The following is a 49,718-nucleotide window of genomic DNA, read 5'->3' as shown; positions in this document are numbered from 1 at the left end:
AGCGCAACGACTGAAACCGAAGCCCGTCTGACCGCTACTGTAGACGCAGCTGCTCGGGCCCAAGCTCGTGCAGACGAAGCTTACCGCAAAGCTGATGAAGCTCTGGCTGCTGCTCAAAAAGCACAACAGACTGCTGACGAAGCTAACGAGCGTGCTCTGCGCATGCTGGAAAAAGCTAGCCGCAAGTAATAGTCCTTCGGGATTGTTATCAAGCCGACCCATTTTTGGGTCGGCTTTTTTGTGCCCGCAGCTTTCTGCCGGCAACAAAAAACCCGCCGACGCGCAAGGCGTCGGCGGGTTTCGTCATCAGGCCTACTGCTGCAGGTCGATCGGAGCGCTGGAGACCATCGGGGCCGAGGTGTTCGGCACGGCGATCTCCACCGGCAGACCGTCTTCGGCCGCGACCACGTCGCGCACCACATCCCAGTTCATGCGCAGGTTGTTGGTGATGTCCTCGCGCTTGAGCATCGCGTTGATCACCGCCGTGTGCTTGTCGACCACCGACGGGTTGCCCTTGTCGTCCAGCGGCGTGTGCGCCTCGAGGTAGACCTTGCCGCCGCTGCGGCCGAACTTGTACGGGTCGTTGATGATCCGCACCGACGTGCCGACCGGCACCATGCCGGCCATCTCCAGCACGTTGTTGTTGAACATGCGGAAGCAGCCGTGGCTGGTGCGCATGCCGATGCCGAACTTCTTGTTCGAACCGTGGATCAGGTAGCCCGGCGTGCCGAGGGTGAACTTGAACGGGCCCAACGGGTTGTCGGGACCGGCCGGCACCACGTTCGGCAGCGGATCGCCGTCGGCGGCGTGTTCGGCCTTGATCGAGGCAGGCGGCGTCCAGGTCGGGTTCGGGGTCTTGGCGGTGATGGTGGTGTGGGCGATCGGCGAGCCCCAGCCTTCGCGGCCGATGCCCAACGGGAAGGTGTACACCACGTTGCGGCCTTTCGGATAGTAGTAGAGGCGGTACTCGGCCAGGTTGATGACGATGCCTTCACGCGGGCCCGGCGGCAGGATGAAGCGGGTCGGCAGGATCACCTCGGTGCCGGCGCCCGGCAGCCAGGCGTCGATGCCGGGGTTGGCCGCGACCATTTCCGAATAGCCCAGGTCGTAGGTGGTGCCCAGGTCGGCGAAGGTGTCTTCGTACTTGGCCTTGATCACCTGCACCTGGCCGATGATGTCTTCACCGGGCGGTGGCAGGGGAAATTCCAGTGCAGCAACGGGGCCAGCCACACACAGGGCGGCAAGAGACAGGCAGCGGGTGACGGCAGGAAGACGCGGCAACATCCGGAGAATCCTTCGCATGATCGACAAGGGTACAAGAGCGCGATTGTACACCGCGCCTGCGGAATTCGGGGAGATGCTAGACCTGCGGCGGCCGGGGCGACCATGAAATCGCGTTCACGTGGACTTGCGCCGGCTTCGCCGCCGAGCGGGAGCAAGCTCCCTCGCCACAGGCAACCTAGAGTTCGAAGCGCAGCTCGGGCCAGATCGGCGAGGTGCCGCGCTTCTGCGATTCCAGGATCGCCCGGCACAGCGAACACAGGCGCTGATCCTGGAACACCCGGCGGTCCACGCTCGACCAGCGCGGCTGCGCCGGCAACAGGCCGCCGCAGAGCGTCCGGTCCACCGAGCCGCCGAGCTCCAGCTGACGCGCCACCAGATGCACCCTCACTTCCTGGCAGGCGAACAGATCCAGCTGTTCGTCAGGCTCGATCAGTTGGTAGGCAAACAGGGACCAGGCAGGGCGCGGCATCGGGGGCTCCAATTAGGGGGGCGCCACATTAGCCGAAAGCCTGCCGCTAGAAAAGCCTCACAGCAGCGGTTTCAGCGCAGGCCACACATTTTCCAGCAACCGCCCCTGGGCCCCGGCCGCCGGGTGCAGACCGTCGGCCTGCATCAGGTCCGGATGCCCGCCCACGCCGTCGAGAAAGAACGGCACCAGCGCAACCTTCTTCTCCTCGGCGAGGTTGCCGTACACCTGCGCGAAGGCATCGGTGTAACGCTTGCCGTAATTGGGCGGCAACTGCATGCCGAGCAACAGCACCTTCGCGCCGCTCTGGCGGGCGCTGTCGATCATCGAGGCAAGATTTTGTTGCAATTGCGCCGCAGGCATTCCGCGCAGGCCGTCGTTGCCCCCGAGTTCGAGGATCACCAGGTCCGGCTTATGCTCCGCAAGCAGCGCCGGCAGGCGCGCCTGGCCGCCTGCGCTGGTGTCGCCGCTGATGGAGGCGTTGATCACTTTATCGTCAAAACCCTCGCGGCCGAGGCGCTGTTCGAGCAACGACACCCACCCCGACCGGGTATCCAGCCCGAAACCGGCGCTGATACTATCGCCGACGATCAGGACGGTGCCCGCCACGGCGTTCTGGGCCATGCACATCACGGCCAGGCCGGCACTCAAAAACCAAACACGCATCGGATCCTCCATGGGCGCAAGCATTCTCACCGCGAAGAACCTTAGCAAAGTGGTTTCCGGGGCGGAAGGCGAACTGACCATCCTGCACCCGCTCAGCCTGGACCTCACCAAGGGCGACAGCCTGGCCATCGTCGGCGCGTCCGGCTCCGGCAAGTCCACCCTGCTCGGCCTGCTCGCCGGGCTCGACCTGCCCAGCGGCGGCGAGGTCATCCTCGCCGGCCAGGGCCTGAGCAGCCTCGACGAGGACCGGCGCGCGCGCATCCGCGCCGAACATGTCGGATTCGTCTTCCAGTCGTTCCAGTTGCTCGACAGCCTCAACGCCCTGGAGAACGTCATGCTGCCGCTGGAGCTCGACGGCCGCAAGGACGCCCGCAGCCGCGCCACCGAACTGCTGCAGCGGGTCGGCCTCGGCCAGCGCCTGGCCCACTCGCCGCGCCAGCTCTCCGGCGGCGAACAGCAGCGCGTGGCCATCGCCCGCGCCTTCGCCGCCGAACCGGACGTGCTGTTCGCCGACGAACCCACGGGCAACCTCGACAGCCACACCGGCCAGCGCATCAGCGACCTGCTGTTCGAACTGAACCAGGAACGCGGCACCACCCTGGTGCTGGTGACCCACGACGAACGCCTGGCCCACCGCTGCCGGCGCCTGATCCGCCTCGAAGCCGGCGAGCTGGTCGCCCCCCTGGAGCCTTGATGGCACATCTGCCGCTGCTGCGCCTGTTCGTACTCGCCCTGCGCCAGTTGCTGCGCGACGCCCGCGCCGGCGAACTGCGGGTGCTGTTCTTTGCCCTGCTGGTGGCGGTGGCGGCCAGCACCGCCATCGGCTACTTCGGCGCCCGCCTCAACGGCGCGATGATGCTGCGCGCCACCGAGTTCCTCGGCGCGGACCTGTTGCTCGAAGGCAGCTCGCCGGCGCGCCCGGAACAGATCAGGAGCGGCACCGACCTGCGCCTGGATCACGCGCAGGTGGTGGAGTTCTCCAGCGTCATCGCCACCGACAACGGCATTCAGTTGTCGAGCATCAAGGCCGTCGACCGGGCCTACCCCCTGCGCGGCGAACTGAGGAGCGCCCCCGCCCCGTTCGCGGCCGAAGAGACGGGCGGCGAACCGCAACCCGGAGAGGCCTGGGTCGAGGCGCGCCTGCTGACGGCGCTGGACCTGAAGATCGGCGACAGCATCGATGTCGGCCTGAAAACCCTGAAACTGACTCGGGTGCTGACCTACGAGCCCGACCGCGCGGGCAACTTCTACAGCCTGACCCCACGGGTGCTGATCAACCTCGAAGATCTCGCCGCCACCGGTGTGGTGCAGCCCGGCAGCCGGGTGAGCTACCGCGAACTGTGGCGCGGCCAGCCCCAGGCGCTGGAGACCTACCGGCAATTGATCAAGCCCGGACTTGCCGCCAACCAGCGCATCCAGGACGCCCGCGACGGCAACCGGCAGATCGGCGGCGCACTGGGCAAGGCCGAACGCTACCTGAACATGGCCAGCCTGGTCGCGGTGCTGTTGGCGGGGGTGGCGGTGGCGCTGTCGGCGAACCGCTTCGCCAGCCGCCGCTTCGACGCCAGCGCCCTGTTGCGCTGCCTCGGCCTGTCACGCCGGGAAACCCTGGTGCTGTTCAGCCTGCAACTGCTGGTGCTTGGCCTGCTCGCCAGCCTCGGCGGCGCGTTGCTCGGCTGGCTGGCGCAATTGGGGCTGTTCGCCTTGCTGCACGACCTGCTGCCGGCCGACGTGCCGGCGGGCACCTTACTGCCGGCCCTGGCCGGGATCGGCACCGGTCTGGTGGCGCTGGCCGGTTTCGCCCTGCCGCCGCTCGCCGCGCTGGGGCGCGTGCCGCCGCTGCGGGTACTGCGCCGGGACATGCTGCCGATTCCGTCGAGTTCCTGGATGGTCTATGGCGCTGCGCTGGGTGCGCTCGGCCTGATCATGTGGCGCCTGAGCCTGGATCTGCTCCTGACGTTCGCCCTGTTGGGCGGAGGTGTGGCGGCGGCGCTGGTGCTGGGCGGCCTGCTGCTGTTGCTGCTGCAAAGCCTGCGTCGCCTGCTCGCCCGCGCACCGCTGCCGTGGCGCCTGGGACTGGGCCAGTTGCTGCGCCATCCGCTGGCGGCAGCCGGCCAGGCGCTGGCCTTCGGCCTGATCCTGCTGTCCATGGCGCTGATTGCCTTGCTGCGCGGCGAACTGCTCGACACCTGGCAAAACCAGTTGCCGAAGAACGCACCGAACTACTTCGCCCTGAACATCCTGCCGGCCGACAAGCAAGCCTTCGCCGACCACCTGATCAACGTATCGGCCCAGGCCGCGCCGCTTTATCCGGTGGTGCCGGGGCGGCTGATCAGCATCAACGGCGAACCGGTGCAGCAGATCGTCAGCAAGGATTCGGCCGGCGACCGGGCGGTCCAGCGCGACCTGAGCCTGACCTGGGCCGCCGAGCTGCCGACGGGCAACCGGATCACCGCCGGCGCATGGTGGAGCGGGCAGCCGTCGGACGGGGTGCCGGGCGTTTCGGTCGAAGGCAAGGTCGCCGAGAGCCTCAAGCTCAAGCTCGGCGACCACATGGTGTTCAGCGTTGGCGGGGTCAACCGCGAAGCCAGGGTGACCAGCCTGCGGGAGATCAACTGGGACAACTTCCAACCGAACTTCTTCATGATCTTCCAGCCCGGCACCCTGAAGGACCTGCCGGCGACCTACCTGACCAGCTTCTATCTGGCCCCCGGCCACGACCTGCAGATCGTCGAGCTGTCGCGGGCCTTCCCGGCGGTGACCATCCTGCAGGTCGAAGCCCTGCTCGAACAGCTGCGCAGCATCCTCGCCCAGGTCACCCTGGCGGTGGAATACGTGCTGTTGTTTGTGCTGGCCGCCGGGATGGCGGTGCTGTTCTCCGGATTGCAGGCCACCCTGGATGAACGCATCCGCCAGGGCGCGCTGCTGCGTGCGCTCGGCGCGCAGCGGCAGGTGCTGGTCAAGGCACGGCGGATCGAGTTCGGCCTGCTCGGCGCAGTCAGCGGACTGTTGGCGGCCATCGGTTCGGAGGTGGTGAGCCTGGTGCTGTACCGCTACGCCTTCGACCTGCCGTGGCACCCGCATCCGTGGCTGCTGGTGCTGCCGCTGATCGGTGCGGCGCTGATCGGCGGCGCCGGGGTGTTCGGCACCCGCCGGGCGCTCAACTCAAGCCCGCTGACAGTGCTGCGCGAGGGTTGATAGACTCCAGCCCTCTTTCCCACAAGAAATCGCCATGAGCCGTTACCGCCCTCCCCGCACCGCCGGCACCGCCTTGATCACCCCCGAAGGCGAAGCACGGATGCGCGCCGAATTCCATGAGCTGTGGCACGTGCGCCGCCCGCAGGTGACGCAGGCGGTGAGCGAAGCGGCGGCCCAGGGCGACCGCTCGGAAAACGCCGAATACACCTACGGCAAAAAGATGCTGCGCGAAATCGACAGCCGGGTGCGGTTCCTGACTAAACGCCTGGAGGCGCTGAGGGTCGTCAGCGAAAGGCCCAGCGATCCGAACAAGGTCTACTTCGGCGCCTGGGTCACCATCGAGGACGAAGACGGCAAGCAGTCGCGCTACCGCATCGTCGGGCCGGATGAGTTGGACCTGAAACAGGGCCTGATCAGCATCGACTCGCCCCTGGCCCGCGCCCTCGTCGGCAAGGCGCTGGACGCGGAGGTGCGGGTGCAGACGCCGACCGGCGAGCAGTTCGTGTACATCGTCGCCATCGACTATCCCTGAGGCGCCTCAGCGCCGGGCGATCAGTCCCTGACGCGCCACCCGGGTCAATTGCCGGATCATCTCCGGCGCCTCGTCGCGACCCGGCGCCTGAATCACCGCCAGATCGAAACTGTCGTCGGCAAAGCGCGCCAGCGACTCGCCGTCTTCGACAAACTGGATCAGGAACGCGGCAGGGCCGCCGCTGCGGCGCGGCCAACCATCGAGGTAGCGCAGCAACGTCGGCTGATGCTTGCCGCCAAGCAGGATCTTTGGATTGCGCTGGGTGATGTGTGCCGTGATCGGCGCGGGACGTGCTGGAGGGCGAAGTGCATTCATGTGTCGTGTCTCTGCCTCAAAAGTCTGCATGGCAGGTGAGAGGCAACACCGAACCAGCGCTTTAGCGGTATTTCGAAGCCCGGACCGGCTTCTGACGGCGACTGGATGAGTCACCTGGCGCCCCGCAAGTAGCTGTTTAAATCGGCGCATGAGCGGCATCCTAGAGAACGTGACTGGCCAGTGTCAAGAATCGGCCGCAACAAAAAAGGCCCGCGCAATGCGGGCCTTTGCCGTGTTCCAGAGCGGTCAACCGGCGATGGCGCGATCCACCGAGAGCTTGCCGGCCCCTTCGATCAGGACCGCGATGCTGCCGCCGAGCAGGGCCAAGGCAAACTCGTAGCCGTTGTTGGCCATGAACAGGCCGTTGCCGATGTGCACAGTGAAGATCGCCACCAGCGACAGGAAGGTCAGCCCCAGCGCAGCCGGGCGCACCAGCAGGCCGATGATCAGGGCCAGGCCGGCGAAGAACTCGGTGCCGCCGGCCAGCGTCGCCATCAGGTAGCCCGGCGTCAGGCCGATGCTCTCCATGTACTGCGCGGTGCCGGCCAGGCCGTAGCCGCCGAACAGGCCGAAGAGCTTCTGCGCGCCGTGGGCGGCGAAGATCACGCCGACGGCGATGCGCAGAACGGTCAGGCCGTAGCCGGCGCGGGTGAACAGTACCTTGTTGATCAGAGAGCTCATGTTTGCGTTCCTTAATTTCTTGGGGGAGATGTGTGTGGGTTGGTCGCCATATTAATCAATAAATCACATGTTAAAAGCGCAAAAATCCCGCCATAACAATCAGTTTATTAGATCATTTGCGTGAGACAACTTTCTGTCCCCGGGGCTCCAGCGACTCCCGCTCCCGGTCGAACGCCAAGTAGTACTTGTTCACGCTATTAACATAGCTGACGGCCCCCATTCCCACCTGCTCCATGGCGATGCGCTCGACCTGGAAGAACCACTGGTTGGGGTTCAGGCCCCGCCGCCGGGCCTCGGCCCGCATGCCCTGCACGCGCTCGGGGCCGATGTTGTAGGCGGCCAGGGTGAACGCCATGCGCTCGCGCTCGTTGAGCTTGGGGCTGTTGAAGAACTTGCGGCGGATCATCGCCAGGTATTTGGCCCCGGCCTGCACATTCCCATCGAGATTCTGGATGTTGCCCACGCCCACCCGCTGCGCGGCCGACGGCGTGATCTGCATCAGGCCGGTGGGCCCGCCGCCACCACGCGCGCTGGGCTGCAGCGCCGATTCCTTGAACGCCAGCGCCGCCAGGTTCAGCCAGTCCATGTTCTGCGCTTCGGCGTGCTTCTGCAGGGTCGGGCGCAGGCTTTCCAGGCGCTGGCGGTCGGCCTTGGCCAAGGGATAGTGCACTTGATAGAGACGGCGGTAGATGCGCAGGAACGCCGCGTCTTCGTTGGCCGGCTTCTTGTAGCCGCTCAGGAAGCGGTCGATGCTCGCCCGCAGCATCGACGCATCGCGGCGCACGAACCAGTATTCCTCGCCCGGTTCGCTGATCATCAACTGCCGGTCGAAACGCAGCTTGGGCAGGATCTTGCCCCACCGCTCGGCGATGGGCTGCTCGACGACGGTCAGGTGGAAGATGCCGCCCTGCACCATCTCCAGCACGTCCTCGACCGCGAGGGTCGGGTCGACCCACTCGATCTTGATCGGCGCCAGCTTGTGCAGCGCGAGCTTCTGATTGAGCCGGTCGACCGCCTCCCCCGCCGCGCTGCCGGTGGGCAGGGCCAGGGTCTTGCCGGCCAGTTGCTCGACCTTGGTGTAGCGCCGCTCGCCCTTGATGCCGACCAGCACCAGCGGCACGTTGCTGGCGATCGGCTCGCTGCTGGCGACCGCGTGGCCGGGCTGCAGATCCAGCAGTTCCCCCGGCGCCACCAGGTCGCCCTCGCCCCGCTGCAACGCGCCGAGCAATTGATCCTTGGCCTTGGGAATGATCTTGAGGCTGATTTCCTGACCGTCACGGGCGTGGCCGTTGAGGTACTGCTCGAAGGCGCGCAAGCGGTGATACTCGACGCCGATGGCCTGGCCCTGGACTTCGCCGGAGCTGTTGCGGCTCTGGTTGACCAGCACCCGCAGCACGCGGCTGCTGCGGATCTCGGCCAGGTCGCGCACCTTGGCGGCCGGTACGGCCTGCAACGGGCCAGGCAGGCGCGCCGCCGCCGTCATCGGCAGCAGCAACGATCCGCACAGCAGGAGCAACACCGAGGGACGAACCATCCACTCTCCGGAAAGAACAGGGGGCACCTTCAACCCGGAACGGGCAAAAGCGCCGACGAAAACAGAGCGCCTGAAGCGCTGGCAAAGTGCGAAAGACTGGCACAGTGATGGCATTGCTGCCAGCCCAACCTGTCCCGCGGCCTCAACAGACAGCCATAAGGTGTTGTAGTTCTTGGCTTTTCTTATAAATCTACGGCTCTGATATGCTTTCCGGCCTTCGGCCCGAGGAAGCACCATGCAACTCATCGACATCGGCGTCAACCTGACCAACCCCAGTTTCGCCGACAAACACCAGGCCGTGCTCGACCGCGCCTACGCCGCCGGCGTCTGCCAATTGGTGCTGACCGGCACCAGCATCGAGGGCAGCGAACAGGCGCTGGAACTGTGCCGGCAACTGGATGCAAGCGGACAACGGCTGTTCGCCACCGCCGGCATCCACCCGCACTCGGCGAGCGACTGGAACGCCGACAGCGCACGGCGCCTGCACGCCCTGCTGAAGGAACCGGGCGTGGTGGCCGTGGGCGAATGCGGGCTGGATTTCAACCGCGACTTTTCCCCGCGACCGCAGCAGGAAAAGGTGCTGGAAGAACACCTGGCCCTGGCCGCCGAGCTGCAATTGCCGGTGTTCCTCCACGAACGCGACGCCAGCCAGCGCCTGCTGGAGATCCTGCGCGACTTCCGCGACCGCTTGCCCGCCGCCGTGGTGCATTGCTTCACCGGTGAACAGAAGGCACTGTTCAGCTACCTCGACCTGGATCTGCACATCGGCATCACCGGCTGGATCTGCGACGAGCGCCGCGGCACCCACCTGCACCCGCTGGTGAAGGAGATCAAGCGCGGTCGCCTGATGCTCGAAAGCGATGCGCCGTACCTGCTGCCGCGCAGCCTGCGGCCCAAGCCCAAGAACGGGCGCAACGAGCCGGCCTACCTCACCGAAGTGCTGCGCGAAGTCGCCCTGCACCGCGGCGAAACCGAGGCTGACCTGGCCGCCCACACCACTGCCTGCGCCCGGGCGTTCTACGGTCTGCCCACCCTGCCCTGACAACCCTGTGGGAGCCAGCCTGCTGGCTCCTACAACACCAGGCCTTGATGCACATCAAGATTCCGCGCCCACGATACCGGCACAATGCTGGCACCTTGCCAAAACTGTTTCCGCTATCAGAGAAGACCTCCATGGGTGCCTGGCTTAGCAATATCTCGCTGAAATACAAATTCTGGGCGGTCAACGCGGTCGCCTTCGTCACCACCCTGCTGCTGGTGCTCTATGCCGTGCAACTGGAACAGCAGTCCCGCAGCCATGCTGCACAGGCGTCCGCACAGGCGCAGGCGCAGTTGCTCAAGGCCTGGCCGGCCGGGCAAGCGCTGCCCAAGACCGATCAGGTGCTGACGTTCAAACGCGGCGAAGCCCCTCGCCTCAACGACCAACCGTTGCTGGAGATCACTGACGGCAACGGCTGGGTCGAGATCAACCATCTGCCGCTGTTCGGCGACAACCCGCTGATGGGCGCCGAAGTGTTCGGCCGCGCCGATGGCCAGCAGGTGGCGGTCATCGCCTACGGCCCGAGCATGAGCCAGGTGTTCAGCGAACGCTTCGCCAACTATGCGGTGGCGGTGTTCATTTTGATGCTGGCGATGCTCGGCGCTTCTCAGTTGCTGATCCGCTTTCTGCTGAGCCAGCTCAACACGCTGAAGGACGTGATGCTGCACGTCGAAAAGACCGGCGACCTGAGCGCCCGGGTGCCGCTGGCGTGCAAGGATGAGGTCGGCCAGATGGCCAACGCCTTCAACGCCATGCAGGCCGGCTACCAGCGGGTGGTGACCACGGTCGCCAACACTGCGCGGCAGTTGGACGTCGGCGCGGCACGCCTGGCATCGAGCATGAACGAGGTGCGCCACGGCATGCTCGGCCAGCAGAGCGAAACCGACCAGGCCGCCACGGCCATCAACGAAATGACCGCCACCGTCCACCACATCGCCCAGCACGCCGGCGCCACCCGCGACCTGTCGCAGACCGCCGACGGCCTGGCCGGCAGCGGCCAGCAGGTGGTGAGCCGGGTGCAGCAGTCCATCGCCGGGCTGTCCAGCGGCGTGCAGCAGACCGCCGAAATGATCCAGCGCCTGGCCGAGGACAGCCAGAAGATCAACGGCGTGGTCAGCGTGATCCACAGCATCGCCGAACAGACCAACCTGCTGGCCCTCAACGCCGCCATCGAAGCGGCCCGGGCCGGCGAGATGGGGCGCGGGTTCGCGGTGGTCGCCGACGAGGTGCGCAACCTGGCCAAGCGCGTGCAGACCTCCACCGACGAGATCACCACCATGGTCTCGGCGCTGCAGGCCGGCACCCGCGATGCGGTGGACTTCATGCAGGAGAGTTCCTACAAGGCCGACGACTGCGTGCAGCAGGCCCAGGAAGCCGGCGAAGCGCTGGCGGAAATCACCGGCGCCGTGGCGCAGATGCGCGAGAGCAACACGCAGATCGCGGTGGCGGCGGAACAGCAGAGCCAGGTGGCCGAAGAGATGAACCGTGCGGTGGTGAGCATCCGCGACGTGACCGAAGACACTGTGCAGCAGACCGTGGACTCGGCGACCACCAGCAACGAGCTGGCGACCCTGGCCGGGGAACTGAGCAAGGCCATCGGGCAGCTGAAGCTGTAGGGGAGACATCGCGAAGGCGTCAGTCCGGGCGGCATCGAACCCGGCCATGGCGCCTATCGCTTCAATAGCCAACCTTGATTCGCCGCCCTCCCGGCCCCGGCCTATCCTTCAACCCATGCACCGAACATGGCACAAGGAGCCGCAGACATGGGCAAACGTCACCCCAACCTTCCCGCCTGGCAATGGCGCGCGTACCCGCACAACCATCAGCACCCGACCAACCTGGTGCTGCACCTGATCGCCGTGCCGCTGTTCATCGTCGCGTTTCTGCTGATCGTGTCGGGGGTGTTCAGCCTGAGCCTGGCGAGCGTCGCCATCGGCGTGATCGGCATCGTGGCGGCGCTGGCCCTGCAGCGCCACGGGCACAGCCTGGAGGCGCAGGCCTCCGAGCCGTTCAGCGACCGCAAGGACGCCGTATCGCGCCTGTTGGTCGAGCAGTTCCTGACCTTTCCGCGCTTTCTCCTCAGCGGCGGCTGGTGGCGCGCCTGGCGCGAGCGCCACCGCCGGCATTGAGTCAGGCGAAGATCGTCACCGTCTGGCGGCTCATCGCGATCAATTCCCCTTCGGCGCTCCACAGCTTGGCCGCCACATGGCCGTAGCCGTCGGCGGCGTACTCGATCTGCGCCAGGTACTTGCACCAGTCCAGCGTGGTCAAATCCCGCAGCGGCTGCACGAACTCCACCGTCCAGGTCAGGGTGCTGCCCGGCGCCGGCTTGCTCAGGAACGGCAACAGCGCCGGCGGCCAGGCATCGACCAGCGCCAACAGGTGCGACTCGTTGACCGGTTCTTCAGGAACGTCGCCGCGCAAGCGCACCCAGCCGCCCATGTCGCGGGACTTGTTGCCGGTGAACGGCATGCCGCCCACGCTCCAGCGCATCGCCAGATGGCGCATGAACTCCGGCGTTACGCCTTTGATGTAGGGCAGCTCCTGGCAGTCGTCCCAGTGCTTCATCTGCGGCGCCGGCTGAGCGTCGACCGCCACCTCCGACGTGCGCGAGCCACCGAAGCTGCCCTGCATCAGAGTCACCACCTGGCCGTTCTGCGTCGCGCGGCCCAGCACCTGGCTGACCGCCTTGCCCTCGCGCAGCACCTCGACCTCGAAGCTCACCGGCACCTCCGGCTCCACCGGGCCGACAAAAGTGATCGCCAGCGAACGCACCGGACGTTCCGCCGGCACCTTGGCGCGCATCACTTCATATTGCAGCGCCGCCACCAGGCCGCCGAAGCTGGCCCGGCCTTGCCCCCATCCGGCCGGAATCGACAGCTCCGGTTGACGGCGGACGGCATCGAGCAGATCGCAAAAGCGCATGGGAACCTCAGGCACGAAAAAGTTAAAGCCGGGATCTTAACCAGCCCCGCAGAGCGCCGCAGCGTCTATTCCGGTCAAATCGACTGACAGAAAGGCCGTACGGGGCTGCAGGACATTGCGCGCGAGCCCTGTTCGCGAATGCGGCGGGTCAGTCGACACCGGGTGACCGGCAGACCGCTTTCGCGAGCAGGGCTTGCTCCCGCAAGGTTCAGTTCAGGGCTTGAAGCAGGCCTCGCTGAGCCTGTCGAGGACTCGGTCCGCCTTGACCTCGGCCTTGGCCATGGTCGCCTGCCAGGTCGGGACGCAGGGCAGCAGGTCCGCTTCCTGTTCGGCCCTGGCCAGCCATTGCCAGCAATCGTGCCAGTCGCCCAGCGCGCCCTGCGCGGATTTCAGATGCTTCATCGCCGCGGCGGGCAGGCGGTCAAGCTCGGGATAGGCCTCGATGCCGTAGCGCACGCGCTTGATCAGCAGGCGCAGGCGATGGCGGTCGTGGGCCGGATCGTGCAGCGCCTCGTCAAGGCTCTTCCACTGCTTGCGCAGGCGCTTGCCGATGCGTCCGTCCAGGCCCTTGAGCAAGCCTTGCCGCTGTGAGGCGCGCAAGAAACGGGGAAAGGCGTCGAGGATCATCAGCAGCGACGCCAGCTCCGCACTCGCCGCCAGCGCCGGATACGCTTCGTCCATCTGCGCCAGGCGCCGATGGGCCGCCTGCACATGGCCCTGCTTGAGCAGGTACGCGGCCAACACCTCGCGGTCACGCCACGGCGTGGTCAACTGCCCGACGGCGGCGGCCGCGCCCTCGAGCTGCTCGACACCGGGCAACCCTCGCAAGGGCCGCAACAGGCTGCGCAAACGGCGCACGGTCGTGCGCAGGTCGTGCAGCGCCTCCGGGTCAGTGCGCGCCGCCAGACGCGCCTGACAGGCCAGCAGCCGCACCTCCAGGCCCAGGACGTGGGCCACCAACCGGTCAATCAACACAGACATCGCTTGCTCCCGAACCCAATGGCTTTGCATCAGCGTGCGCTTGCGCAAGCACCCAGCCCTTGCGCCACGTCAGCAGCTTAGCGCCCCGCGCGGGACTCGCGAATGTAGAAACGCGCCTTCTCGGCTTTCTTCGTGCAGCCCTCGAACCCTTCGAACTGCTGCTGGGTCTTGGCGGCAGTCAGCAGCGACAGGGCCTTGGAGTAGCTCACCGTTCCGGCGAACCCTTCGGCCTTGGCCAGGTCGAGCTCGTGCCACGCCGCGTCGAGCTGGCTGCCGCAGCTGTCGCGGTAGGCCGTCTTGCCGGCGCATCCGGCCAGCACCAGGGCCATCAGGGGTACACAGATCCAGGCTTTCATCACTCACACCTCAGAGATAGGTCAACAGTCGTGCAGGTAAGACGGTTCGACGGCGCAAAAGTGCCTTGGGCCACCGCCAAAGGACGGCACTGTAAAAGATAGCCGTGAAGGGTCACCCAGTATCGAAAAAACGACACCCCTCGCCGCCCCCGCGACCCGACCGATTGAAGCCCGGCCCCGGATGGGTGCATTGTGCAGGCGTGAGGGGAGGAAGTCCGATGAAAAAGCGTGTCGCACTGGTGCTGGGCTCCGGTGGCGCCCGGGGGTATGCCCATATCGGCGTCATCGAGGAAATCGAACGGCGGGGCTACGACATCGCCTGCGTCGCCGGCTGTTCGATGGGGGCGGTGGTCGGGGGGATCTACGCGTCCGGCAAGCTGGACGAGTACCGCAACTGGATCGAGAGCCTGGACTACCTGGACGTGCTGCGGTTGGTGGACGTCAGTTTCCGCCTCGGCGCGATCCGCGGCGAAAAGGTCTTCGGCCAGATCCGCAAGATCGTCGGCGAAATCAACATCGAAGACCTGCGCATCCCCTACACGGCGGTGGCCGCCGACCTCACCAACCAGCAGGAGATCTGGTTCCAGGAAGGCTGCCTGCATCAGGCGATGCGCGCCTCGGCGGCGATTCCCAGCCTGTTCACGCCGGTGATGCAGGGCAACCGGATGCTGGTGGACGGCGGCATCCTCAATCCGTTGCCGATCGTGCCGGTGGTGTCCAGCCACTGCGACCTGATCATCGCCGTCAACCTCAACGCCACCAACCAACGCCATTACAAGCTGCCGGTGATCCAGCGCCCCGCCGCGTTCCGCACCCGCTTCGACAGCCTGATCAGCTCGCTGGGCTCGAAGATGCCGTTCCGGCGCAAGCAGGCCGAGCAACTGCTGTTGCTGGAACAGGAAGCGCTGCGGGCCGAGGCGGCGGAGATCAACCCGTGGGTCGAAGGCGCCGAACCCGAGACCCAGCAACCCGCCGCCGCCCCCGAGCGCGACGGCGCGCCGAAGTCGGCCACCGGTTCGTTCATCATCGATAACGTGGGGCCGGCGTCGTTGCTGGACCTGATCAACCAGAGCTTCGAGGTAATGCAGACCTCGTTGGCCCAGTACAAGATCGCCGGGTATCCGCCGGACGTGCTGATCAACGTGCCGAAGCGGGTGTGCCGGTTCTTCGAGTTCTACAAGGCGCCGGAGCTGATCGCGCTGGGGCGGGAGATCGCGCGGGACACGCTGGACCGGTACGAGGGCGAGCAGCCTTGAGGGCCGCATGGCCTGACAGGGCCCCATCGCGGGCAAGCCCGCTCCCACAGTGATTGCGGTCGCTCACCACCACTGCACTTCGGCGCAAACCTGTGAGAACAACTGTGCTTGCCCTTGCTAGTGGTGCCTGCTGGCGATAGGGCCGGCCCATTCGGCACACGGCTAGAGGCTGGTCTCGCTCAACAACCGATACCCCACCCCCGCCTCGGTGACGATGAACCGCGGCCGGGTCGGATCGTCCGCCAGTTTCTGGCGCAGGTGCCCGACCACGATGCGCAGGTAGTGGCTGTCCTCGGTGTGGGTCGGCCCCCAGATGTCCTTGAGCAATTGCTGCTGGGTGATCACCCGTCCCGGATGCCGCGCCAGTTGCGCCAGCACCGCGTATTCCTTGCGGGTCAGGGCCACTTCGGCGCCGTCCAGCGTCACCCGGCGGTACGCCAGGTCCACGGTGAGCGGGCCGAAGTTCAGCGCGGCCTGCTGCGCTTCCCCCGCCGGCGCCTGACGCAGCAGCGCCCGTACCCGGGCGAGGAACTCCTGGATGCCGAACGGCTTGGTCACGTAATCGTTGGCGCCGCCGTCCAGGGCCTGCACCTTCTGCCCTTCGCTGGCGCGCACCGACAGCACCAGCACCGGCGCCGTGGCCCATTCGCGGAACTCGCGCAGCACTTGCTGGCCGTCCATGTCCGGCAGGCCGAGGTCGAGCACCAAAAGGTCGGGCTTGTTCAGCGCCGCCTGCGCGAGGCCTTCGGTGCCGGTGCCGGCCTCCAGCACCTTATAGCCCTGTGAAGCGAGGCTGATGCGCAGAAACTTGCGGATCTGCGGTTCGTCGTCGATGACCAAAATGGTCGCGGTCTGGCTCATGGATTCACATCAACACAAAAGTTTGGCAAGAGAGTAGCGCAGCGGGGATCAGCCTTCACCGTCCATCCCCGGCTGCGTCTGCAAGGGCAGGTGCAGCGTGATGCAGGTGCCGCGGCCTTCGATGCCGTCGCCGACGCTGATCCGGCCGCCGTGGGCGCCGACCATGCCCTGACAGATCGCCAGCCCCAGGCCCGTGCCCTGCCCGCCCCGGTCACCGCGCGCGGCGGTGTAGAACATGTCGAAAATCTTCGCCCGCTCCTCGACGGGAATGCCCGGCCCTTCGTCGCTGACCGAGAAGAACAGCTCGCCGTCGTCCGCCCCGGCACGCAGTTGCAGGCGGCCATGGGACGGCGAGAACCGCGCGGCGTTTTCCAGCACGTTCACCAGCGCCTGCTCGATCAGCGCCGCGTGCACGAACAGCAGCGGCAGTTCCGCCGGCACCTCGGTGCTCACCTGCAACGACGACAGCACCGCCCGCAAGCGGTTGAGCGCACTGCCGACGATGTCCGCCGGCGCGACCCAGTCCCGCGCCAGCTTCAGGGCACCGTGGCCGAGACGGGTCATGTCCAGCAGGTTCTGGATGTAGCGGTCCAGACGCTCGGCCTCATCGCGGGTGCCTTCGAGCAATTCCCGGCGATCCTCCAGCGGGATCGCCTCGCCCAGCGCCAGCAGGCTGTCGATGCTGCCGCGCATCGAGGTCAGCGGCGTGCGCAGGTCGTGGGACACCGAGGCGAGCAAGGCGCTGCGCAGTTGCTCGGTCTCGCCGTGCAGCCGCGCCGCTTCCAGGTCGTCGGCCAGTTGCGCCCGCGCCAGCGCCTGGGCCAGCGGCTGGCTCAACGCGGTGAGCAAACGGCGACGCTGGCCGCTCAAGGTCTGGCCCTCTTTGGCGCACACGCCCAGCAACGCCAGCGGCCCCTCTTCCGCCGACAGCGGCCACCACCACCAGCGTCCGAACGGCAGCGTGCCGGTGCCCATGCCCGCCGGCTGGTCGTGCTGCCAGGCCCAGTCGGCGGCGGCGCGTTCGGCCTCGGAGAATTGCAGCGGCCCGCCGGTCTCGACCTTCCAGCCGCCCTGGCCGTCACGGTTGAGCAGGCACACCTGCAGGTCGCTCCAGCCGTTGAGGTGCTGGGCAGCGGCGCTGACCACGGCCTGGCGGTCGGTGGCGGCGGTGAGCCGGCGCGACAGGTCGAGCAGTTCGGTGGTCTCTTCCTGGGTGTCGCGCAGGGCCTGCAACTGCCGGCGCTGGCGGGCCGCGAGATTGCCGGTGAGCGCCGCCATCAGCAGGAAGAACAGCAAGGTCAGCACGTCTTCCTCACGCTGGATGGCAAAGGAAAAGTTCGGCGGAATGAACAGGAAATCGTAGGTCAGGAACGACAGCGCCGCACAGGCCAGCGCCGGGCCCAGGCTGCTGCGCACCGCCACCAGCAGCACCGCCGCCAAAAACACCAGCGAGATGTTCGGCAGCGGCAGCACGCTGGACACCGCCCACGCCAGCGCACTGGCCGACACCGTCGCCACCAGCGCCAGCGCGTAGTCGAACCACACCAGCGCCGGGGCGCTCCTGAGGCGCGGTTGATGCGGCTGGTGCTCGCTGTCCAGCACGTTGATCTCCAGGCCCTGGGCCTGACGCAGCAAACGCGCCGCCAGGCCGCCGCCGAACAACCGGCGGCGCAGGCGCGGCCGGGACTGGCCGACCAGCACCAGGCTCGCCCGGCGTTCGGCGGCGTGCTGGATCAAGGTCTTGGCCACCTCGCCGGCGCGCAGCAGCACCACTTCGCCGCCCAGGCGTTCGGCCAGTTGCTGGGCGCTTTGCAGGCGCAGGCGCGATTGCTCGTCGCGTACCCGGCCGTTGTCCACATGCACCAGGCTCCACGGCAGGTGCCGCCGTTGGGCGACGCGGCTGGCGTGGCGCACCAGCCGTTCGGCCTGGGCATCGCCGTCCACGCCCACCAGCAGGCGCCCGCGCACCGCCGGCGCCGACTGGCCGAGCTGGCGGTAACCCTGGGCCAGGTCGTTGTCCACCTGCGCGGCGGCGGTCTGCATCGCCAACTCGCGCAGCGCGGTGAGGTTGGTCTGGGTGAAGAACGCATCGATGGCCGCCCGGGCCTGCTCCGGCACGTAGACCTTGCCTTCGCGCAGGCGCTCCAGCAACTCCCGCGGCGGCAGGTCGATCAGCAGCAGTTCGTAGGCTTCCTGCAGCACCCAGTCGGGCAAGGTTTCGCGCACCTGCACGCCGGTGATGCCGCGCACCTGGTCGTTGAGGCTTTCCAGGTGCTGGACGTTGACCGTGGTGAACACGTCGATGCCGGCCGCGAGCAGTTCCTGGATGTCCTGCCAGCGCTTGGCGTGACGGCTGCCGGGGGCGTTGGTGTGAGCCAGTTCATCGACCAGCACCAACTTGGGCTTGGCGGCGAGCAGGCCGTCCAGGTCCATTTCCTCGAGCGTGACGCCACGGTATTCCGAGCGCACCAGCGGCTGCTGCGGCAGGCCGCCGAGCAGCGCTTCGGTCTCCGCCCGGCCGTGGGTCTCGACGACGCCGGCGATGACCTTCACGCCTTGGCGCAATTGGGTGTGGGCGGCCTGGAGCATGGCGTAGGTCTTGCCCACGCCCGGCGCGGCGCCGAGGAACACTTTCAGCCGCCCGCGGCCGTCCCGGGGCAGGTTGGCTAACAGCGCGTCGGCGCGGCCGGAGTCACTCATGCTTGATGTTCTCTTCCTGATGTTTGGGTATCGCATCGACTGCCGTCATCGCCAGCAGGCTGGCTCCCACAAGGAAATGCGCGTTCCTGTGGGAGCCAGCCTGCTGGCGATTGGCGGTGCAACGGCTCAGAGTTTTTCCAGCGCCCGGTTCAGCTCCAGCACGTTGACCACCGGCGGCCCCACCAGCGGCTGTTCGATGTGCGCATCGAGCAGTTGCTGCAAGGTCGCCACCGGCAGGTTGCGCGCCTGCGCGACACGCGTCAGTTGATAGGCAATCGCCGCCGGAGGCAAGTGCGGATCGAGGCCGCTGCCGGAGGTGGTGAGCAGCGCCAGGGGAACCGGGCCCTGGCCCGGCACCTGCAACTTGCCGGCGTCGTCGGTGACGCGGGTGGCCAGGGCCGGGTTGCTCGGCGCCAGGTTGCTCGCGCTGCTCGACACGGTGGCGAACGCACCGGCAGAAGGGCGCGGGTGGAACCAGGCATCGCCGACGAAATCCTGGGCGATCAGCGACGAGCCGCGCACCTTGCCTTCGGCATCGCGCACCAGGCTGCCGTTGGCCTGCTCCGGGAACGCGACTTGGGCGATGCCGGTGACCGCCAGCGGATAGGCGACGCCGGTGACCAGGGTCATCAGCACCAGCAGGCTCAGGGCGGGACGTATCAGTGTGGACATTTCAAAATCCTCGAATTCAGGCAGCGGATGCCGCGTTAGGTCAGGTGCGTCCAGGCGAGCCCATCGCCAGCAGGCTGGCTCCCACAAGGCAACGCCTTTCAAGGGTGGGAGCCGGCCGGTCATGGCGGCGCGCCTGGCGCACCTTGCAGAATCAAACCAGGTGCAACGCCGTCAGCAGCATGTCGATGGCCTTGATCCCCACGAACGGCACCAGGATCCCGCCCAGGCCGTAGATCAGCAGGTTGCGCCGCAGCAGCGCCGCCGCGCTCGCCGCCTGCACCCGCACGCCGCGCAGGGCCAGCGGGATCAGCACGACGATGATCAGGGCGTTGAACACGATGGCCGACAGGATCGCGCTCTGCGGGCTGCTCAGGTGCATGATGTTCAGCACGCCCAGTTGCGGGTAGATCGCGGCGAACAGCGCCGGCAGGATCGCGAAGTACTTGGCCACGTCGTTGGCGATGGAAAAGGTCGTCAGCGCGCCGCGGGTCACCAGCAGTTCCTTGCCGATCTGCACCACGTCCAAAAGCTTGGTCGGGTCGCTGTCGAGGTCGACCATGTTGGCCGCCTCGCGCGCCGCCTGGGTGCCGTCGTTCATCGCCATGCCGACGTCGGCCTGGGCCAGCGCCGGGGCGTCGTTGGCGCCGTCGCCGCACATGGCGACCAGGCGGCCGTCGTTCTGCTCGTGGCGGATGCGCGCCAGTTTCTTCTCCGGCGTGGCCTCGGCGAGCACGTCATCGACGCCCGCCTCGGCGGCGATCGCGGCGGCGGTCAGCGGGTTGTCGCCGGTCACCATCACGGTGCGGATCCCCAGCTTGCGCAGTTCGGCGAAGCGCTCGCGGATGCCCGGCTTGACCACGTCCTTGAGGTGGATCACGCCCAGCAGTTTGCCGTCGGCGCAGACCAGCAACGGCGTGCCGCCGCTCTGGGCGATCTTGTCGATCTCCCGGGACAGGGCCGGGGCCAGGTCGCCGCGCTGCTGGCCGAGGAAGGCGAGCAGCGAATCCACCGCGCCCTTGCGGTAGGCGCGGCCCTGATAGTCCACACCGGAGAGCCGGGTCTCGGCGCTGAACGGCACGGCGGTCAGGGTGTCCATCGAGGGCTCAGGCTGCGGGTTGGAGCCGCGCAGGTACTCGACGATGGACTTGCCTTCGGCGGTGTCGTCGGCCAGCGAGGCGAACAGCGCGCCCTCGGCCAGCTCACGGGCGCTCACGCCCGGCGCGGCGTGCACCGCGCTGCAGCGGCGGTTGCCGAAGGTGATGGTGCCGGTCTTGTCCAGCATCAGCACGTGCACGTCGCCCGCCGCCTCCACCGCACGCCCGGACTTGGCGATCACGTTCAGGCGCACCAGGCGGTCCATCCCGGCGATGCCGATGGCCGACAGCAGGCCGCCGATGGTGGTCGGGATCAGCGTCACCAGAAGCGCCACCAGAAACACCAGCGGCAGGCTGCCGTTGGCGAAGTGGGCGAACGGCTGCAGGGTCACCACCACCAGCAGGAAGATCAGGGTCAGGCCGATCAGCAGGATGTCCAGCGCCACTTCGTTCGGGGTCTTCTGGCGCTTGGCGCCTTCGACCAGCGCGATCATGCGGTCGAGGGTCGACTCGCCGGGGTTGGCGGTGATCTTCACCAGCAGCCAGTCGGACACCAGGCGGGTGTTGCCGGTGACGGCGGAACGGTCGCCGCCGGACTCGCGTATCACCGGTGCAGACTCACCGGTGATCGCCGCTTCGTTGACCGCGGCGATGCCTTCGATGACTTCGCCGTCGCCGGGGATCATTTCCCCGGCCTCGACGCGCACCACGTCACCTTTGCGCAGGCTCGCGGCCGGCACCACCTGAAAGCTGCCGTTGGCCAGTTTGCGCCGGGCGCTCAGGCCTTCGCTGCCGGCCTTGAGGCTGTCGGCCCGGGCCTTGCCGCGGCCCTCGGCCAGGGCTTCGGCGAAGTTGGCGAACAGCACGGTGAACCACAGCCACAGGGCGATCTGCGCGGCGACGAAGGTCGGCACGACGCTGTCCGGGATGAAGCACAGCACGGTGGTCAGGACGGCGGTCAGTTCCACCACCAGCATCACCGGCGAGCGTTGCAGCTGGCGCGGATCGAGCTTGACGAAGGCTTGCACCAGCGCCGGACGCCACAAGGCGCTGATCGCGGTTTTCGCATGTTCCGGCGCCTTGGCGGCGACGGGTTTGATTGCAGGCATATTCATGATGGATTCCTTAGAAGCCCATGCTCAGGTGTTCAGCGATAGGGCCCAGCGCCAGGGTCGGCAGGAAGGTCAGGCCGCCCACCAGCAAAATGGTCACGGTCAGCAGGGTCACGAACAGCGGGCCGTGGGTCGGGAAGCTGTTCTGGCCGATAGGCGCGGTCTTCTTCATCGCCAGGCTGCCGGCCAGGGCCATGACCGGGAGGATGTAGCCGAAGCGGCCGATCAGCATGCCCAGGCCCAGCATCAGGTTGTGGAACGGGGTGTTGGCGCTCAGGCCACCGAACGCCGAGCCGTTGTTGGCGCTGGCCGAGGTGTAGGCGTACAGCAACTGGCTGAAACCGTGGGGGCCGGGGTTGCTGATGGTTGCGGCAGGGCCTGGCAGGCTCGCGGCGATCGCGCCGAGCACCAGCACGCCCACCGGCATCACCAGCAGCGTGACCACCAGCAGCTGCACTTCCCGCGCCTGCAGTTTCTTGCCGAGGTATTCCGGTGTGCGCCCGATCATCAGGCCGGCGAGGAACACCGCGATCAGCACGTTCAGCAGCATCCCGTAGAGCCCGGCGCCGACGCCGCCGAAGATCACTTCGCCGACCATCATGTTGACCAGCGCCACCATGCCGCTGAGCGGGTTGAGGCTGTCGTGCATGCCGTTGACCGAACCGTTCGACGCAGCCGTCGTGGTCACCGACCACAGCACGGTGGCGGTGGTGCCGAAGCGCGCTTCCTTGCCTTCCAGCGGTGCGGTCTGTTCGACGGCAGGGCTGTTCAGCGCCGGGTTCGGCTGGTACTCGGCCCACAGCGACGTGGCGCCGCCGATGATGAACAGCGCCAGCATGCAGCCGATGATCGCGCGGCTCTGACGCAGGTCCTTCACGTAATGGCCGAAGGTGAACACCAGCGCCACCGGGATCAGGATGATCGACGCCACTTCGAACAGGTTGCTCCACGCGGTCGGGTTCTCGAACGGATGCGCCGAGTTGACGCCGAAGAAGCCGCCGCCGTTGGTGCCCAGTTGCTTGATCGCGATCTGGCTGGCCGCAGGGCCGAGCGGGATCACCTGGTCGACACCCTGCATCGTCACGGCGTTCACGTACTGGGCGAAGGTCTGCGGCACGCCCTGCCACACCAGGTACAGCGCCAGCAGCAGGCACAGCGGCAGCAGGCCGTAGAGGGTGGCGCGGGTCATGTCGGCCCAGAAGTTGCCCAGGGTCTTGGCGGATTTGCGGCCGATGCCGCGGCACAGCGCAACCAGCACGGCCAAGCCGGTGGCGGCGCTGACGAAGTTCTGCACGGTGAGGCCGACCATCTGGCTCAGGTAGCTCAAGGTCGCTTCACCGCTGTAGGACTGCCAGTTGGTGTTGGTCATGAAACTGACCGCGGTGTTGAACGCCTGGGTCCATTCCTGGCCCGGCAGGTTCTGCGGATTGAGCGGCAGGTGATCCTGGAACACGAGGATCGCGAACAGCAGCAAAAAACCGGCGAGGTTGAACGCCAGCAGCGCCAGCGTGTACTTCTGCCAGCTCTGCTCGGCCTGCGGATCGACCCCGGAGAGGCGGTAGCAGCCGCGCTCCAGCGGGCCGAGCACCGGCGTCAGCCAGGTGCGCTGGCCTTCCATCACCTTGTAGTAGAAGCGCCCCAGCAACGGCGCCGGCAGCAGGACCACCGCGAAAAACGCGAGGATCAGCCAATAGTCATAACTGTGCATAGCCGCTCCTAGTTCCGGTCCGCGCGCAGCAGCGCAACCAACAGATAAATGAACAGCCCTGCCGCCAGCAGCAGGGACACCCCGTCCAGAACGCTCATGGAAGATCTCCGTGTTACGGCGTATTGCCGCGTGTGGAGGCATTGTCGGAAAGGCGGCCGTAAAGGAACGAGACCGAGGGGCTCGCAAGGGCATAAAGAAAGCGTAAAGAGTGGCTTTACGCGGGGATTACGGTGCCGGCCCCGCTGGCCTTTTCGACGTGCCCGCGAAGACGGCAGCCCGGACGGCACCGCACCCGACTGGCGCACGACCGTGCCGCCATCGGGCGGCGATCATCCCCGATACGACAGCTTTCACCCCATAACGACCTGCCCCCGCAAACTGGCACGTCCACTGCACGCGCCCTCCCCCGAAGCCATCCAAACCGTTCAGGGAGCATGCGCATGAACACACAACTCAAACCCACGCTGGGCACCCTGCACCTGTGGGGCATCGCCGTGGGGCTGGTGATTTCCGGGGAGTATTTCGGCTGGAGCTACGGCTGGGGCGTGGCCGGCACGCTGGGCTTTCTGGTGACCTCATTCATGGTCGCGACGATGTACACCTGCTTCATCTTCAGCTTCACCGAACTGACCACCGCCATCCCCCACGCGGGCGGGCCGTTCGCCTACAGCCGCCGGGCCTTCGGCGAGAAAGGCGGACTGATCGCCGGCCTGGCGACGCTGATCGAATTCGTCTTCGCCCCGCCGGCCATCGCCCTGGCCATCGGCGCCTACCTCAATGTGCAGTTCCCGGCCCTCGATCCGAAGCACGCGGCGGTCGGCGCCTACATCGTGTTCATGACCCTGAACATCCTCGGCGTGAAACTGGCGGCGACCTTCGAACTGGTGGTCTGCGTGCTGGCCGTGGCTGAGCTGCTGGTGTTCATGGGCGTGGTGGCGCCGGCCTTCAGCTTCAGCAATTTCGCCCTCAACGGCTGGGCCGGATCGGATCTGTTCGGGGCACCGGCCATCGCCGGGATGTTCGCGGCGATCCCGTTCGCGATCTGGTTCTTCCTGGCCATCGAAGGCGCGGCCATGGCCGCCGAGGAAGCCAAGGATCCGAAACGCACGATCCCCAAGGCCTACATCAGCGGCATCCTGACCCTGGTGCTGCTGGCCATGGGCGTGATGTTCTTCGCCGGCGGCGTGGGCGACTGGCGAGCGCTGGCGAACATCAACGACCCGTTGCCGCAGGCGATGAAAGCGGTGGTGGGCGACAACTCCGGCTGGCTGCACATGCTGGTGTGGATCGGCCTGTTCGGCCTGGTGGCGAGCTTCCACGGGATCATCCTCGGCTACTCGCGGCAGTTCTTCGCCCTCGCCCGCGCCGGCTACCTGCCCAAGGGGCTGGCCAAGCTGTCGCGCTTCCAGACCCCGCACCGGGCGATCATCGCAGGAGGCATCGTCGGCATCGCGGCGATCTACAGCGACGGCCTGATCAACCTCGGCGGCATGACCCTCACCGCCGCCATGATCACCATGGCCGTGTTCGGCGCCATCGTGATGTACATCATGAGCCTGCTCAGCCTGTTCAGGCTGCGCCGCACCGAACCGAACCTGGAGCGTACCTTCCGTGCGCCGTGCTATCCGCTGGTGCCGTTCATTGCCCTGCTGCTGGCGGTGGTGTGCCTGGTGGCGATGGCCTGGTTCAATGCGCTGATCGGCCTGGTTTTCCTGGGGTTCATGGCGGTCGGCTTCGGCTACTTTTTGCTCACCGGACAATTGCGCGCGAACGCTCCGGCGGACGCCATGCTGACCGGTCAGTAGACCGTTGCGGGCATAACCGGCCTAAAATGGAACCACTGCGAAACCCCTTCGCTCAAACGTGGTATGCAGCGGCGCACGGCGAAACCCTCGCCCGCCGACCTGCCCTTGAGGAGTGCCGTTATGCCCTGGTATGCCTGGTTGATCCTGGTCGTCGCCATCGGCTCGATCGTTGGCGGATTGATGATGCTGCGCGACACCGCCAACAAGGTCGAACTGACCGAAGAACAACGCAAGCGCGTCGCCGAACGCAATGCGGAAATGGACGCCAAGGAAGCGCAGGACCGCTGAATGAAAAAACCGCCGACGCCGGCGGTTTTTTCATTGTGGCCTCCCCTGACCGGTGTGAAGGCATGCGGCTGAGATCACGCCGGACTCATCTGCACGCTTTTTAGAAGTAGAAGTACAGTCACCATGCAATTTTCATTGGTTAAGATGGGGGCCTTGTTGCGGAGAGTTTAAATGCGTTATTCGCAGGACCACAAAGCCCAGACCCACCAGCGCATCATCAAGGAAGCCTCCGAACGGTTCCGCAAGGACGGCATCGGTGCGACCGGGCTGCAGCCGCTGATGAAGGCGCTGGGCCTGACCCACGGCGGTTTCTACTCGCACTTCAAATCCAAGGACGAACTGGTGGAGAAGGCGCTGCAGGCCGCCGGCGACCAGGTCGCGGGCCTGTGCGCGGAAATCTTCGCCCAGGACAATGCCCTGGAGGTGTTCATCGACACCTACCTCTCCGAATGGCACCAGACCTCCCCTCACGAAGGCTGCCCGCTGCTGACCATCTCCTCGGAACTGGGCCTGCGCGGCCAGCCGAGCCCGACCAGCGACGTGGTGCTCCAGGCACGCCTGGATCAGATCGAAGCCACCCTGGAGGGCGACAACGCAGCCGACCGCAGCATTGTCATCATGGCGACGCTGGCCGGCGCGCTCCTGTTGTCACGCAGCGTGGCCGACGGCGAGTTTGCGCAACGCATCCTCGACGTCACCCGCGAACACCTGAAACGCTCGGAAGACTAAGCCTCCCAACGCCTGAACAGCACGCTGGCGTTCACCCCTCCGAACCCGAAACCGTTGGACAGCGCATAGTCGATCGCCATCGGCCGCGCCTGGCCATGGACGATGTCCACGCCTTCGCTGGCCGGATCGGGATGCTCGAAATTGAGTGTGGGCGGAACCCGCTGATCGCGGATCGCCAACAACGTGAAAATCGCCTCCAGCCCACCGGCAGCCCCCAGCAGATGGCCGGTGGAGGACTTGGTCGAGGTCACGGCGATGCGGTTCCCGCTGCCGAACAAGGACTTGATCGCCGCCAGTTCACCCAGATCGCCGACCGGGGTGGAAGTGGCATGGGCATTCAGGTGCTGCACCTGATCCGGCGACACGCCCGCCTGGGCCAGCGCCAGCTTCATCGCCCGTTGCGCGCCGTTGCCGTCCTCCGGCCCGGCGGTCAGGTGATAGGCATCGGCGCTGGTGCCGTAGCCGACCAGCTCGGCCAAGGGCTGCGCGCCTCGCGCCAAGGCATGTTCCAAAGACTCGATCACCAAGAGGCCCGCGCCCTCGCCCATGACGAAACCGTCCCGTCCGCTGTCGAACGGACGCGAGGCGCGTTCGGGCGTGTCGTTGTAGCCGCTGGACAACGCCCGGGCCGCCGCGAAGCCCGCCAGGCTGACCCGGTCGATGGCCGCTTCCGCGCCGCCGCACACTGCGATGTCGGCTTCACCTGAGCGGATCAGCCGCGCCGCATCGCCGATCGCCTGCACACCGGCGGCGCAGGCGGTCACCGGTGCGCCCAACGGTCCCTTGAAACCATGGGCGATCGAGACGTGGCCGGCGGCCAGATTGACCAGGAACGACGGAATGGTGAACGGCGACAAGCGTCGCGGGCCACGGCTGTCGGTGGTGCGCACCGCCTCGGCGATCGCACCGAACCCGCCGACTCCCGAACCGATGATGGTCGCCGTGCGCTCCTGCTGCGCAGCATCGGCAGGTTGCCAGCCAGCCTGTTCCAACGCCTGGCGGGCGGCCTCCATGGCGAACAGAATGAAGCGGTCCATCTTCTTCTGCTCCTTGGGGGGCGTCGCGCGATCCGGATCGAAACCCGCCTCGGCGTCCTCCGCCACCGTAGGCACGACCCCGCCGACACGGGCCGGCAGATCCTCGATCACGGCCTGCGGCAGATTGCGCAACCCGGACCGGCCGGCCAACAGCCGCTGCCAGGCCACTTCGACGCCACTCCCCAGAGGAGACACCAGCCCCATCCCCGTCACCACCACCCGACGCTGATCCATACCACGCATTCCTCCAACCGATTCAGAAAGGTCTTACTTGTAGCGTTCGGCCGCCGAACGGTGGGAAAGGTTCGGCGCCAGCACCATCCGCGCACCGACAAACGCTTGCCAATCGCCTGCGTCCGGCAACGACGGAATGGTCACCAGTTCGCCCTGATCCAGCCCCGCCAAGGCCGCATCCACCATTTCGCCGGCCTCCATGATCATCTCTGCCGGAATGCCGCTGGCGTCGATGCCGGAGCGCTCCCAGATCTCGGTGCGGGTGACGCCGGGCAACACGGCCTGCACCTTGACGCCAGTGCCTTCGAGCTCTGCGTTCAGCGACTGGGTCAGGCTCAGCACGTAAGCCTTGCTGGCACTGTAGACCGCGTTGAAACGCTCGGGAAACAACGCCACCACGGAGGCGATGTTGATGATCACGCCACGTCCGGCACCGGTGAAAACCTTGGCGGCGGCGGAAGCCAGCCGGGTGACGGCGACGACATTCAGTTGTATGAGCTGCTGCACCTGACCCGGATCGGCATCGGCCAACGAACCGTTCGCCCCTACCCCCGCGTTATTGACCAGCAGGCTCACGCTGGCGTCGCTGCGCAAACGCTGCTCGAGCTTGAGCACATCGGTCTCTTGCGTCAGATCCGCCTTCAAGGCTTCGACCCGGACACCGTAGGCATTGCGCAGCCTGTCGGCGGCGCTCTCCAGACGCGCCAGGTCACGGGCCACCAGCAACAGATCAAAACCGCGCGCAGCCAACCGCTCCGCATACACCGCACCGATGCCGGAAGAAGCGCCGGTGACGATGGCTGTTCCTTTGGACTCAGGGGAATTCATGACGGTACTCCTGCAAGACTTGAGGGAATGACGCATCCGGATGCCGGACGCTTTCGAACGCGAAAATATTATAGGCATAATCAAAGCGCAATATGACAGCCATAATTTAATCTGCCCGACGAACCGTCCGCCTACGCCGGCATGCGGATGCCGGAATGCAAAAAGGCCGGTCAATGACCGGCCTCGTGGCGATGAATGATCAGATTAGTTGACTTCCAGCTTCTCGCGGTTGCGATCCAGGATCGCCTTGCCGATGCCCTTCACCTCCAGCAGCTCATCGACCGATGCGAAGGGGCCATTTGTTTCCCGATACGCAACAATCGCTTTGGCCTTGGCTTCCCCGATCCCTGCCAGTTCCTTTTGCAGGGTCGCTGCATCGGCACTGTTCAGATCCACCTTCGCAACGTCCACGGAGGACGTCGCCCCCAGCACCAATGGTGCCTTGCCCGACTCCGCCGGGACCGCAGGCGCAGCTATCGCTGCGATCGAGGCACTTGTCAGAAGAGCAAACATCAGAGAACAGAAGTAACCGGTACGCATGAGTGACGCTCCATCATCGTTTTAGAAAGCAGCCTTTCCGAAGCTGCTCCTCAAAATTAGGCGATGAATGGGACAAGTCAAAAATGCGTCCGTTACAGGATGTGAAACAATCAAGGCTCAAGGCGACGTTGCTGGTAGATCCAGTCAACGATCTCTCCGTCCGGCGTGTACCCGCTGACGCTTTCGCGCAGGAGTTGACGGACGCGGGAGTAGTCATCCGCTTCGACAGCCGCCAGCAGCTCGCTCAGTCGGGACTTCAAAATCTCCCAAGGCAAGTGATCTTCATTGGCTGTCATGATCATCGGATGAGGCGTAGCGGCTACGTTGTCGCCGATCAGCAGTTCCTCGTAGAGCTTTTCGCCTGGGCGCAAGCCTGTGAACTCGATGGATATGTCACCCTGCGGATTGCGATCGGAGCGGATGCTCAAACCGGAGAGATGAATCATTTTCTCTGCCAGTTCGACAATCCTGACCGGCTCCCCCATATCCAGCACGAACACATCGCCGCCCTGCCCCATGGAGCCCGCCTGAATCACCAATTGCGCAGCTTCCGGAATCGTCATGAAGTAGCGGGTGATTTTCGGATGGGTGACCGTCAGCGGGCCTCCGGATTTGATCTGGCTGTGAAACAGCGGAATCACCGAACCGGACGAACCGAGCACGTTACCGAAACGGACCATGGTGAAGCGGGTCTTGTTGACCCTGGAAACGTTGGACTTGTCGCCGAACAGAACCGGAGCCAGTTCGCGGCTTAAGGCCTGGAGAGTGAGCTCGGCCAGACGCTTGGTGCTGCCCATGACATTGGTCGGACGAACAGCCTTGTCGGTCGAGATCAGCACGAAATTGGAAACGCCTGACTGCAACGCCGCCTGAGCGGTGTTCAGCGTACCGATCACATTGTTCAGCACGCCCTCGGCAATGTTGTGCTCAACCATCGGCACATGCTTGTAGGCGGCCGCATGGTAAACGGTGTCGACCTTCCAGGTTTTCATCACATCCAGCAGCTTGTCCTGGTGACGCACGGAACCCAGGATCGGCAGCAGCCTGACCGGAACCGACTCGCGACAGGCACGCTGCTCCAGTTCCGAAAGAATGTTGTAGAGGTTGAACTCACTGTGTTCGAACAACAGGAGCGTCGTCGGCCCCAGGGCGAAAATCTGCCTGCAGAGTTCCGCCCCGATCGAGCCACCCGCACCGGTCACCAAAACCGTCTTGCCTTTGATGCAGCGCTCAAGCAAATCCGGCTGCGCAGGCACGGAGTCGCGTCCCAGCAGGTCCGCGATGTCCACTTCCTGGATATCTTCGACCTTTACCCGGCCACTGGCCAGGTCAGTGAAATTCGGAACGCTTCGGATGTGCAGCGGAAAACTCTCCAGCAGCGTCAGAATCTCCCGACGCCGTGCACGGGTCGACGACGGGAGCGCCAACAGGATTTCCTGTGCGCCTGTTTCGTCGATCATCTGTTGAATGTGCTTGGGTTTGTACACTTGCAGGCCGGCGATCACCCGGTCCGCGATGCTGGGGTCGTCGTCGATAAACGCGACGGGGCGCATGGTTCGTCCCATACGCAGCGCCGCCACCAGTTGGTTGCCGGCGACGCCTGCGCCGTACACCGCCACTTTGACGAGGCTTTCCTCGCGACTCGTAAAAGGCACGTGATGAGCGCCGGCGAACCAGTCACCCATGAAGTACTGGCGCATGCAGAGACGCAGGCCACCGATGATGACGAGACTCAACCACCAATAGTTGAAGACGATCGAGCGAGGAACCACAGCTTCGTGATTGCTGTACCAGTAGACAACAAGCGCCAGTATCAGCGCGGACAAGCTGACGGCCTTGATGATCGCGATGAGGGCGTCATTGCCGAAATAGCGCATGACCGCACGATACATGCCGAAACGAATGAACAAGGGAATCGCGACGATCGGGGCGCAGACGAACAGCCAGAAATGCACCTTCAAAGGGTTGTACATATCGTCCAGCCCCAACCGGACGATGAAAGCCAGCCACAACGCGGCCCAGACCAGCACAATGTCCGTCGCGACCTGGATCAGCCTTTTGCGGCGTCTGGGCAGACCTAACAGGTAGCCTCTGAGCTTACCCATAACCCCTTCAATCACCTCACTCACTCCTTTCAGCAGCCCACTGCCATGGAGATAGCTCAAGAGGGCCTCGCGATGATTCTAATCGTAAATGACACACAGGTTTCTGCTTAGTTCTGAGTCGCTGCAGTCTCGACGTCCCCTGCTCGAAACTTTATCGCCAACGCGATCAAAGGCGTGTAGGCCAGGATCACTCCCAAGGCGCCGTCCAGACCGAAACGTGTGACGCAAACAGCAATCGGCAACAGCCAGAACAGATTGATCGCACCGACCGCGACAGTCACCGGCAAATGCCTGCCGAAACGACGCGAAGCGAACTGGTAGCCATGACTGCGATGTGCCTCATAGACCCTTTCGCCCCGAAGCAAGCGGCGCAACAGCGTAAACGTAGCATCGACAACGAAAACCCCAAGCAAAATGATCCAGGCCATCAGCATTGGCGCACTGGCCCAGGCGGCTTGCAGAGACAAGCCTCCCAGTGCGATTCCAAGGAAACCGCTGCCTGCGTCCCCCATGAAAATCCTTGCAGGCGGGAAGTTCCAGTAAAGAAAACCGGCGACTGAGGCCGCCAGCAGCAACGGGGCCCAAATCAGATTGTCCAGCCCCGTCATCCAGTAAAGCAGACAAGCGCCGAGACAGGCGCAAATCGCCTCCACACTGGCGATGCCGTCAATGCCGTCCATAAAGTTGTAGAGATTGAGCAACCAGACCAGATAGAAGGCACCCAGCACATAGCCCGCCCATCCCAGATCCATGGAGAGGCCGAACAGGTGAACGGGTGGAAGCCCGCCCATCAAACCCAACAGCCAAATGGCCGATGTGAAGTGGCCCAGCAACCGCCAGCGGGCGGCAATATGACCATGGTCATCCATGAAGCCAATCAAGGCAACGGCCCCGCCGGCCCCCGCATTCGCGAAAAAAAATGCCCCGGTAATCAAACCGTTGGCGTAGAGAAAGCCCAACGAAATCAAAAAGGCCACAACAATTGCGACACCACCGCCGCGCGGCGTCGCGACAACATGAGAACTGCGGGCGTTGGGAATATCCATCAGACTTCGGGATAGCGCATACCTGCGCAGCATTGCCGTCAGCAAAAAGGAAATGCCGACAACCACCGGTACAAACCACGTGTAACTCATTGTTTACGAGACTCCAGAAAGTGCTCTGCGGTCGCCCTCAAACCGTCATGCGCGCTAAAAGGCGGACGCCAACCCAGTAACTCCCGATTCTTCTTGATGTCGACCCGCAAGGAGCCGAAAAGCCGCTGAGCGACAGCGCCCCGTCCCGTCAGCCGGGCCATGAGGTTCAGCAAGGCCACAGGAACAGGTACGAGCCACGTCTTTACGCCAAGGCAAGAAACAAGCCGTCGCATCAATTGCGTTGTCGAGAGGTCTTCACCGTCGCTGACCAGAAAGATTTGGTTTGCGGCACGGGGATGACTGACACAGACACTGACCAGGTCAACGACATTCTCGAGCGAAACGAGGCTTCGCAGATTGTGTATCGCTCCGAATGGCAGAGGAATCCCCTTGGCGAGCCAATGCATCATTTGCTTGAAATTCGCGCCCACCCCAGGACCATAAATAAGTACCGGGCGGATAATCACAACCTCGATCAATCCAGTCCCGGCAAGCTGCAGCAACTGCTGCTCTGCTTCAAATTTGGAGACCCCATAGGCATCCAAAGGCTGTGGAATGTCGTCCGCCGAAAATGCTTGCCCGGCCGCGGTGGATTCGCCGTTGACCTTAATGGAACTGATGAAGATAAATCGTTTAACCCCAGCCTGTATGGCCTGCTCCGCCAGACGCAGCGTTCCCTTTACATTTACATCACGAAACTTGTCAATCGACTGCCCCGGAGCCTCGTTCATGACATGCACTCGTGCCGCCGCATGCACGATCACGTCGACGCCATCCAGGCAACCTCGCCAGTCTGTAGTGTCATCAATATTCGATACATATACTTTTTCTACGCTCCCAGGCAGCGCGCAATTAACATCTCGCAGGGGAGCGATCACCGAAGTTTCCGAAAAAGTGCAAAACTTTTGAACCAAGGACTTTCCAAGGAAGCCTGTCGCACCAGTGACAAGTATTTTTTGGGGCATTTTAGACCGATTCAAATAATAGACTGCATAGACTCAATCTATCACGAATTGCACGCAGGATAAATTCCCTTGGTGCGCCCCAGAATGACCTTGCAGCGCCCCCGCAGACCAAGAACAGCAAACGCCAGCAGCCCACTCGCTTGCCGCCCTGCACCAGCTGTAATGGGGGGCGCCTGGGAAACGCCAAAACTCTGAAAGCCAAACCGTTTAAAGATTGACCGAAAGCACGCAGCGCGACCCCTTCTTTTGAAAAAACAACGCCGGAACGCATTTTACGAAATTGAAGGGGCGCGCCGACTCAGACACGCACAGAACTAGCCAATAGACATGAGAACTTACCTGCGTGCTCCTAGAAAATACGACGCAACAACTTCCTCAGCACTCGATATGCAGTCAGCTTCAAGCCACCCTCATACATCGAAATCTCAAGCAGCAACCAATAGTGAGAGAGTCTCCTCTTGATCCCTCCCCAGCGTGACGCATGCACAGGCAACAACTTTCTGTTGCTGAGCAGGCTGCCGCCTTGCTGGAATATTTCCGCCCATTGCGTCGCAACCACGGCGATGTCAAATCGACTCTTGACATCATTGTAGGCCCGTTCGGCGACAGCAGCCCTGAATGACTCGTCATCCAGATAGCGTTCGATAGCGGCAATCCAGGACTCTGCGGTATTTTCCTCGACGAGCACCCCGGTGACTCCATCTACTACCGAGCCGACATAACTCTCAGATACCGAGTAAGCTCCGGCACACTGGAACGCAGAATACTCACGATACTTATTGTTCGTTTTGTATTTATTGGATGTTTTGCTGTCCAACGGGGCCAAGCCAATTTTCCAACCGCGCTGCACCTGAAACGCTATGTAATCTGCATAGCTATTCATATGCCCGAAAAACCGAACCCTGTCCGTTTCTTCCAACCAACTCGGAAAACAACCGACAAACTCAAATGACACATTTTCTCTACGCGAAAGAAAATAAGGAATGACATCCCTTAGAATATTCAGATCAGCATCACGCGATGGACTTCCCGCAAAACCGATTCGATACTCCGCGACGGGCTCTACAGCAGAGGCCGGAAGCAAGGAAAAATCAAAAAAAGCGGGCAAAAGTACAGTATTCCGATTCTTAGGCAGCAAGAACTCCCTAAGAGCCACGGAGTTGGTGATGACAGTATGCGCATTCTCCACAGCATACTTCAACGAACGACGAACGATCGGATGCTTGTAATACCTAGCTAACGGCGTATCGCCTTCAATCAACCAAAAGTTGTCATCAATATAGTAGAAATATGGGATACCGCTGCGCTTTAGGGCTTCCATCCAATAGACTGCGACAGGATCCGCCGTCCTCACGAACAGTGGTAACGCCGAGCTGGAGAAAACCTTCTCATCAAGCTCTGAAAGGTATACTTTCTTGTACCTGACACCGGAGCCCAAACACTCCGAAAGCAACTGCTCTGTTAACTGCGTCGTTGCGATATCCGCCTCAACAATCAGAAGAACATCAACACTGGCTTTTACATCACTCATCATTTGAAAAACATGCATACGGAACTAATTTACTTTGGCGCAAAGGCCAGCGAGACATAACAGAACATTCCACAACCTTGACACCGACATCAAAGCAACGTCCAAAAAATCGAACAACGGCTAAATCTTCCAGATCAAAAACCTCACCAATAGAAAAGTCTACAACACCAACAACATCCACGTCGGACAACTGAGCAAGCGAACACCACAAAATTGTATTGTTCTTGCTAACCAGTTCGACGCCCAACTGCGCATCTTCAGAATCATCTGATAAATAAACACATACCGAAATGGAGTTAAACGCCCCGCTCCCAGCTACCACATACTCAATGTAGCCTTCACTTGGCACGTCCTTCCCTAACTTGTAATCTCGTGGCTCAGAAGAACCATAATGGGTATGCAGGTAATCATCCAAGCGTTGTCGATCGGCTGCAGGCAATGGGGGATTTCCCATTAAAAACGCCGTAAGTTTTTCATTTCTAACCAGTTTTCGCTCGCACTCAACAATATGGTCATGTTGCGCTTTAAGCTTCGCGTCTAACTGTTGTTCCGCATGTGTCAGCGAGGAAAGCGCTTGTGCCTGAAAAGCTTCCCCATCGGCCCTGGACTGCTGCAGCGCAGGCGTATCCAGAAATGGATACGCCTCCAGATTCTTCGTGAGCTCAACGTACCCATCATCGCCATCATCCTTCCAAACAACCAGATGATAAACAATTTGATGGCAAACATCAGTCAGACGCTGTCGGGCTTCTCTTTGATGAGAGGCATCAAGTTGACTAAACCGAGGAAAGTAAAAAAATTCCATCCGCAGCAATCGAATTTCCAATCCTGGGTTCGAATTATCAGACTGCGATAGGCCCCAAGTGACCGCGTGCGGATGGTAGTACTCTTCCCTGTCGATAGGTGCCCAGGTACAACTCGACCAAAACCTAGGTGTATGCTCATTGAACACTTGAAGATGATAAGGATTAGCCAGGTTGAGCTTCTGCTCGTAATAGGGTACGACGATACAAACTTGAGCCCTATGCTTACAGACGCGATAGAGCTCCCTCATCGTAAACATCAAGTCCGAGACATGTTCCAGACTATGAGCCGCATGCACAACCTCGACAGAGTCATTTTCAAAAGGTAACGGTTTATCCAGATCCGCTATCACTTGAACACCTGGGAGCGGAAATCTGTCAACACCGACAAATCCCGGAAGGCATTTTGGCCCACAGCCTACATCTAGCTTCATTGGCAATACCTATACAGTCGATATTTCCACAAAAGGATATATAGGAAGACGCTTCAAGCCCGCATAACGGTACTTGACCAGCTCAAACACATATACAGGGTGCGGCGCCCGCGCAAAGACACGGAGCTTATAGTCAGCCAAAGGATCTTCAGCGACATAATCCACTGAAAACTCAACCGGCGAAGACAGATCTACCGAACTCAGCGCCACAGATTTGTGAAGGATTATTTCCCCAGAACTGCCAACAAGTTCAATACCGACCAATCCATCCTGAAGTCCGTCTGTCGCGAACGCCAGCAGGATGGATCTGATGTTTGCCGACGTATTAATCGTATACTCAAGATAAGGAACGTCATGCAGTGACTTGGATAGCTCTAGGATGGTATCCGCACTTTTCCCCTTGGTGGCCAAGGAAAACTCTTTCATTCGGCTGAATGCCGGCATCAGGCTCTCCCACAAATCGTGTTTCCGAGCCATAAAACTCAAACGCTTGGAAATCGAAGTGGCCTGCCTCAGCCTTGCCAGTTCTTCAAGACTTTCAATCAGCTTATGTGTGCTGTTTATCGAATCGCCGGTGGCAACAGCAATGCTTCCACCTTGCCCCCTGACGAGCTGTTTCAATCTACTCTCTACAGTAGTGAATCCGTTAAATGCACTGGACTTTGAAATCGACTCAAGAGCCTTGCAACTGATGGCTCCTGAAAAGTGCTCTTCACAGAACTCTCTATTATTCTTTTTGAATGCCGAAATCTCGGAGGCATCCAAATTCTCCAGCATTCTCAGCCAGGAAAGAGCGCTGGATGGTGAAGATACGACGTAGCCAATACCAAGCTCTTTGGCTTGGGAATAAGGAGGGTAATCCGGAACGACAAGCAACGCGTTCATCACATTAGCGGACATCGCCACATTCAGCGTCTTGTACTGGTTGTTAGACGAATCGCTGGGAGCATGAATGAGTATATCTGGAGAGTGATTGGATATCTGCAAAAGCGCAGTTTCCCAATTTAACTCATACGGCACCGTCACCAATTCGACTCGATCATGCTGCTTGAGCTTGTCCAAGAAAGAGTTACCGACACCACCGATGACTAACTTGACTTTCCTGTGCGCCTCTGCGTATTTATGAAGAGCAGGCAGCACTACATCCTGAAGCGCAGACAAACGATGCCAACCGCCAGCAAATGCGATAACCAGCTGTTCGCAAGCCACAGAAACTTCATTAGCAACTATTTTCATCTCTCGAAACGAGGGCGGGAAGAGCCCAACATTTGAATGAAGCAGATGCTCATTGAAATAGTCTTGCAGAGCTTGCGTACTGGTCAGAACCCCAGCAAAATCTTTAAGCTTGCGCCTTAACGTTTGCTTACTGACATCTTCAAAACCGACAATTTCTCTTTGCTCCTGAAGAAGAGTGAGATTATCGTCGATAAAATAATAGCACGGTATGTTTAGGCTTTTTGCCGCGTTTATCCACTCGGAAAAAGGCTCGATCTGCCTGACAAATATGACGCAACTGGCGTGTGCTATTTCATCGATCGGCCAGTTCCAAGGACGAATAACCCGTATCCGGCTTTTCCATTCCTCCGGCAGATAGTCGAAAGTCAAGATCGTGCTTGCATCATGCTGAGCCGTGACAACCAAAATCCTTTTGTTGTCGTTCGAATTCACTAACGAACTATCGGTGTTGAAGTTTTTTCTCGTGCGCGCATGCGCAACCGCCATTTCTCTTGCGGCGACAGACGTACAGTGCGTTGTAAATTCAGGCAGCCTGAAAATGTCATAATCTTCAAAGTTATCCGGGCGCAATGAGAAATTGCGCTCCTGCTTCATCCGTTCTTCAGAAGCCCAACTATCCAGCGCATAGGTTTTCCCAAGACTGTCATTGGTCGCAGGCCCGCCTACTTCACCAACGCTCACATCTACGTAACGCAGGATATATTTTCTTGATATTCTTCGCCACAGATCCCAGTCACACACCCGCGTCATGAGGATATGTGGGTCATATAGGCCAATGTCGTCAAGAATAAAGCGCGGCACTAAGACCGCATTGTTCGCGACGTAATTCCAGCTATTGATATTGTTCGCAGCCAGGCAGGCGCCCAGGTGTTCAACCCTCTCCTCGCCAGATTCCGACTCACGAACCCTCATCGCAACAGATCCATAGATCAATTGGTCAGGTGTGGTTTGAGCATGAAGGTACAGCTTTTCCAACGCATCAGGAAAGAAAACATCATCGTCAAATGCAAATGCTATATAACGACCGCGCGACTTGGAATATGCCTCGTATTCAGAGATCGCTGGCAACCCAATATTTTGAACATGTCGAAGGCAGCTTACTCGCCCGTCCTTCTCCATGAACTCCGCAATAATATCAGCGCTGCCATCGGTGCTTGCATCATCGACAATGATCAGTTCAAGCTCAGTGAGTGTCTGGCTCAAAACTGACTCGATAGCTTTGCGAAACTTGCCGCTTTTTGCCCGCCGGAACGTCGGCAGCAAAACCGAGACAATAGGAGCCTCTCCAGCAGCATAAGAACGGCCGGGCAACCATAGCGTGTCTCTAATGAGATCTCTGACTTTCATGCTCAAGGCCCTAAGCAGTTGCCGAGTAGTTTTCTGAGTAAGCTTTCAGAACTTGATCAGTTTTTCCATCCATACGAAGCTTTCCCTTTTCAAGCCAGATCGTGCGCTCACAGAAATCACTGACCAAATCCGGTGAGTGACTCGAAAAAACCAAAATCTTGCCCTGAGTCATAAATTTCTTCATGCGCTCCTGGGCCTTATGGGCAAAGTTAATGTCCCCTGCCCCCATGACTTCATCAAGCAAGAGAACTTCAGGGTTGATCGCAGTGGACACAGAGAATGCCAAACGAATAAACATGCCTGCGGAGTAAGTGCGCACAGGGTAGTTCAAAAATTCACCAAGCTCCGAGAACTCAGCAATTTCATGCATCTTCGCGTTGATTTCCTTTGGCTTCAACCCCAACAACAACGCACGAATTTTAATGTTGTCCCATCCGGACTGGTTCATCTCAAAACCTGTCGCGAATTCGAACATTGGACATACATGCCCGTAAGTCTGTGCTACACCGGTAGTCGTTGGGTAAATGCGGGCCATCACTTTCAAAAGCGTGCTTTTACCAGCGCCATTCAAACCGATCAGCCCAACACGTTCCCCTCTCTGAATAGAAAGGTTGACACCGGACAGCGCATTGATTTTGTATTCGGTGGTGTTAGAGGAAGCCGGACGGCGCAACAAAGTATTTTTGAAGCGTCCGAAATAATCAGTACGCCCGGTAAATACGACACTTGCGTCACGCAAAGTTATTGAAATATCGCTCATAGCATATAGACCAGTTTCTTATCCATCTTGGAGCCAAGAACTATACAGGCCGCCCATAGAAGCAACAGATAAACTCCGCAAAAAATATAATCCTGCTGGACTGCAAACGTCCCTTCCAGGATAGGGAATCTGATGACGTCTACCAAGTAGTACAAAGGATTGTATTTGTAGACAAAATCAAAACCGCGATCCTTGAGCATGGCAACCGGAAACAACACAGGCGTAACAAAGAACAACACCTGAAAGATCCCAGTCAGCGCGTGCGGCAGATCCCTGAAACGAGCAGAGAGGTAGGCACTAAGAGTAATGTGCCCCAACCCCGCAACCAGAAGGATTCCAAGACCAGGCAGTGCATACAACCAGCCCATTGGATTGAACCGGTCGAAAAACAACAGTGTGCCGGCCAATGCAAAAACACCTATCAGCATCACCGCAAATAGAGTTACCAGCACCCGAAATAGATAAACCTGCTTTGGAAAGGAAAACTGCTTAATGTACCCTTCAGAGCTAATAAATGCGTAACCACCCTCAACAAACGAGGCAACCAAGAATCCCCAAACTATCAAACCACAAGTAAGATAGGGGAGAAACTCTGCCATCGGTTGTTTGAGAAGAACCCCATAAACCACACCTGCGCCCAAAACCATCATCGCCAGGTTTATAAGGATCCAAAGTGGGCCAATTGCCGATCTACGGAAACGGGCCTTGATATCCTGAAGCCCCATATACGACCATACACGCCACTCAGCAAGCGACTTCAGTGTATTGGATAAAAAACTATTCTGACTGATCATCTAAAGCCTATTTAGCTCAAGCACTATTAATTTACCGTGACGGGAAACTTCATTGAAGCCCAGCTTTTCGTATAACTTGATCGCCCTGACGTTTTCTTCTAGAACCTCTAGAAACACGCTATCAAGCGCAAGCTGCTGCCAACACGTTTCAATCAGCAGCTGGCAGCCACGCTTGATGTAACCTTTACCTGCGCCCTCTGGCGCAGCGAGAAAGCGCCCAACCTCGGCGCGCTTTCTCTGCAGATCTATGCCATAGACCGCACATTGGCCAACCCGCTCACCATCCGATTCGATGACAAACACAAAATCGTCAGATTTTTTTTGATAGGACTCGAACCATTTGACATGATTGTCCCATTCAATGATGTTTGAATTGATAAACCATCTACGGTTCTCGTCTCTATTCCTCCAGTTCAGAGTGGCCTCTAGATCGGCCGGTTCTAACAGTCGGATTTTGACAACTTCATCGGATGCTGAGCGGAGGCTTGGTTTCATTTTGCGTACTTGGCTACCAGTTGGGAGACGGTATCGACATCGGCTTTGGTCAGCCCCATGTGTACCGGCAGCGAAATGATTTCCTGGGACGCCAAGGCTGCTTTAGGGCAAGTGCCTTTGCCGTGCGCATACATACGATATTCCGTGTTATCACGGTAATGCACGCCTGGGTACACTTGATGCTCATTGAGCGCCAGCATCAGTTCTTCGCGGTTGTTGACACGAATCTGCACCAGGTGAGTCGAGGACTCGCACTCTGGGTTGATATCGATAAAGCGTACTTTTGCGTTGCCTTCCAGATTCTCGCGGTACCATTTTGCGATTTGACGGCGGTAGGCGTTATCACGATCCAGGTACTTCAAAGCCACCAGACCCATTACTGCCATGATCGAGTTGCCGTGGTACTTGAAGCCAACCTCTTCAACGTCATACATCCACTTGTACGCGCCCTGAGCGGCGGTACGGGCATACGTATCTTTGTTGATGCCCAGCCAGCTCATCTTGCGAACACGCTCGTCATCTTCTGCGTTTTTGAAGCAGATCATGCCGGAGTCGGCGGTCGCCAGGTTTTTTACAGCCTGGAAGCTGAACACGACGACGTCCGCTTCAGGACATACATGACGTCCGTTAATGCGGGTGCCAGACATATGGGCAGCGTCAAGAATCAAGGCAATGTTGCGCGCCTTACAGATTTCAATAATCTTCGAGTACTGACCGACATTCCCACCAATACCCACGAAGATCAGTGCTTTGGTCTTGTCGGTAATACGCTGCTCGACGCTGGCTGGATCCAGGCACAGGGAGTCGTCGATATCTGCAAACACTGGATTCATGTTTGCATACAGGATGGCATGGTTGGTCGAGATGAACGTCAGCGGAGTGGTGATGACCTCTGCATCGTCATCCCAGCCGTTCTTGCTCTTGAGCAACCGAAGAGCCAGCTCAAGACCTACGGTATTCGACGAAAGAAAATGTGCATGAGGGAGCCCGGTGTAGGACTTCCACGCCTCTTCCATCTCAACGGTTTTAAAACCCAACCCAGTCCAGCCTTTCTCAAGGCATTCACGAATGCCTTCGAGGCACTCGTCGACACGAAATTTAGGTACAAACAGTTGAATAGACATGTATTTAGCCTCGAATTACAAGTGCTGTGCGGTTTTAATGTTTCAATCCAATTACATCTTTCACAGGACAGTCCGAAGAGAACTGCTTCTGCGGCTTACAAAATCAATGACTCTCGTGTTCCAAGAGACGCTTCAGATACTTTCCGTATCCGTTTTTGATTAACGGCATAGCGAGAGCGAGCAATTGTTCATCCGAGATCCAGCCTTTGCGCCACGCGAGCTCTTCAGGGCACGCAACTTTGAGGCCTTGACGATTTTCCAAAGTCGCAATGAAGTGACTCGCCTCAAGAAGAGACTCGTGCGTTCCGGTATCCAGCCAGGCATATCCCCGGCCCATGATCTCTACGGAGAGATTGTTGCGCTCGAGATAGACGCGGTTCACGTCGGTGATTTCCAGTTCGCCGCGCTCGGAGGGTTTGATGCTCTTGGCAATTTCCACGACGTTTGCGTCATAAAAATACAGGCCAGTCACGGCATAGCTGGATTTTGGCACTAAAGGCTTTTCTTCCAGACTGATGGCCTTGCCGGATTTATCAAACTCGACCACGCCATAGCGTTCAGGGTCATTCACGTGATACGCAAAAACGCTCGCGCCGCTGTCACGCTGCATCGCGTTTGCCAGGAGCTCCTGGAAATCATGTCCGTGATAGATGTTGTCGCCGAGCACCAAGGCACATGCGCTGCCATCGAGGAACTCCTCGCCGATGATGAACGCCTGGGCGAGGCCATCCGGAGACGGTTGAACGGCATAGCTGAGATTGATTCCCCATTTTGCGCCGTCACCCAAAAGCTGCTCGAAGCGCGGAGTGTCCTGCGGCGTGGAGATAATCAATATGTCTCGTATCCCCGCCAGCATTAATGTGCTGAGAGGATAGTAGATCATCGGCTTATCAAAAACCGGAAGTAACTGCTTTGAAATAGCGAGCGTAGCCGGATGCAAACGCGTACCGGAACCACCTGCCAGAATTATACCTTTGCGCTGCATAATCATCCCTGCCTAACCATATCAGAAAGCGTTCTTTTAATATTAATCTTCCAATCAGGAATACATATATTGAACGCGTTTTGAATTTTACTGTTATCAAGTCTCGAATTTTTCGGCCTGACTGCCTTAGTAGGATACTCCGAGCAACTTACAGCACGTATGTCGTGCTCAGTGCAACTCAGAGGAATGCCCAAACCTACAGCCTCAGACACCAAATAACGAGCATATTCATACCAACTCGCATGGCCCGACGCTACCGCATGGTATGTACCACTCAACGCCTCGGGATTCGAACTATTTAAAACTTGGTAAAGGCAAAGTGTAGTGATGTCTGCAACTAGAGAGGCGCTTGTCGGAGCCCCAGTCTGATCATCCACTACTGAAAATTCGGTTTTGGTTTCAGCAAGGCGCAATATCGTTTTGGCAAAATTGCGACCCCTAGCGGAATAGACCCAACTCGTTCTCAGCAAGAGATGGTTGCAGCCGCTAGCCACGACCGCTTGCTCTCCTTGGGCCTTTGATCTCCCATAGGCATTTAACGGATTGGTGACATCAGTTTCAGCGTATGGACGTTCAGACGCACCGTCAAAAACGTAATCAGTCGAATAGTGCACAAGCCAGGCACTCTTGCCCGCGGCATAGTCGGCCAACACCTTGACCAGATCGTGATTGATCCGTTGCGCGTCTTCCTCAGAAGTCTCCGCCTGGTCAACCGCATTGTATGCGGCCGCATTGACAATAATATCGGGACGCTCTTGTTCAAGATAAGCTGAAACAGCGTCGAAATCAGAAAGATCGACTTTACTTCGGTCGCAAACCGCCAGGTTTCCAAGCAGCGGCAGAGAGCTTTGCAGCTCCCACCCTACTTGCCCGTTGCTACCAAACAGTACAATTTTCTTCATGCGTACTGCCTGCTTACCCAATCCCGGTAAGCTCCGCTGGTGACATTACCGACCCATGCTTGATTGTTCAGATACCACTCGACAGTTTTGCGAATGCCTGTCTCAAACGTCTCTGCCGGCTTCCAGCCCAATTCCCGCTCGAGTTTCCGGGCGTCGATCGCATAGCGGCGGTCATGGCCCGGACGATCGGTAACGTAGGCGATCTGCTGGTGGTACGGCTGACCATCCGCACGTGGACGCAACTCGTCCAGCAACCCGCAAACGGTATGGACAATCTCCAGGTTTGGCTTCTCGTTCCAACCACCCACGTTGTAGGTCTCGCCGACCACCCCTGCCTCCAGAACGCGTCGAATGGCGCTGCAGTGGTCTTTGACATAGAGCCAGTCGCGAATTTGCTGGCCATCGCCGTATACAGGCAAAGGCTTGCCGGCCAAGGCGTTCACGATCATCAACGGAATGAGCTTTTCCGGGAAATGATAGGGCCCGTAGTTGTTCGAGCAGTTTGTGGTCAGTACAGGCAATCCGTAGGTGTGGTGGTACGCGCGCACCAAGTGATCGCTGGCAGCCTTACTCGCAGAATATGGACTGTTTGGCTCGTACTGATGATTTTCAGTGAACGCCGGGTCATCCTTTGCCAACGATCCGTAAACCTCGTCGGTGGAAACGTGCAGAAAGCGGAACGACTGTTTGGCGCTTTCTTCGAGCGCACCCCAATAGGCCCGAACAGCTTCCAGCAGGCGGAAGGTTCCGACGATATTGGTTTCAATGAAGTCTTCCGGACCGTGAATGGAACGGTCGACGTGGGACTCGGCAGCAAAGTTGAGGATTGCACGCGGTTGATGCTCAGACAACAGCCGCGCCACCAGCGCGCTGTCACCGATATCTCCCTGCACAAATACGTGTCGCGCATCCCCTTCCAGACTGGCCAAGCTTTCCATATTGCCGGCATAGGTCAGCTTGTCCAGGTTGATCACCTGCTCATCCGACTGCGCCAGCCAGTCCAGTACGAAGTTCGCCCCGATAAAACCGGCGCCGCCGGTGACTAAGATGGTCATATATTTAGATCTTTTTCAGTAGAGCCACGAGAACAAGTCCCAGGTTTCCGGACAAAGTCTGCCGGTATATCCCAGCCCGCAGGAAACCTGAGATCCTTAAGAAGAGTGTTTGATTGCGCGCAGTTTTGAATTGAGCGAGGGTCACTTGATGCCCAGGGCTCAGACGATGGTTCATTGCCTCGAGCGCAGGAATGATCTGATCGTTCCATTCGCAAAACCGTCCCTGAAAAATCAGGGGGAACCGCTTGAAGCGCGCAACCCAGCCGGAGTTGCCTCCGATCAGGTTTTCATCGTGCTGACGGTACAGCACCATCGGTTCCGGGTCGTAATGAACAATCCCTCCAGCTCCGGAAACAAGCAGGTAGGCCCACCAATCGTGACACGGGACAGCTACGCGATCGCCCGCCTCAAGCATCAGCGCACGCGCTGTCCGGTTGAACACCATGGTGTTCCCACCACCGATGTTCTGAACCAGCGCATTGGAAAAGCGGGGAGGAAGACTGAACCGTGGCGAAAACCCGAACGTTGCGCCTGACTCGCCGATCAGTTCGGTGCGGCCGCAGTACAGCGCGGGGGTATGGCTTGGGATTGATTGCTGCCAAGCGAGCGCCCGCTGGAGCTTATCAGCTTTCCAGATATCGTCCTGATCCGACCAGGCAAAGAAATCCGCATCGATGTCGGCTCGACAGATCAAGGACAGAAAGTTGGCGACGAACCCCCGCTTGGGGCCGTTCGCAACCTGGAGCCGCTCGCTCCCCCACCGCTCCCTGAACGATCGCAGAATATCCAGCGTAGCGTCTTGAGAGCCATCGTCAGAAACGTAAAGCGTCCAGTTGCGATGCGTTTGCCGCTCAAGTGATTCGAGTTGCTCAGCCAGAAATGATGCACCATTGTAAGTACACATAAGGATTGCGACATTCGCAGTACGCTCCCCAGCTACCTGGACAGCGGGATCTACAGCAAAAGGCTGGTTGGAAACCGTCACAAAATCCCTCTATGCACGAACTGTGGGCCTTACAAAGGCATCCATCACTTGTAAAAACTACACTTTCCGTCGCGACATCCCATCGCGATACGGACTCGCATTCTACATCAATTGGCGCAGCGCATACTCAAAAAAGCGACGACAGCCACAAAGCTTCGCTCGCCTGCAGACCAAAGCAGAGAAACGGGAGGACGGCGGCCAGCGTCGCTCATTCCGCTTGCGGATAGCGGGCTGCCGACAACCTTTCTCCACATCTGATCAAGTGGACTCGGGAGGCGTCGGCCAGCGACTTGCGCATGCAAGAGAAATCGCCCCACCGACTCCGGACACATTCAGACAGCTGAACACTGGAGGCCGATCATCGGTGCGAAGATGAGCGCTTCTCACCCCCACTATCAGAGGGTTAGGGGGGGGGACAACGGCCCCGACCTCCCCCGGAATACGGCTAAAGCAGCGACCGTGAAACATCACTAAACTTTTTTCCCTGTCAGCATCAATATCCAGCAGACAAATAAAAAAAGCATCTTATCGCGCACCCGACGTCGACAACGCCAGAAACTCATCGAGAGCCTGAACAATTGCAAGCGTCCCAAAGACAGCCAACTCTTTACAAATGGATCAACCTCTCGCCCCAACAGCTGAGCAATTAATCGAACCTGACCGAACCACCAGCCGTTGTTGATAGTTTTGTATCGGGATACTAAAGCGCGCACCCCTGTATTGGCCCCGACTTGATTACCCCCATGCTGACGATAATCCATGGAAGGCACCGAATCTATATACCATTTGTACCCGTGGCTACGCGCATAAGCGTAAAAGAACCAGTCATGCAGGCTCACTCCCTGCAAAGCCGCCCACCTGTCCAACATCAGCACTTTTAGGGGTTCAGCCAATCGCTTGCTCAGGACATAAGTACAACCTGGCCCCGCCGCTTCGAAAAGAAAGTCCCACGCAACTTGAGGCTGAGCCTTGTCCAGCAACTGGGTTTTGCCATCCAACCAAAAGGCAGTGACATTACTTGAGTAAGCGTCTGCACAATGCCGTTCGAGCTGAGAAACAGCGCGCTGAAGCTTGTTCTTGTGCCAAATGTCATCCTGATCAGAAAAGGCGACAAAATCGAATCCATCAAAATCAACATCTCGAACCAACCGAAAGAAGTTCCGAGCAGCACCACCAAATTTCCCCGCAAAGGGCAGAACAATGACATTCGGCTCATTAGCCGCAAGCTTTGCGCACCACGACTCAGTCCCATCAGCGGAAGGGTCGATACTGATAAACACGGTCACATCAACATCTGACTGAGCAAGAATAGAGGCCACCTGCTCCTCTATCCATTGCATGCCATTGTAGGCAGCCAACAAGACTGCGACCTTTGGTAATTCCACGAACATGCCTTCCCACTTGTAACATTGAGTATTGAAACTCTAAAAACCGGGGTTACGGTCAGATTGACTTCAAATCCAACAGCTTCCCTCAGACACCAACCATAGTCCGAAACAAGGCACCAGGAGCGATTAACGATGAACGCCCAGCCGACAAAAAGGGGATTGACTCCAATCTTCAGAATCCGACGCTTACCATAGGCCTGTTTGCATGTTGCAGATTGCGAATGCACAGCGCCGTTTCAGGCAAGGACATAAGGCAGAGCCCGCCATCGCAGCCCAATCCACGTGCTCAGGAAGAATCAGCGCGACTTTCCACAGAGCCAGATCAGCCGATGCGAAGGGAACGGAGAGATGATTTTCCGAATCGTAAACAGTGCCGCACCTAACAGCCCAACGAACGCCCTACTGATGCACTTGAATCAGTCGCACCCGCTCAATAGCCTTTGGCACCCTATCGCGATTGAATACGTCGTCTGCCCGAGCTTCGAGAAAGAAGCCCCAAAACCCAACCGGCAACCGGCCCAATCACCATACCAACCAGCAGCGCAAACACCATCACCAGCGCTATTGGGAGCTGTGGCCCGGCCCACCCCAAAAACGACAGTGATACCGACTGTTGGTTCTCAAGAACAAATACCAGAACCACCAGCACCAGCAATAACGCAAAAACACCAAGAAGCATGCGCTTGAAATTACGCATGACCGACACCCTCATTGGTAGCAACTGTCAAACCCCCTCCTCCTCTTCATTCACACGGTCGCGCAGCTCCTTGCCTGGCTTGAAATGCGGAACAAACTTACCGTCAAGACTGACGGACTGACCAGTTTTAGGATTGCGACCTACACGCGGCGCACGATAGTGCAAGGAAAAGCTGCCAAAACCACGAATCTCTATTCGATCACCCGTGGCGAGACATTGGGACATTTGTTCAAGCATGGTCTTGATGGCCAGCTCAACATCCTTGGATGAGAGCAGCCCCTGATGGGTGACAATTCGTTCGATCAACTCCGACTTCGTCATATTTTTCCCTTCTTTTTCAAGCAGCTAGATCAGTGCTTGAAAGGTTGTAGCACGCCCGGATGATTTTGAACAGCCCAGGGGTTGACATATCTTTTAGCTGTTCGAAGCATCCATTGACAATGGCATCGAGCCACCATCCAGGCCAAGACCCGCTCACCGACAAATCACCAGCATGGTTCGAGTGACGTAGCCCGCAGGATTGAACCCAAAGGGAAATCCCTCTTCATCCCGGGCATCATCAGAACGCGTGATCACCTTGTAACCCGCCCCCTTGCACTCCTTCGCCGCACGCTTTTGACACCTCTCCCAACTCGACCCCAAACCAGAGCAGTCAACCTCGATTCCGCTGACACCACGCACTGCATGAGTCTTGGCGACCGTAGTGCAACCCGCCAACATCAGCACGCCCATCAAGACAGTTAGCTTGCTCATTCGCTTCCTTATGCCAGGCATCTGCCTGACTACTGCAATCTTCAGATTAAGCCTAGACGCGAAAAGGCGATTGACCCGACTAAAGAAGCAGACCGCAGGAAAAAGGGAATGTTTGCGCCAAATCAACGGAGAGCGAGCAACCCATTAAATCGCAAGCACAAAAAAGGGCGACCGAAGTCGCCCTTTTCATGATCAGACAGAACTTAGTTCTGTTTGGCCATTGCTTGCTTCAGCAGTGCCGCCATGGTGGTGTCAACTGCTTCACCTTCCGGAGCTGCTTTCAGGCTCTGGATGGCTTCTTTCTCTTCAGCGTCGTCTTTCGACTTGATCGAGAGCTGGATTACGCGGCTCTTGCGGTCAACGCTGATGATCTTGGCTTCGACTTCCTGGCCTTCTTTCAGGACGTTACGCGCGTCTTCAACGCGGTCACGGCTGATTTCGGAGGCTTTCAGGGTCGCTTCGATGTCGTCGGCCAGAACGATGATGGCGCCTTTGGCGTCAACTTCTTTCACGGTACCCTTGACGATAGCGCCCTTGTCGTTCTCTTGAACGTACTCGGAGAACGGATCGCTTTCCAGCTGCTTGATGCCCAGGGAGATGCGCTCACGCTCTGGGTCAACAGACAGGATAACGGTGTCCAGCTCGTCACCCTTCTTGTAACGACGCACGGCTTCTTCGCCGGTTTCGTTCCAGGAGATGTCGGACAGGTGAACCAGACCGTCGATGCCGCCGTCCAGGCCGATGAAGATACCGAAGTCGGTGATCGACTTGATGGTGCCGGAGATCTTGTCGCCCTTGTTGAACTGGCCAGAGAAGTCTTCCCATGGGTTCGACTTGCACTGCTTGATGCCCAGGGAGATACGACGACGCTCTTCGTCGATGTCCAGAACCATGACTTCCACTTCGTCGCCGACTTGTACGACTTTCGAAGGGTGGATGTTCTTGTTGGTCCAGTCCATTTCGGAAACGTGCACCAGACCTTCAACGCCTTCTTCCAGCTCAGCGAAGCAGCCGTAGTCGGTCAGGTTGGTCACGCGCGCCATGACGCGGGTGCTTTCTGGGTAACGGGCTTTGATAGCGACCCATGGGTCTTCACCCAGTTGCTTCAGGCCCAGGGAAACACGGTTGCGCTCGCGATCGTACTTCAGAACCTTGACGTCGATCTCGTCGCCGACATTGACGATCTCGGAAGGATGCTTGATGCGCTTCCAGGCCATGTCGGTGATGTGCAGCAGGCCGTCCACGCCACCCAGATCGACGAATGCGCCGTAATCGGTGAGGTTCTTGACGATACCTTTGACTTGCTGGCCTTCCTGCAGGCATTCCACCAGAGCTTCACGCTCGGCGGAGTTCTCGGCTTCCAGGACGCTGCGACGGGAAAC

48 protein-coding genes are annotated in these 49,718 nt (G+C 60.4%); 11 read left to right on the top strand and 37 right to left on the bottom strand.

The features are described 5' to 3' along the window. The coding region (locus ACIP0B_RS14820) for an Lpp/OprI family alanine-zipper lipoprotein (protein WP_400833047.1) at positions 1-189 on the top strand (189 nt) is incomplete at its 5' end. Positions 190-312: 123 nt separating this feature from the next. Here the strand turns inward: ACIP0B_RS14820 and ACIP0B_RS14815 are convergent. From ACIP0B_RS14815 to ACIP0B_RS14805, 3 genes are all read right to left on the bottom strand, one after another. Further along, complete coding sequence (locus ACIP0B_RS14815; protein ID WP_400833045.1) at positions 313-1,284, bottom strand: L,D-transpeptidase family protein; 972 nt, start codon at positions 1,282-1,284, stop codon at positions 313-315. 175 nt (positions 1,285-1,459) lie between these two features. Continuing rightward, positions 1,460-1,753, bottom strand: a complete 294-nt coding sequence (locus tag ACIP0B_RS14810) for a hypothetical protein (RefSeq protein ID WP_085577994.1) — start codon at positions 1,751-1,753, stop codon at positions 1,460-1,462. A 57-nt stretch (positions 1,754-1,810) separates the two neighbouring features. Continuing rightward, complete coding sequence (locus ACIP0B_RS14805) at positions 1,811-2,416, bottom strand: arylesterase (protein WP_400833056.1); 606 nt, start codon at positions 2,414-2,416, stop codon at positions 1,811-1,813. Between the two features lie 10 nt (positions 2,417-2,426). On the opposite strand from ACIP0B_RS14805, the gene ACIP0B_RS14800 reads away from it, so the two are divergent. From ACIP0B_RS14800 to greB, 3 genes are read left to right on the top strand one after another with little or no spacing between them, the layout of a single operon-like run. After that, positions 2,427-3,110, top strand: coding sequence for an ABC transporter ATP-binding protein (locus tag ACIP0B_RS14800; protein WP_400833043.1), 684 nt, complete (start codon positions 2,427-2,429; stop codon positions 3,108-3,110). Then, positions 3,110-5,614, top strand: a complete 2,505-nt coding sequence (locus ACIP0B_RS14795; RefSeq protein WP_400833040.1) for an ABC transporter permease — start codon at positions 3,110-3,112, stop codon at positions 5,612-5,614. The genes ACIP0B_RS14800 and ACIP0B_RS14795 overlap by 1 nt, the downstream gene beginning before the upstream one ends. Before the next feature lie 34 nt (positions 5,615-5,648). Further along, positions 5,649-6,146: a transcription elongation factor GreB gene (greB, locus tag ACIP0B_RS14790; RefSeq protein WP_400833038.1), complete on the top strand. Its 498-nt coding sequence runs from the start codon at positions 5,649-5,651 to the stop codon at positions 6,144-6,146. Between the two features lie 6 nt (positions 6,147-6,152). Here greB and ACIP0B_RS14785 read toward each other — a convergent pair whose 3' ends face one another. The 3 genes from ACIP0B_RS14785 to ACIP0B_RS14775 all read right to left on the bottom strand — a co-directional run bounded on the left by ACIP0B_RS14785 (position 6,153) and on the right by ACIP0B_RS14775 (position 8,676). After that, positions 6,153-6,461 carry a class I SAM-dependent methyltransferase gene (locus ACIP0B_RS14785; RefSeq protein WP_400833036.1) on the bottom strand — a complete coding sequence of 103 codons (309 nt, stop codon included), beginning with the start codon at positions 6,459-6,461 and terminating at the stop codon, positions 6,153-6,155. Between the two features lie 246 nt (positions 6,462-6,707). Next, on the bottom strand, positions 6,708-7,142 hold the full coding sequence (locus ACIP0B_RS14780; protein WP_085578000.1) for a DoxX family protein: 435 nt from the start codon (positions 7,140-7,142) through the stop codon (positions 6,708-6,710). Positions 7,143-7,254: 112 nt separating this feature from the next. Further along, the gene (locus ACIP0B_RS14775; protein WP_400833034.1) at positions 7,255-8,676 is read right to left on the bottom strand and encodes a transglycosylase SLT domain-containing protein; all 1,422 of its coding nucleotides are present in this window, start codon (positions 8,674-8,676) and stop codon (positions 7,255-7,257) included. A 235-nt stretch (positions 8,677-8,911) separates the two neighbouring features. On the opposite strand from ACIP0B_RS14775, the gene ACIP0B_RS14770 reads away from it, so the two are divergent. From ACIP0B_RS14770 to ACIP0B_RS14760, 3 genes are all read left to right on the top strand, one after another. Beyond that, entirely contained in the window at positions 8,912-9,718 is an 807-nt protein-coding gene (locus ACIP0B_RS14770; protein ID WP_400833033.1) for a TatD family hydrolase, read from the top strand. A gap of 131 nt (positions 9,719-9,849) precedes the next feature. Then, positions 9,850-11,331, top strand: coding sequence for a methyl-accepting chemotaxis protein (locus tag ACIP0B_RS14765; RefSeq protein WP_400833031.1), 1,482 nt, complete (start codon positions 9,850-9,852; stop codon positions 11,329-11,331). Between the two features lie 147 nt (positions 11,332-11,478). After that, positions 11,479-11,844 carry an Mpo1-like protein gene (locus ACIP0B_RS14760; RefSeq protein ID WP_217891129.1) on the top strand — a complete coding sequence of 122 codons (366 nt, stop codon included), beginning with the start codon at positions 11,479-11,481 and terminating at the stop codon, positions 11,842-11,844. A 1-nt stretch (position 11,845) separates the two neighbouring features. On the opposite strand, the gene ACIP0B_RS14755 is transcribed toward ACIP0B_RS14760, so the two are convergent. The 3 genes from ACIP0B_RS14755 to ACIP0B_RS14745 form a co-directional block, all read right to left on the bottom strand. Further along, positions 11,846-12,640: an acyl-CoA thioesterase gene (locus tag ACIP0B_RS14755; protein ID WP_400833028.1), complete on the bottom strand. Its 795-nt coding sequence runs from the start codon at positions 12,638-12,640 to the stop codon at positions 11,846-11,848. A 213-nt stretch (positions 12,641-12,853) separates the two neighbouring features. Further along, complete coding sequence (locus tag ACIP0B_RS14750) at positions 12,854-13,621, bottom strand: CHAD domain-containing protein (protein ID WP_400833026.1); 768 nt, start codon at positions 13,619-13,621, stop codon at positions 12,854-12,856. Positions 13,622-13,698: 77 nt separating this feature from the next. Then, a complete protein-coding gene (locus ACIP0B_RS14745; protein WP_400833023.1) occupies positions 13,699-13,977 on the bottom strand; it encodes a hypothetical protein in 279 nt (92 codons plus the stop codon). A gap of 218 nt (positions 13,978-14,195) precedes the next feature. Here ACIP0B_RS14745 and ACIP0B_RS14740 point away from each other — a divergent pair, with 218 nt between their 5' ends. Then, positions 14,196-15,233 (top strand): patatin-like phospholipase family protein, encoded by a 1,038-nt coding sequence (locus tag ACIP0B_RS14740; RefSeq protein WP_400833021.1) that lies wholly within the window; start codon positions 14,196-14,198, stop codon positions 15,231-15,233. 162 nt (positions 15,234-15,395) lie between these two features. On the opposite strand, the gene ACIP0B_RS14735 is transcribed toward ACIP0B_RS14740, so the two are convergent. The 6 genes from ACIP0B_RS14735 to kdpF form a co-directional block, all read right to left on the bottom strand. Next, the gene (locus ACIP0B_RS14735; protein ID WP_400833018.1) at positions 15,396-16,094 is read right to left on the bottom strand and encodes a response regulator; all 699 of its coding nucleotides are present in this window, start codon (positions 16,092-16,094) and stop codon (positions 15,396-15,398) included. Positions 16,095-16,142: 48 nt separating this feature from the next. Continuing rightward, a complete protein-coding gene (locus ACIP0B_RS14730) occupies positions 16,143-18,794 on the bottom strand; it encodes a DUF4118 domain-containing protein (protein WP_400833016.1) in 2,652 nt (883 codons plus the stop codon). A gap of 126 nt (positions 18,795-18,920) precedes the next feature. Continuing rightward, entirely contained in the window at positions 18,921-19,466 is a 546-nt protein-coding gene (kdpC, locus tag ACIP0B_RS14725; protein ID WP_400833014.1) for a potassium-transporting ATPase subunit KdpC, read from the bottom strand. Between the two features lie 151 nt (positions 19,467-19,617). After that, on the bottom strand, positions 19,618-21,675 hold the full coding sequence (kdpB, locus tag ACIP0B_RS14720) for a potassium-transporting ATPase subunit KdpB (RefSeq protein ID WP_400833011.1): 2,058 nt from the start codon (positions 21,673-21,675) through the stop codon (positions 19,618-19,620). Positions 21,676-21,685: 10 nt separating this feature from the next. After that, the gene (kdpA, locus tag ACIP0B_RS14715; RefSeq protein WP_400833008.1) at positions 21,686-23,380 is read right to left on the bottom strand and encodes a potassium-transporting ATPase subunit KdpA; all 1,695 of its coding nucleotides are present in this window, start codon (positions 23,378-23,380) and stop codon (positions 21,686-21,688) included. Between the two features lie 8 nt (positions 23,381-23,388). Beyond that, on the bottom strand, positions 23,389-23,478 hold the full coding sequence (gene kdpF, locus ACIP0B_RS14710; protein WP_007963673.1) for a K(+)-transporting ATPase subunit F: 90 nt from the start codon (positions 23,476-23,478) through the stop codon (positions 23,389-23,391). A gap of 342 nt (positions 23,479-23,820) precedes the next feature. On the opposite strand from kdpF, the gene eat reads away from it, so the two are divergent. From eat to ACIP0B_RS14695, 3 genes are all read left to right on the top strand, one after another. Continuing rightward, positions 23,821-25,185, top strand: a complete 1,365-nt coding sequence (gene eat, locus ACIP0B_RS14705; protein ID WP_400833005.1) for an ethanolamine permease — start codon at positions 23,821-23,823, stop codon at positions 25,183-25,185. A 120-nt stretch (positions 25,186-25,305) separates the two neighbouring features. Next, a complete protein-coding gene (locus tag ACIP0B_RS14700) occupies positions 25,306-25,473 on the top strand; it encodes a DUF2897 family protein (protein WP_079246726.1) in 168 nt (55 codons plus the stop codon). A gap of 171 nt (positions 25,474-25,644) precedes the next feature. Continuing rightward, positions 25,645-26,202, top strand: a complete 558-nt coding sequence (locus tag ACIP0B_RS14695; RefSeq protein WP_400833002.1) for a TetR/AcrR family transcriptional regulator — start codon at positions 25,645-25,647, stop codon at positions 26,200-26,202. Here ACIP0B_RS14695 and fabF read toward each other — a convergent pair. The 22 genes from fabF to ACIP0B_RS14585 all read right to left on the bottom strand — a co-directional run. Further along, a complete protein-coding gene (gene fabF, locus ACIP0B_RS14690; RefSeq protein WP_400832999.1) occupies positions 26,199-27,473 on the bottom strand; it encodes a beta-ketoacyl-ACP synthase II in 1,275 nt (424 codons plus the stop codon). The genes ACIP0B_RS14695 and fabF overlap by 4 nt on opposite strands. Positions 27,474-27,506: 33 nt before the next feature. Then, complete coding sequence (locus tag ACIP0B_RS14685) at positions 27,507-28,301, bottom strand: SDR family NAD(P)-dependent oxidoreductase (protein WP_400832997.1); 795 nt, start codon at positions 28,299-28,301, stop codon at positions 27,507-27,509. Between the two features lie 204 nt (positions 28,302-28,505). Next, a complete protein-coding gene (locus ACIP0B_RS14680; protein ID WP_400832994.1) occupies positions 28,506-28,841 on the bottom strand; it encodes a ComEA family DNA-binding protein in 336 nt (111 codons plus the stop codon). Between the two features lie 110 nt (positions 28,842-28,951). Further along, positions 28,952-30,946 carry a polysaccharide biosynthesis protein gene (locus ACIP0B_RS14675; RefSeq protein ID WP_400833054.1) on the bottom strand — a complete coding sequence of 665 codons (1,995 nt, stop codon included), beginning with the start codon at positions 30,944-30,946 and terminating at the stop codon, positions 28,952-28,954. A gap of 107 nt (positions 30,947-31,053) precedes the next feature. Beyond that, positions 31,054-32,082 carry a glycosyltransferase family 4 protein gene (locus ACIP0B_RS14670; RefSeq protein WP_400832992.1) on the bottom strand — a complete coding sequence of 343 codons (1,029 nt, stop codon included), beginning with the start codon at positions 32,080-32,082 and terminating at the stop codon, positions 31,054-31,056. Beyond that, positions 32,079-33,047: a UDP-glucose 4-epimerase family protein gene (locus ACIP0B_RS14665; RefSeq protein WP_400832990.1), complete on the bottom strand. Its 969-nt coding sequence runs from the start codon at positions 33,045-33,047 to the stop codon at positions 32,079-32,081. Before ACIP0B_RS14665 ends, ACIP0B_RS14670 begins: the two co-directional genes overlap by 4 nt. Positions 33,048-33,396: 349 nt before the next feature. Beyond that, positions 33,397-34,581, bottom strand: a complete 1,185-nt coding sequence (locus tag ACIP0B_RS14660; RefSeq protein WP_400832987.1) for a hypothetical protein — start codon at positions 34,579-34,581, stop codon at positions 33,397-33,399. Then, the gene (locus ACIP0B_RS14655; RefSeq protein ID WP_400832984.1) at positions 34,571-35,815 is read right to left on the bottom strand and encodes a class I SAM-dependent methyltransferase; all 1,245 of its coding nucleotides are present in this window, start codon (positions 35,813-35,815) and stop codon (positions 34,571-34,573) included. Before ACIP0B_RS14655 ends, ACIP0B_RS14660 begins: the two co-directional genes overlap by 11 nt. Before the next feature lie 9 nt (positions 35,816-35,824). Continuing rightward, positions 35,825-38,398: a glycosyltransferase family 2 protein gene (locus tag ACIP0B_RS14650; protein WP_400832982.1), complete on the bottom strand. Its 2,574-nt coding sequence runs from the start codon at positions 38,396-38,398 to the stop codon at positions 35,825-35,827. A 10-nt stretch (positions 38,399-38,408) separates the two neighbouring features. After that, positions 38,409-39,074: an ABC transporter ATP-binding protein gene (locus ACIP0B_RS14645; RefSeq protein ID WP_400833051.1), complete on the bottom strand. Its 666-nt coding sequence runs from the start codon at positions 39,072-39,074 to the stop codon at positions 38,409-38,411. Between the two features lie 80 nt (positions 39,075-39,154). Beyond that, positions 39,155-39,952 carry an ABC transporter permease gene (locus ACIP0B_RS14640; protein WP_400832979.1) on the bottom strand — a complete coding sequence of 266 codons (798 nt, stop codon included), beginning with the start codon at positions 39,950-39,952 and terminating at the stop codon, positions 39,155-39,157. Continuing rightward, positions 39,953-40,447, bottom strand: coding sequence for a GNAT family N-acetyltransferase (locus ACIP0B_RS14635; protein ID WP_400832976.1), 495 nt, complete (start codon positions 40,445-40,447; stop codon positions 39,953-39,955). Continuing rightward, positions 40,444-41,571, bottom strand: a complete 1,128-nt coding sequence (locus tag ACIP0B_RS14630) for a DegT/DnrJ/EryC1/StrS family aminotransferase (RefSeq protein ID WP_400832974.1) — start codon at positions 41,569-41,571, stop codon at positions 40,444-40,446. Before ACIP0B_RS14630 ends, ACIP0B_RS14635 begins: the two co-directional genes overlap by 4 nt. A gap of 103 nt (positions 41,572-41,674) precedes the next feature. Continuing rightward, on the bottom strand, positions 41,675-42,556 hold the full coding sequence (gene rfbA, locus ACIP0B_RS14625; protein ID WP_400833050.1) for a glucose-1-phosphate thymidylyltransferase RfbA: 882 nt from the start codon (positions 42,554-42,556) through the stop codon (positions 41,675-41,677). 2 nt (positions 42,557-42,558) lie between these two features. Beyond that, positions 42,559-43,458: a dTDP-4-dehydrorhamnose reductase gene (rfbD, locus tag ACIP0B_RS14620; protein ID WP_400832971.1), complete on the bottom strand. Its 900-nt coding sequence runs from the start codon at positions 43,456-43,458 to the stop codon at positions 42,559-42,561. Then, a complete protein-coding gene (gene rfbB, locus ACIP0B_RS14615; protein WP_400832969.1) occupies positions 43,455-44,513 on the bottom strand; it encodes a dTDP-glucose 4,6-dehydratase in 1,059 nt (352 codons plus the stop codon). The genes rfbD and rfbB overlap by 4 nt, the downstream gene beginning before the upstream one ends. Positions 44,514-44,517: 4 nt before the next feature. Continuing rightward, positions 44,518-45,498: a glycosyltransferase family 2 protein gene (locus ACIP0B_RS14610; protein WP_400832968.1), complete on the bottom strand. Its 981-nt coding sequence runs from the start codon at positions 45,496-45,498 to the stop codon at positions 44,518-44,520. Between the two features lie 470 nt (positions 45,499-45,968). Continuing rightward, entirely contained in the window at positions 45,969-46,889 is a 921-nt protein-coding gene (locus ACIP0B_RS14605) for a glycosyltransferase (RefSeq protein ID WP_400832966.1), read from the bottom strand. A gap of 445 nt (positions 46,890-47,334) precedes the next feature. Then, positions 47,335-47,583: a LapA family protein gene (locus ACIP0B_RS14600; RefSeq protein ID WP_400832964.1), complete on the bottom strand. Its 249-nt coding sequence runs from the start codon at positions 47,581-47,583 to the stop codon at positions 47,335-47,337. A 27-nt stretch (positions 47,584-47,610) separates the two neighbouring features. After that, on the bottom strand, positions 47,611-47,904 hold the full coding sequence (gene ihfB, locus ACIP0B_RS14595) for an integration host factor subunit beta (RefSeq protein WP_025805547.1): 294 nt from the start codon (positions 47,902-47,904) through the stop codon (positions 47,611-47,613). Between the two features lie 153 nt (positions 47,905-48,057). After that, positions 48,058-48,336, bottom strand: coding sequence for a hypothetical protein (locus tag ACIP0B_RS14590; protein WP_400832961.1), 279 nt, complete (start codon positions 48,334-48,336; stop codon positions 48,058-48,060). Between the two features lie 203 nt (positions 48,337-48,539). Next, a partial coding sequence (locus ACIP0B_RS14585) for a 30S ribosomal protein S1 (protein WP_400832960.1) occupies positions 48,540-49,718 on the bottom strand: 1,179 nt, incomplete at its 5' end.

Source organism: Pseudomonas sp. NPDC089534, assembly GCF_044749305.1.
Classification (GTDB): Bacteria; Pseudomonadota; Gammaproteobacteria; order Pseudomonadales; family Pseudomonadaceae; genus Aquipseudomonas; species Aquipseudomonas ekonensis.
Note: the sequence above shows the minus strand (reverse complement) of the source record. Positions and strands in the feature narration are given on the sequence as shown.

Coding starts and splice junctions, on each gene's coding strand:
- ACIP0B_RS14680 (WP_400832994.1), bottom strand. CDS start 28,841: ATGCGTACCGGTTACTTCTGTTCTCTGATGTTTGCTCTTCTGACAAGT.
- ACIP0B_RS14785 (WP_400833036.1), bottom strand. CDS start 6,461: ATGAATGCACTTCGCCCTCCAGCACGTCCCGCGCCGATCACGGCACAC.
- greB (WP_400833038.1), top strand. CDS start 5,649: ATGAGCCGTTACCGCCCTCCCCGCACCGCCGGCACCGCCTTGATCACC.
- ACIP0B_RS14750 (WP_400833026.1), bottom strand. CDS start 13,621: ATGTCTGTGTTGATTGACCGGTTGGTGGCCCACGTCCTGGGCCTGGAG.
- ACIP0B_RS14640 (WP_400832979.1), bottom strand. CDS start 39,952: ATGATCAGTCAGAATAGTTTTTTATCCAATACACTGAAGTCGCTTGCT.
- rfbD (WP_400832971.1), bottom strand. CDS start 43,458: ATGAAGAAAATTGTACTGTTTGGTAGCAACGGGCAAGTAGGGTGGGAG.
- ACIP0B_RS14675 (WP_400833054.1), bottom strand. CDS start 30,946: ATGGGTAAGCTCAGAGGCTACCTGTTAGGTCTGCCCAGACGCCGCAAA.
- ACIP0B_RS14635 (WP_400832976.1), bottom strand. CDS start 40,447: ATGAAACCAAGCCTCCGCTCAGCATCCGATGAAGTTGTCAAAATCCGA.
- ACIP0B_RS14655 (WP_400832984.1), bottom strand. CDS start 35,815: ATGAAGCTAGATGTAGGCTGTGGGCCAAAATGCCTTCCGGGATTTGTC.
- ACIP0B_RS14775 (WP_400833034.1), bottom strand. CDS start 8,676: ATGGTTCGTCCCTCGGTGTTGCTCCTGCTGTGCGGATCGTTGCTGCTG.
- rfbA (WP_400833050.1), bottom strand. CDS start 42,556: ATGCAGCGCAAAGGTATAATTCTGGCAGGTGGTTCCGGTACGCGTTTG.
- ACIP0B_RS14650 (WP_400832982.1), bottom strand. CDS start 38,398: ATGAAAGTCAGAGATCTCATTAGAGACACGCTATGGTTGCCCGGCCGT.
- ACIP0B_RS14800 (WP_400833043.1), top strand. CDS start 2,427: ATGGGCGCAAGCATTCTCACCGCGAAGAACCTTAGCAAAGTGGTTTCC.
- ACIP0B_RS14630 (WP_400832974.1), bottom strand. CDS start 41,571: ATGTCTATTCAACTGTTTGTACCTAAATTTCGTGTCGACGAGTGCCTC.
- ACIP0B_RS14665 (WP_400832990.1), bottom strand. CDS start 33,047: ATGCCCCAAAAAATACTTGTCACTGGTGCGACAGGCTTCCTTGGAAAG.
- ACIP0B_RS14765 (WP_400833031.1), top strand. CDS start 9,850: ATGGGTGCCTGGCTTAGCAATATCTCGCTGAAATACAAATTCTGGGCG.
- ihfB (WP_025805547.1), bottom strand. CDS start 47,904: ATGACGAAGTCGGAGTTGATCGAACGAATTGTCACCCATCAGGGGCTG.
- ACIP0B_RS14755 (WP_400833028.1), bottom strand. CDS start 12,640: ATGCGCTTTTGCGATCTGCTCGATGCCGTCCGCCGTCAACCGGAGCTG.
- ACIP0B_RS14735 (WP_400833018.1), bottom strand. CDS start 16,094: ATGAGCCAGACCGCGACCATTTTGGTCATCGACGACGAACCGCAGATC.
- ACIP0B_RS14745 (WP_400833023.1), bottom strand. CDS start 13,977: ATGAAAGCCTGGATCTGTGTACCCCTGATGGCCCTGGTGCTGGCCGGA.
- ACIP0B_RS14605 (WP_400832966.1), bottom strand. CDS start 46,889: ATGTTCGTGGAATTACCAAAGGTCGCAGTCTTGTTGGCTGCCTACAAT.
- ACIP0B_RS14730 (WP_400833016.1), bottom strand. CDS start 18,794: ATGAGTGACTCCGGCCGCGCCGACGCGCTGTTAGCCAACCTGCCCCGG.
- ACIP0B_RS14780 (WP_085578000.1), bottom strand. CDS start 7,142: ATGAGCTCTCTGATCAACAAGGTACTGTTCACCCGCGCCGGCTACGGC.
- kdpC (WP_400833014.1), bottom strand. CDS start 19,466: ATGTCCACACTGATACGTCCCGCCCTGAGCCTGCTGGTGCTGATGACC.
- ACIP0B_RS14740 (WP_400833021.1), top strand. CDS start 14,196: ATGAAAAAGCGTGTCGCACTGGTGCTGGGCTCCGGTGGCGCCCGGGGG.
- ACIP0B_RS14685 (WP_400832997.1), bottom strand. CDS start 28,301: ATGAATTCCCCTGAGTCCAAAGGAACAGCCATCGTCACCGGCGCTTCT.
- kdpF (WP_007963673.1), bottom strand. CDS start 23,478: ATGAGCGTTCTGGACGGGGTGTCCCTGCTGCTGGCGGCAGGGCTGTTC.
- ACIP0B_RS14590 (WP_400832961.1), bottom strand. CDS start 48,336: ATGAGCAAGCTAACTGTCTTGATGGGCGTGCTGATGTTGGCGGGTTGC.
- ACIP0B_RS14695 (WP_400833002.1), top strand. CDS start 25,645: ATGCGTTATTCGCAGGACCACAAAGCCCAGACCCACCAGCGCATCATC.
- eat (WP_400833005.1), top strand. CDS start 23,821: ATGAACACACAACTCAAACCCACGCTGGGCACCCTGCACCTGTGGGGC.
- ACIP0B_RS14660 (WP_400832987.1), bottom strand. CDS start 34,581: ATGATGAGTGATGTAAAAGCCAGTGTTGATGTTCTTCTGATTGTTGAG.
- rfbB (WP_400832969.1), bottom strand. CDS start 44,513: ATGACCATCTTAGTCACCGGCGGCGCCGGTTTTATCGGGGCGAACTTC.
- ACIP0B_RS14795 (WP_400833040.1), top strand. CDS start 3,110: ATGGCACATCTGCCGCTGCTGCGCCTGTTCGTACTCGCCCTGCGCCAG.
- kdpB (WP_400833011.1), bottom strand. CDS start 21,675: ATGAATATGCCTGCAATCAAACCCGTCGCCGCCAAGGCGCCGGAACAT.
- ACIP0B_RS14815 (WP_400833045.1), bottom strand. CDS start 1,284: ATGTTGCCGCGTCTTCCTGCCGTCACCCGCTGCCTGTCTCTTGCCGCC.
- ACIP0B_RS14670 (WP_400832992.1), bottom strand. CDS start 32,082: ATGAGTTACACGTGGTTTGTACCGGTGGTTGTCGGCATTTCCTTTTTG.
- ACIP0B_RS14700 (WP_079246726.1), top strand. CDS start 25,306: ATGCCCTGGTATGCCTGGTTGATCCTGGTCGTCGCCATCGGCTCGATC.
- ACIP0B_RS14600 (WP_400832964.1), bottom strand. CDS start 47,583: ATGCGTAATTTCAAGCGCATGCTTCTTGGTGTTTTTGCGTTATTGCTG.
- ACIP0B_RS14810 (WP_085577994.1), bottom strand. CDS start 1,753: ATGCCGCGCCCTGCCTGGTCCCTGTTTGCCTACCAACTGATCGAGCCT.
- kdpA (WP_400833008.1), bottom strand. CDS start 23,380: ATGCACAGTTATGACTATTGGCTGATCCTCGCGTTTTTCGCGGTGGTC.
- ACIP0B_RS14770 (WP_400833033.1), top strand. CDS start 8,912: ATGCAACTCATCGACATCGGCGTCAACCTGACCAACCCCAGTTTCGCC.
- ACIP0B_RS14760 (WP_217891129.1), top strand. CDS start 11,479: ATGGGCAAACGTCACCCCAACCTTCCCGCCTGGCAATGGCGCGCGTAC.
- fabF (WP_400832999.1), bottom strand. CDS start 27,473: ATGGATCAGCGTCGGGTGGTGGTGACGGGGATGGGGCTGGTGTCTCCT.
- ACIP0B_RS14805 (WP_400833056.1), bottom strand. CDS start 2,416: ATGCGTGTTTGGTTTTTGAGTGCCGGCCTGGCCGTGATGTGCATGGCC.